We start from the raw sequence: 56,347 nt of genomic DNA on the forward strand, positions 1-56,347 counted from the left end.
ATGCAGCTCCCACGGCCCGTGGGCCGCGAGGCCGCATCGCGGAAATACGATATCCTCTCCGCGCTCATGGCGCATGCGCTTTCGCTCGATCCCTCCTGTCAGAAACAGGTTCTCCGCCTCATGGCACTCGTCACCAGCCGCTACAACTGGCAGCGGGACGAGCTTTCCGTCGGACAGACCGAGATCGCCCGCCTGTGGTGTGTGGACGAGCGCACCGTCAAGCGCGAGATGGCCCGGCTGCGGGCGAAGGGCTGGCTGGTGCTGAAGCGGCAGGGGGCGCGGGGGCGGGTGAGCAGCTACGGGCTCGACCTTGCGCGCATGCTCGAGGACACCCGACCGGCCTGGCCGAACATCGGGCCCGATTTTGTCGAGCGGTTGAGCGGGCGTGCCGCGCCCGAAGCCGCGGACAATGTGGTGCCGCTTCGTGCGGTGCCGGCGCCCGAGACGGACGGCAGTCTCTGGTCGCGCATTCAAGGAATGCTGCATCAGGACGATCCGACGACCTATGCCGCGTGGTTCCATACCCTTCAGGAGGTCGAGCTCGAGGCCGGTTGCCTGACCCTCGCGGCCCCGACGCGCTTCCACGCAAGCTATGTCGAGGCGCATCTCAAGGTGCGGCTTGCGGTGGCCGCGGCGCGGCTCGATCCTTCGGTGCGCACGGTCCGCATCACCGGCTGAGCCGGGCAGGGGGGCTCTCGACCGATCTCTGCTCTGGCGCTTCCCGCGCTGATAGGCGAAATGAGGCGGACTGCGATCAGGGAGCCGCCACGATGACCCAGAAGAACATCCTGCAATGGGACGATCCCTTCCTCCTCGAGCTTCAGCTGACCGAGGAAGAGCGGATGATCCGCGACACCGCCCGGAGCTATGCCCAGGATCGGCTCGCGCCGCGTGTGCGCGAGGCGTATCGGACCGAAACGACGGATCCGGCGATCTTTGCGGAGATGGGCGAGCTCGGGTTGCTGGGCGTCACGATCCCCGAGGAATTCGGCGGGGTCGGCGCGGGCTATGTGAGCTACGGGCTTGCCGCCCGCGAGATCGAGCGGGTCGATTCGGGCTATCGCAGCATGATGAGCGTGCAGTCGAGCCTCGTGATGTTTCCGATCCATGCCTATGGCTCGGACGCGCAGCGGGCGAAGTACCTGCCGAAGCTTGCGACCGGCGAATGGATCGGCTGCTTCGGCCTGACCGAACCCGATGCGGGCTCGGACCCGGGCGGCATGAAGACGCGCGCGGTGAAGACCGCCGACGGCTATCGCCTCAACGGCGCGAAGATGTGGATCACCAACAGTCCGATCGCGGATGTCTTCGTCGTCTGGGCAAAGTCGGAAGCCCATGACGGCAAGATCCGCGGCTTCGTGCTCGAGAAGGGGATGAAGGGGCTCAGCGCGCCCAAGATCGAGGGCAAGCTCAGCCTGCGCGCCTCGGTCACCGGCGAAATCGTGCTGGAGAACGTCGAGGTCGGGGAGGATGCGCTGCTGCCGGGCGCCGAGGGTCTCGGCGGCCCGTTCGGTTGTCTCAACCGCGCGCGCTACGGTATCGCCTGGGGCGCGATGGGAGCCGCGGAAGCCTGCTGGCACGCGGCGCGCACCTACGGGCTCGACCGCAAGCAGTTCGGCAAGCCACTCGCCCAGACACAGCTTTTCCAGAAGAAGCTTGCCGACATGATGACCGAGATCAGCCTCGGGCTGCAGGCGGCTCTTCGCGTCGGCCGGCTGTTCGAGGAGGGACGGATGGCGCCGGAGATGATCTCTCTCGTCAAGCGCAACAACTGCGGCAAGGCGCTCGAGATTGCCCGGATGGCGCGGGACATGCACGGAGGCAACGGAATTTCCGACGAGTTTCCGGTCATGCGGCACATGGTCAATCTGGAAACCGTCAACACGTATGAGGGCGCGCATGACGTGCACGCGCTCATTCTGGGGCGGGCGCAGACCGGGCTGCAGGCCTTTTTCTGATCCGGTCTCAGACGGCTGCGCCCAGAAGCTCTTCGTAGCGGGCGAAGATCGCGGCGCCGTCGTAGCCGGATGCATCGAGCGTCCGGATCCAGGCTGCGTGCAGCGGCACGGCCGCCGCGCGCAGCAGTTGGGCCTCGGCCTCCGGCAGCTCGCTGATGGTCTGACCGGCGGCCCGCAGGGTCGCGTTCGCCGCGGTTTCGAAGCGGTCGAGCACCCGGCCGATCCGGACCGAGATCTCCTCGCCGCTGTTGGCGTCGATCACCTCCCGCAGGTCGGCTGGCAGCCGGGCGTAGCGCGCGCGGTTCATCAGGACGGCGGCGGAGGAGGTGTAGAGCCCGCGGCCCTCTGCGTTGATCGCGCAATGGAAGGGGAGGGCGGTTTCGAGCCCGAGTGTCGTGACGATTTCCGCCGTGAGGCAGCTGCCGTCGATCTGGTCGCGCTGAAGCGCGCCGGCAAGATCGGTGACCGGGAAGAACCGGGGCTCGATCCCGAGCGGGCCCAGGAGATCGCCGAGGGCCTGGCTCGGCATGCGCAGGCGCAGCCCGCGCAGATCGGTGAGGCGCGAGACCTGCCGCGTCGCGGTGTGGAGTTGGCCGGGAGCATCGACGAAGAAGGCAAGGGGATGGGTGTGATGGTATTCGGCCCGCCCGGCTTCCTGCATCAGCCGGTAGAGCGCGCGGGAGGTCGCCGCGGCCGAGGTCATCATGAAGGGTTGGCTCGGCGTCTCGGCGACCGGAAAGCGGCCGGGCGTGTACTGGGGCAGGGTGAGCGCGATGTCCACATCGCCACTTTCGACCTGGCGTGCGAGATCCTGTGCGGCTCCGCCGAGCGACATGGCGGGGTGGACCTCGATCGCGAGCCTTCCGTCGGACTGCCGGGCGATCTCGCGGATCCAGGGCGCGATGACCTCGCGCTGGATGTTGGAATTTGCCGGGAGGAAATGGTGAAACCGCAGGGTCACCTCCGGCGCGGTGACCTGACCGATGACGGGGGGGGCCGCAAGCATGGCGCCGATCAACCCGCAGGCCCCGCGCCGGGTGAGCGGGCGGTAGTGGGGTTTGCCACAGAAGGAAGAGGGGGGCGATTGGGACATGAAATCGGCTCCGGCCTTTCGGGGAAACACATTGCGGCGCACTATAGGTGTGGGGGAGCGGGTGTTGCGCGGAGGGGCGTGAGCGGCGCGCGCTGGGGCCGGCGGCGCGCGGGAGGGAAGCACTGATGATGGCAGGCGGGTTGGAGCGGGCACGCGGGATCCGGGGGCCGGGGCTTGCGCTGGCGCAGTTCGCGGGCGCGGAGCCGCCCTTCGACACGCTGGAGGGGCTCGGCGCCTGGGCGGCGGGGAAAGGCTATCGCGCAGTCCAGATCCCGACCTGGGATGCGCGGCTCCTCGATCTCGGCCTTGCCGCGGAGAGCGACACCTATTGCGACGAGCTGCGCGGGCGGCTGGCCGGGCTGGGGCTGGAGATCAGCGAGCTCACCTCGCATCTTGCCGGCCAGCTCGTTGCGGTTCATCCGGCGCAGGCGGCGCAGCTTGCGGCGGCCGCACCGGCGGCCCTGCGTGGCCGGCTGGAGGCCTGGGCAGGGTGGGCCGCGGAATTGCTTGGGCGGGCGGCGCGGGCCTCGCGGCGGCTCGGGCTCGCGCGGCACGGCACGTTGTCGGGGGCGCTGCTCTGGCCGCATCTCTATCCCTTCCCGCGCTGGACGGAAGGGATGATCGCCGAGGGCTTTGCGGAGCTGGCGCGGCGTTGGCGGCCGATCCTCGATGTCTTCGAGCGCGAGGGCGTCGATCTCTGCTTCGAGATCCATCCCGGCACCGATCTCCATGACGGGGCGAGCTGGGAGATGTTTCTCGAGGCGGTCGGCGGGCACCGGCGGGCGGGAATCCTGCTCGATCCCTCCCATCTGGTGCTGCAGGGGATCCCGCCCGCGGCCTTCGTCGAGATCTATCATGCGCGGATCGGGATGTTTCACGTGAAGGACGCGGCGGTGCGGCCCGACGGGCGCACGGGCTATTTCGGAGGCTTCCTGCCCTGGGGCCGGCGGGCGGGCGCGTTTCGGGCGCCGGGGGAGGGGGACGCGGATCTCGGCGCGGTCGTTGCGCGGCTGGCGGCGCATGGCTTCGACGGCTGGGCGGTCTACGAGTGGGAGCGGGCGCGCGATGCCGAGGCCGGTGCGGAGGCGGGGGCGCGGTTCATCGCGGCGGCGCTGGACTCGGGGGCGAGCTAGGGCACACGGGTATTTTACGGGCATGGAGTGGGGTTTGCGGATGGCCTGCGCCGGCGGGCTCGCCTAGGGTTCGGGCGAGGGCCGGAATCAGGACCGGCCGCCGTTGAGGAGACCAAGATGCTGACCGAAGACACCCCTGAAGGCGCCCTCGAGACCTGGACCGTCGACGAGGTGGCCCGCGCCCTCGAGGCCGGGGAGATCGCGCTCATCGATGTGCGCACACCGCAGGAATACATGTTCGAGCATATCGAGGGATCGCTGCTGATGCCGATGGCGTTTTTCCGGGCCGACCGGCTGCCCTCGCAGCAGGGCAAGCGGCTGGTGTTCCATTGCGGCTCCGGCATGCGTTCGGAAAAGGTGGTGCGGGCCTGTCTCAGGGCGGGGATCGCGCCGGTGGCGCATATGGCCGGAGGGTTCGGCGCCTGGAAGGAGGCGGGGCGGCCCTACACCGGGACGGACATGGCGACCGGTGCTCCGGTGCATGTCGCGACCCGGGCGGCGGTCTGAGGCACCGGGATCGGGCGGCTGGCCGGATCGCTGCGGGCTCGCTAACATCGCCCCCGGCGCGCGGAAGGTCCGCACGCCGGGGGGAGGCGCTGGCCTCTCCGCACGGACCATGACGGCGGACCGGCGCGCCCGCTCCGCCGCCCTGAAAGGCAAGCGATGCGATTTTCGGTCTTCCATGAAACCCGCTACCGGTATTCCGCTCCCGTCCGGCTGACGCCGCATGTGCTGCGGATGACGCCGCGGACGGATGCCGGACGGCTGCTGGCGCAGAGCCTCGAGATCACGCCGGCACCGAGGCTCCGGCGCGAGGTGTCCGATCTCTGGGGCAATCGCGTCACGCTGGTGGAGTTCGACGGGCAGACCGATGATTTCCGCCTCGTGAGCCGGTTCGAGATCGAGACCGTGCAGCCGCAGGCCCCGGTTTCGGCACGGATGCCGCGCCTGCCCTGGCCGGTCGAGCCGGGGGATTCGCTCGGGGCCTATCTCGAGGCTTCCGGGATCGAGGCGCCGGTTCGGGCCTTTGCGGCGGATCTCGCGGCGGAGGCGGACGGCGCGGCGCCGCGCTTTCTCGATCTCCTGAACGAGACGCTCTGCCGCAATACCGAAAGGCAGATCCGGCCGGAGGGCATGGCGCATGAGGCGGTGCTGACGCTCGCCTCGCGCCGGGGCGCCTGCCGCGATCTTTCCCTGCTCTTCATGGCGGCCTGCCGCAGCCTCGGCATTCCGGCCCGCTTTGCGAGCGGCTATCAGGCGCATGCCGAGAGCCCCGACGAAAAGCGCCATCTGCATGCCTGGCCGGAGGTCTGGCTGCCGGGGGCGGGCTGGCGCGGCTATGACCCGACGCATGGGCGCCCCGTCACGGACGGGCATGTGGCGCTCTGCGCCGCGCCGGAGCAGGCCGCGACCATGCCGCTCGAGGGCGGGTTCTATGGCGATGGCGTGCAGTCGACGCTCGACTACGACGTGCGCATCTCGGCGCGCTGATCCGGGGCAGGGGAGGGGCTCAGGCCGCGGGGGGCAGGTCGAGGCCGATCCGGAGCGCGCCGCGGTGGCCCCGCTCCACCGCAACGGGCGTGCCGTAGACCCTGCTCAGGGTTTCGCTGCGGAAGACGGCGGAGGGTGGACCTTCGGCCGCGATCCGGCCGTCCGAGAGCAGCACGACACGGTCGGCGAAGGCGGCGGCGAGGTTGAGATCATGGAGGACGACGAGCACGCCCGTGCCCGCATCCCGCTCGCGGCGCGCCGCGGTCATGACCCCGACCTGATGGGCGAGATCGAGGCTGGCCGTCGGCTCGTCGAGCATGAGGAAATGCCCGCCGCCTGCGGTGCGCCCCGCCCAGAGCTGGGCGAGGACGCGGGCGAGGTGGGCGCGGGCGCGCTCGCCGCCCGAAAGCCGGTTCGCTGGACGGGCGGCGAGATGCGCGATGCCCACCGCTGTCATGGCCCGGGCCGCGAGCGCATGCTCGTCGATCGTGGCGCGCGGGACGGCGGCCATGCCGAGCGCCACAAGCTCGGCGACGGGAAAGGGCGCGGAGAGGCTCGGGGCCTGTTCGAGCACGGCGCGGGCTTTGGCGAGGCCGGCGGCGCCGAGCGCCGAAAGCGGGCGGCCCGCGAGGGTGACGCGGCCGCGTGCCGGAGCAAGCTCGCCCGAAAGGACGGCGAGAAGGCTCGACTTGCCCGCCCCGTTGGGCCCGACGAGCGCGGTGCATTCGCCGGGGCGGAGGGTGAGCGCGAGGTCGTCGAGCACCGCGCGCCCGCCCCGCATGAGCGTGATGCCGCAGGCCTCAAGCATCGCGGCGGATCCGCGCGAGCAGCAGCCAGAGAAAGAACGGTCCACCGATGAGGGCGGTGGCAAGCCCGACCGGCGGCTCGGCGGGCGGGACCACGAGCCGCACGGCGAGATCGGCGGCAAGCAGGAGCGCCGCGCCGAGCAGCGCCGCGGCGGGGGCAAGCAGGCGGTGGCCATGGCCGACGCAGAGCCGGGCGAGGTGGGGGGCGACAAGCCCGATGAAGCCGATCGGCCCGGCAACAGCAGTGCCCGCCCCGACGGCGAGCGCCGACCAGAGTCCCGCGGCGCGTTTCACCCGCTCGACCTCGAGGCCCGAGGTCCAGGCGGCGCGTTCGCCGAGCTGGAGCAGATCGAGGGCGCGGGCGAGGCGGATGAGGCCGACGAGCGCGACGGCGATGCAGGCGGTGGCGATCCCCGCCACCTGCCAGTTGGCACCGCCGAGGCCGCCCATGGTCCAGAAGGTGAGATCGCGGAGCTGAGTGTCGGTGCTGGCGTAGATCATGAGGCCGATCACGGCGCCCGCGATGGCGTTGACCGCGACACCGGCGAGGATGAGGGTCGCGGCGTGGATGCCGCCGCCGCGGCGGGCGAGGCTGAAGACGAAGGCGGTTGCCGCACCAGCGCCGAGGAAGGCCGCGATCGGCAGGAGCCAGGGGCGGAGCGGCGCGGGGAGGGTGGCGGCCAGGGTGCCGCCGAGGACGATCGCGCCCACCGCGCCCAGGGCACCGCCCGCGGTGACGCCGATGAGGCCGGGATCGGCGAGCGGGTTGCGCAGAACCCCCTGAAGCGCGGTGCCCGAGAGGGCGAGCCCGGCGCCCACCGCGGCGGCGAGGGCGACGCGTGGGGCGCGAATGCCGCCGACGATCGCTTCGGCGCGCGGATCGCCCTGGCCGGCGAGGGCCGAGAGCACCTCGCCGGGGCCGAGGCGCACCGGGCCGAGGGCGAGGCCCGCGAGCGCGAGCAGGAGGGTGGCTGCGGCGAAGGCCAGGAGGATCCAGCTGGCGCGCGGCCAGCCGCGCCGGGCCGGGACCGCGGGGAGGGAGGCGTCCATCTCAGAGCCCTTCGAGAGCCGCATCGGGGTGGAGGGCGCGGGCAAGCTCCGCGACCGCCTGCGGGGTGCGGAGGCCGAAGCCGAGGAGGCGCAGGCCATCCATCACCACGACCCGGCCCTCGCGGCCGGCGGGAGTCGCGCCGAGCCCCGCGGCGCGGACGGCGGTTTCGGGGCTTTCGTAGCCCTCGAGGGCATGGTCGGGCAGGAGCAGCACGTCGGGCGCAAGGCCGATGGCGGCTTCGGCCGAGACGGGCTTGTAGCCGGCGAATGCGGCGGCGGCGTTGGTGCCGTGGGCAAGCCCGATCATGGCGTCGGCGGCGGTTCCGGTTCCGGCCGCGATCGGGGTTCCGCCCGCGAGCGATATCAGGAAGAGCACGCGGGGCCGGCTGTCGAGCGGGGCGAGGGCGGCCTCGGTGCGGGCCATTTCGGCCTCGAAGCGGGCGGCGCAGGTTTCGGCCGCCGCCGCGCGGTCTAGCGCGCGGCCCATGAAGGCGATCTTGGCCGGGACGATGTCGGCACTCTCGCCCTCCGGGCCGGTTTCCACGCGGACGCCCGCGGCGGCGATCTGGTCGAGCGCGGTCCGGGGCCCCGCGCCGGGGTTTGCAAGGACGAGGTCGGGCAGGAGCGAGAGCACGCCTTCGGCGGAGATGCGACGCAGGTAGCCGACCTTCGGGAGCGCGGCGGCCTCCGGGGGCCAGAGGGCGGTGTCGTCGGTGGCGATCACCGTGCTGCCGGCGCCGAGGGCGAAGGCGATCTCGGCGAGATCGCCGCCGAGGACGAGCACGCGGCCGGGCGCCGCAGCATGGGCGCGCGCCGCCGCGAGCCCGGCCACGGCGCCGCAGGCGGCTGCGAGGAGGAGGGTCTGGCGCCGTGTCAGCATGAGGCCGCGTCCGGGAGGCCCGTGGCAAGCGCGCGCCAGTCCGCGCGCTCCGTGCCGCCGGGCGGGCGCTCGCCGAAGATCTGGCAGATGATCTCGCCGGCGGCGTCGAAGAGTTCGAGCGAGTGGATGTCGCCGCGGCGCGAGGGCTTGCGAACCACCCAGGCCGAGGCGATGCGGTCTTCGCGCAGGTGCAGGTTGAAGCGCGGATCGAGCACGTTGAGCCAGGGGCCCATGGTTTCGATGCGGCAGACAGGACCGGAGTGGATCTGCACGCAGCCGGGGTTGCCGGTAAAGATCATCAGGGGCAGCGCCTCGGCCGCGGCGCGGCGGAGGGTTTCACCCGCGCTTCCGGTGCCGACGGGCCGGGCGCGGGCCGGGCCGCCGAGGCGCAGCGCCTGCACCCGGCCCGCGCCGAAGCGGCGCAGGAGGCCGTGGAAGGCATGGCTGTGCTCAAGCGCGTCCCAGGCGGCGCGGAGGCCTTCGGCGTCGATCGCCGCGTCGGGTTGCTCGGCGGCGGGGCCTGCGGGTTCTTCGAAGCGGGCGGGCTCCGCGGCGGTGTCGGTGAAATCCCGGATCAGGGTCTCGAAGGCCGCGGTGTCGGTGGCCGGGGTGGCATGGACCTTGTGGATCGCGGTGCCGGAGGCATCGAAGAACTGGAGGCTAGTGCGGGGGCCGGAGCGGGTTTCCTCGCAGAGCGCGTAGCCGATGCGCCAGTGGGAGAGAAAGAGCCGGAGATCGATCTCGCCCACGATCTGGCCCATGGCGCCGAAGATCTCGGGCGCGCCGTACGGCCCGCGCGTTTCATGGACGCAGGCCTCGTTGCGGGTGAGGGCCATCACCTCGCCGGCCGAACCGAGCCGGGAGAGGAGCGGGGCGAAGCCGTCGCGCGGGTCGAGCCTGCGGGCGGCGCCGGTGCTCCGGCGGGCCTCGAGCAGCGCGGCTTCGGGCACGCCGAGCGCCGCCGCGGCATCCCGCATGCGCCGGGCCGGGCCGTCGGCACGCAGGGCGGCCTCGCGGGCGAGCAACGCTGCAGGCTCGTCGATGGTGAGGGCGTCCGTCATGGGCTGTCTCCGAAAAGGGGGCCTGTCGGGACCGGTGCCTGGCTCGGGCATACGCGGGTGGAGCGGTGCGCCTTGGCTGGGGCGGCATTCCCGGGTGAGGATGGCACCCCGGAAAACGAGATCGGGAACGAGGCGGAGGCAGGGATCTCGCACCTGCCGCCGCCTTGGGGGATCAGAGGCCTTCGACCGATGTGAAGCCTTCGAATTCCGGGTGGCCGAGGTAGAGCGGCTTGTGCGTGCCGGCATCGCGGTGGGCGGCGCGGAACTGTTCGGAGGTCGTCCAGGCGCGGAAGGCCTCCTCGTCGCGCCAGACCGTGTGCGAGGCGTAGAGGGTGTGATCCTCACGGGCGGGGCCGCGCAGAAGGTGGAATTCCACGAAGCCCTCCATCTCGTCGAGGCGGGTCTTGCGGCTCCGCCAGACCTCCTCGAAGGCGGCCTCGTTGCCGGTGGCGACACGGAAGCGGTTCATGGCGACGAACATCTCGGGGTTCTCCTTAGCTTTTGCGCTCGGGTCCGCAGCCGACCTCAGAAGGTGACGGCCGCGGAGATCTTCCAGGTCCGTCCGGGCTGGGGCAGCTCGTTCGGGTAGATGGTGTAGGTCTCGTCGAAGAGGTTGTCGATGCCGGCGCGGAAGACGGTCCCCTCGAGCGGGCCGGCTTGCGGGCGCCAGGCGGCGAACAGGTCGACCACCGTGAAGGCCTCGCCCGCGACGGAGCCTTCGGGCACATCGTCCTGATCCGCCGCGAAGGTCGCGCGGGTGCCGAGCTCCCAGGTCTCGGACGGGCGGAGGCCGAGGGTTGCGGTCAGGCGGTCCTGCGGGATCGAGCCGAGCGGGCCACCATCCTTGGCCTCGCCGCGCGGGATCGAGAGCGCGAGGCCTGCATACCAGAGGCGGGCGTCATATTCAGCCTCGGCCTCGAAGCCCCAGAGACGGGCGTCGACATTCTCCGTCGTTGTGGTGCCGCTGACCACCATTCCTTCTGCACCCGGCGTGATGGTGCCGAAATCCATGAAGGTCACGGTCTGGCTGATGTAATCCTCGACATCGGCATAGTAGCCGTTCACGCCGAAGGCGAGGCGGTCGCCGGAGCGGATCACGCTCTGGCCCTCGAATCGGGTGCCGAGCTCGAGCTGGGTGGACTTTTCCGGCTCGAGGTCGGGGTTGGGCACGAAGTTGTTGACCCCCGAGAAGGTCAGCCCGGGCCCGAGCGCGAATCCGTCGATCGCGAAATGCACGCCATCATTGTAGAGCTCGGTCAGGCTCGGGGCACGGAAGGCACGGGCGAGGTTGCCGTAGATCTGCCAGCTTTCGGTCGGGCGGTAGCTGATGCCGATCCGGGGCGAGAGAAAGGTCTCGTCCACGCTGTCGAGACCGGCGGTGTCGGGGTCGCGCCCGTAGCTGTCGAGGCGCAGGCCGGGGACGATCTCGAGCTTGTCGGTGACGGCGATGGTCGCTTCGCCGAAGGCGGCGAGGGTGACGGCGGTTGCATCGGGGAACTGCGGGCGGGGGCCGTCGTCGCGGGTGGCCGACTGGCTGTCGCGCAGGGCCTCGAAACCGTAGACGAAGGTGACGGGGCGGCCCCAGTGGAGCCGGGAGCGGTTCACCGCCTCGAAACCGAAGGTCTCGTAGTCGGTCACGTCAAGCCGTCCGTCGGCGTTGCGATCCTCGGAGATCTCGAGGCCGTTGTAGTAGCCGAGCACCGAGAGGTCGATCAGGTCATTCGCCGCCGGGGTGTAATCCCAGCCGAGCCGGACGGTGTTCACATTTGCCTCGCGCGCCACATTGGTGTCGACCGAGGCCGCGGCATTGGCGTTGGGTGGCGTGGTGCCTTCGTCATGATAGCGGCTGAGGCCGAGCTCGAGGCGGTTGGCGCTGTCGGGTTCGAAACCGAGCTTCAGGAGGCCGTTCGTTGCGTCGATCTCGGAGTCGCGAATGGCCTTGCCGCTGCCGTCCTCCAGATCCGTGCCCATTGGCTGCCAGCCGAGAAAACCGAGCGCGTCGAAGCGGCCTGCGCGCCCGTAGAGCGTTGCGCTGGCCTGGCCGGTTTCGCCGTTCGAGGACCAGCCGCTGCGCAGCCTGCCGCCGAAGCTCCGGCCCGGGGCGAGCATGTTGTCCACGTCCCGTGTCTCGATCGAGATGACGCCGCCCATGGCGCCTGAGCCGTAGAGCGTCGAGCCGCCGCCGCGGATCACCTCGATGCGCTCGATTGCTTCCGGGTCGATGAAGAAGCGGCCGCGGTGGCCCTGGTCGAAGTTGAAGCGCCCGCCATCGAAACGGAGCACGATCTGGTCGTCGGTGAAGCCGCGGATGTTCGGCTCCTGCGAGATGCCGCGCGGGCCGCCGCCGATCGAGACGCCCGGGATGTCGTCCATAAGCTCCTCGAAGGTGGTTGCCTGATGGTCGGCGAGCGCCTCGCCCTCGCGCACCGAGACGGTGTCGGTGGCTTCGAGGAGCGGCCGGGTGTCGCGCGTCGCGGCGTCCACGAGAATGCGGTCGAGGATCAGGGTCTCGGCCGGGGGAGCCTCCGGCGCCGGTTTCTCCTGTGCGCCCGTTTCTCCCGAAGTTCCTGCCGCCAAGGCCAGTGCGGCAGCCGCACCCACTCCCAGTCTCATGTCCTCAACCCCCGCCACTTCGGTCTCGTCGTGCGCTTCCTGGCGGGGAGCTGGGGCGCGGTCGGCCTCAGTTACATAAACATGAGTTCTTTCGTCAAGTTTGTTCTGCGCTGATCGGGGTGCAAATCATGGCTCTCGGCTTCGCCTGCGGCGGTTCACTACAAAATAGGCGAGTGCGGCAAGAGGAAGTGCTGCTCCGGCGAGCGATGCCGCCGTCCAGCCGCCATGGGCGTAGATCCAGGCGCCCGCCGCGGAGCCGATGGCGCCGCCGGTGAAGAACGTGGCCATGAAGATCGCGTTGAGGCGGGCGCGGTTGTCGGCGCCGAGGCCGTAGATCACCCGCTGGCCGATCACGAGGGTCATTGTCACGCCGAAGTCGACCAGGATCGCGCCGGTAACGAGGAGCGCGAAGGCCATTGGCGTGCCTGCCGGTGCGAGGTGGCTGATGAGAAAGCCCGCGGCGACGATGGCCATGCCGAGCGCCGTGGCGGCGGCGCCGTGGCCCGCATCGGCAACGCGGCCCGCGATCGGCGCGGAGACCACTCCCGCGGCGCCCGCCAGGGCAAAGAGCGTGACCGCGCTCTGGGAGAGGCCCCAGACCGGCCCCATGAGCAGGAGCGGCGTGACGGTCCAGAACAGGCTGAAGGCCGCGAACTGACAGGCCTGGTACAGCGCCCGGCGGCGTAGGAGCGGCTCGCTCAGGACCAGCCGGCCCATCGAGGCGAGCGTTGCCCGGTAGGAGAGGGGGCGCTCCGGTTTGCGACGGGGCAATGCGGAGCGGAGGGTGAAGGCGAGCGCGATCATCGCCACGGCGGAAAGGCCGAAGACCCAGCGCCAGGAGGCGATGTCGGCGATGAAGCTCGAGAGCGGGCGGGCGAGCATGATCCCGAACATGAGGCCGCTCATCACCTGGCCGACGACGCGGCCACGTGCGGCCTCCGGGGCGAGATCGGCGGCGAAGGGCACGATGACCTGGATGCCGACCGAGGCCATGCCGATGAGGAGCGCCACCACGAGAAAGAGTGTCGCGCCGCTGGTCCCGGCCGCGACGAGCAGCACGGCGGCAAGCAGACCGAGGCTCGTGACGATCAGGCCGCGCTTCTCGAGGATATCGCCGAGCGGGACGATCAGCAGGAGCCCGAGGCCGTAGCCGATCTGGAACATGGTCACGATCACGCCCGCGGCGGCGCCGGAGAGGCCGAGCGCACGGCTGATCTCGCCCGCGAGCGGCTGGGCATAGTAGAGATTGGCGGCGATCAGGCCGCAGGCGGCAGCCATGGTGAGAACGAGCCGCCCCGAGATGGCGGGGCCGGACGTCGGATCGGTCTCCACGGGGGTGGCCGGGGTGGTCATGGGGTTGCTCCGCATGTGCGGGCAGGCGGCCGGTGTGTCGTGCGAGCCTGCCTGATCCGGTTCACCTTGCCTGTCGCGCCGCCGGGGTCAAGGGGAGCCCCTCACATGCGACTGCCGCAGACAGAGCTGCAGCAGTCGGTTTCCGGAACGGCAGGGATCTCCGGGTCTAGCGCCGGGGAGGCGGGGCGCTCAGAACTCGGCCCAGTCGTTGAGATCCTCGTCGGCCTTGGCGGCAAGCATGGACGAGCCGCGGCTGCGCGGAGCCGGCGCCGCGGCCGGTTTCGGCGCGGTGTGCCTTGCCGCAGCCGCCATCACCGGCTTCTTCCGGGGCGCCGCCGCGACATTGGCCGCGGGGCCGGCCTCATCGCTGGTGCGGAAGCGCTGCACGAAACCGGCCAGCGTTTCGGCTTCGCTCCGCAACGCGTGGCTGGCGGCGGTCGATTCCTCGACCATTGCGGCGTTCTGTTGCGTGACCTGATCGAGCTGGCTCACGGCGGTGTTGATCTCGCTGATCCCGACCGACTGTTCGCGGGCCGACACCGCGATCTCGTTCACCAGATCGGCAACACCGGAGACCGCCCCGACGATCGTGGCGAGAGATTCACCGGTCTTGCGCACGAGATTGACGCCGCGGCCGACCTGATCCGTGCTTTCGAGGATCAGCCCCTTGATCTCCTTCGCGGCGTCGGACGACCGCTGGGCCAAGGCCCGGACCTCCGAGGCGACGACGGCAAAGCCGCGCCCGGCTTCGCCGGCCCGTGCCGCCTCGACACCGGCATTGAGCGCGAGAAGGTTGGTCTGGAAGGCGATGTCGTCGATCACGCCGATGATCTGGGAGATATGTTCGGAGGATTTCTCGATCTGGCCCATGGCATCGACCGCCTCGCGCACGATGCGGCCGCTTTCCTCGGCGTGTCGCCGGGTGCTGCCGACGTCGGAGTTGGCCTTTTCCGCGTTCTGGCTGGCGGCCTTGACGCTGGCCGTCAGCTCCTCGAGGGCTGCGGCTGTCTGTTCCAGCGCTGCGGCCTGGTTTTCCGTGCGGTGGGAGAGATCGTCAGCGGCCTGCGCGACGTGAGACGACTCGTTCTGGATCGATGAAACCGCCGTCAGAACCGAGACGATGGTTTCTTCGAGCGTCGCGACCGTTCTGTTGAAGTTGAGACGCAGCGGCTCATTCTCTTCCGCAAAGGGCTCGCTGATGCGCGTGGTGAGATCGCCTTCCGAAAGGAGCGTCAGCGAGCTGCTGAAGTTGGTGACGACCTTCGCGCGCTCGCGGTCGAATTCGGCCTTCCGCTCCGCCGCGGCATGGCGTTCGTTCTCGATCTGGGTGACGTCGCTGGCGATCTTGACGACCCGATCCACCTTGCCCGACGCGTCGCGCACCGGGGTGTAGGCGCCGTGGAGATAGACGACCCGGCCGCCCTTGCCGATACGCTTGTGGGTCACGGCGGCGGCCGTTTCGCCGTTTGCGAGTTTCCGCCACATCTCGCGGTAGTCCGCGGAGGCGGCAAATTCCGGCTCGACGAAGAGCGAATGGTGCGCTCCGGCCAGTTCCGCCTCGGAATATCCCATGGCTTTCAGGAAATTCGCATTTCCCTTGAGGAACTTTCCGTCTGGCGTGAACTCGACGATCCCCTGCTGCGCACCGACCCCATCGACGATCGCGGAGGCTGAAAGGCTGGCGCGCTCGAGCTCCTGGCGTTCTGTCTCTTCTGCCGTCACGTCCCGCGCCATCTTCACGACCCGGATCACCTTGCCGGCGTCGTCCTTCACCGGCATGTACGCACCCTGCAGATAGACCTTGCGGCCATCGCGCGTGAAGCGCGTGAAGGTGCCGGAGAGCCCGGTGTCGCCCTGTGCAAGGCGCTGCCACATCTGCCGGTATTCCGCGGAGCCTGTGGTGGCGGGATCGACAAACATCGCATGCGGCTCGCCGAGGATGTCTTCCGGAGCATAGCCCATCGTCTTGCAGAAGTTTGCATTTGCCGACAGGATCTTCCCGGACGGATCGAATTCGATCACACCCATGATGTCACCCAGGGCGGCGAGCGTCTGGGTCTGATCGCGCAGCTTGCCGGACGTGTCGGCGTCTGTCTGCGCAGTGGTGATGGCACGGGCGAGCGCGCCGATCTCGTCGCCGCGGCGGGTTTCCGGCAGCGCCGCTCCGGGCTCGGCGACGGCAGCGCCGAGATGATGCAGGGGAGCGCTGATCCGCTGGCGCACGATCAGCCAGACAGCGCTTGCCACGGCTGCCGCAAGCAGGACATCGAGGCCGAACCCCATTGAGCCGCCAGTAGAAGCGGGCCCGGACGTCCTGAGAAGGAGCGCGGCAAGGGTAGCGGCCAGCGCGACCAGCGCGCATGCTGTCGGGAGGGAGCGAAAGATCCTCATTGACTTCCTCTTCAGGGCAGAATGGCATTCAAGGACAGGTGGCTTCAGGATCCGGTCTTCGAAGACAGCTGTCGTGCTGCCTTTCCGCTCCCTGCGGCCCCGGCTGTCGGGACTCGTTGCTTGACTTGCAAGGCGCCTTCTGCGCGCCACTGGCGAGAATTTATCGTTCTCAAGTGTAAAACCTGTCTTAATAACTGACCGCATTTTCGTGCGGATCCCGCCCCCTGGTTAACCATTCAGACGATTCATTTTTCCGGATTCGGGTGGCGTCCGGTAATAAACCTTCAACAATTCAAGACAAAATCCTGATTTTCGCCAAGGGATCCATCGAGCCGCCATGCTTCATCTCAAGATCTACGATTCCGCCGGCCCCACGACGGGCTTCTGGTACGATACGGGCGACTGGGCGCCGGTGCGCAACAGCGAGAGCCTTGTCGTCAACCGCTCGATCATCAAGTCCGGTCCGCTGGCGGGCAAGGAGATCGTCCAGAAGTGGTTCGGCTCCTTCGATACGCTCACGGGCGAAACCTATTCCGTCTCCCGGACGCTCCTGCAGGTCGACGGGATCCTTCACCTGGGAGTGACCTTCGACCCCGGGTTCCGCAACACCGAGGCGGAATGGAAGAAGGCCTACCTCGACGGGATCGCCTATTCCGGCAACGCCTCGGCGAACTTCCTCGCTGCCGGCGATGGCAATGATGCGCTCTTCGGGCTTGGCGGCCAGGACACGCTCGAGGGCTATAACGGCAATGACACGCTCGATGGCGGGCGCGGCGCCGACTACATGCGTGGCGGCACTGGCGACGATGTCTATGTCATCGACAACCGGAAAGACCGGGTGGTCGAGGCGCAGTATGACGGCACTGACAGTGTCATTGCGCATATCAGCTACCGGCTTGGGTTCGGGCTGGAAAACCTGACGCTGGCGGGCTCATCCGGGCTGCGTGGTATCGGCAACGATGTGGCGAACCGCATTGCGGGAAATGCGGGCGCGAACCGCATCGAGGGGCGCGCGGGTGATGACACCCTGCTGGGCGGAGCGGGCGGCGATACGCTCATCGGAGGCGACGGGCTGGATCGGATGCTCGGCGGCGCCGGGGATGATGTCTATGTCGTGGGCGAGACCGGTGACCGGGTGATCGAGGCGGCGGATGGTGGCACAGACCTCATCCGCAGTTCAGTGAGTTTCACTCTCTCGAAGGTGCTCGAGAACCTGACGCTCGTCGGAAGCGACGACATCCGGGGGATCGGCAACGGTCGGGCAAACGAGATCCGCGGCAATGATGGCAACAACCTGCTCCGGGGCTACGGAAGCGCCGATACGCTCATCGGTGGTGGCGGCGCGGACACGCTCGACGGGGGCGGGCGCGCCGACCGCATGATCGGCGGCGCTGGCGACGATGTCTATCACGTCGATTCCCGTGGCGATGTCCTTCTGGAGCGATCGGGCGGCGGAACCGATACGGTCGTGACGGGGCTGAGCTGGGCACTGGGCGTTCAGATCGAAAACCTCGATCTCACCGGACGTGCTGATCTGCGCGGCACGGGCAACGTGCTCGACAATGTCCTCACCGGCAACGGGGGGAACAACCGTCTCCGCGGGCTCGATGGTGCGGATACGCTTGTCGGCGGGAAGGGTGCGGACACGCTCGACGGCGGCCTCGGCGCGGATGTGATGCAGGGCGGCGAGGGTTCGGACCTCTATCTGGTCGAGCGCAGTGGTGATGTCGTCTCCGACGATGGCGTCAAGGGCCGCGACACGGTTCGAAGCAGCGTGAACTTCACCCTGCCCGACAATGTCGAGGTGCTCGAACTTGTCGGCACCGGCGACACGTCGGGCATTGGCAACAGCGGCAACAACCGTCTGGAAGGCAATGCAGGAGGCAACTACCTCTCCGGTGGCCTCGGGCGCGACACGATCGTCGGAGGGCGCGGCGACGATGTGATGTCGGGCGGAGAGGATCGCGATGTCTTCCTGTTCCGCAGTGCCTCCGAGGTCAGTGTGAAGTCCGGTGACGCGATGATCAGCGATGTGATCGAGGATTTCACACCAGACATCGACCTGATCGATCTTTCCGCGATCGATGCCAATCTCAATCGCGCCGGGAACCAGGCGTTCGATTTCATCGGCAGTGATGCCTTCTCCGGTCACGCGCGCGAACTGCGCTACTTCGGAAATATCATTTCCGGCGACCAGAATGGCGATGGTGTTGCCGATTTCGAGCTGATCCTGGCTTCGAGCCCCACGCTGGATAGCGGGGATTTCGTTCTCTGACGACGGCGCTGCCGTGGCGGATGCGACCCTCCGGACAGCATACCTGTGCGAAGCCGGACCGGCGCCACCATGGGGCTTTTCCAGCCCCATGGCAGCGGCCCTAACGCTTTGCTCCGGCCGTCCTGCAGTGGTCATTGGACCAAGAGTTCGGGCTGACCTCCTGGCAGACGTCCATCTTCTGTCGAAGGAGCATCGTGACCGCTTCCCCGACCGCGGCAGGGTTGTCGGCATGGGGATCGGTATTCTCGTATCGCGGCGCCGTGGCAGGAGCATGGCCTGCCACGGCGCGGGTGGGGTTTCCGCCAACCGCCGCGGGCCGTATTGGGCGAGAGGGGTAACGGCGATGCGGTGGTTGGCGGAACTCGGGCGGCTGGTCCGGCGCGTCAGCGCGCCTGGACCAGACCGCGATGGCTGTCGTCGCCGGGCGAGGTGTCGTGGATCCGGCGGAACTGGGCCCGGGCCTCGGCGCGTCGGCCGCTCTTCAGCAGCGCCCAGCCCCTGAGCATCGCGAGGCCACGGTCGAGGCTGCCGGTCTCGCGCTGGACCCGGTCGATATAGGTGAGCGTTTCACGGTAATGCCCGGCCTCGAAGGACTTGACCGCGAGCTTCGAGATCACCGTGCGGTTCACCACCTGCCGCTGCTTGCTGGTCAGCTTCGTGCGGCCCGCAAGGCTCGCGGCCTGATCGAGCTGGCCGAGCTGGGCATAGGCGAGGATCATGCCGTAGGAGGCGTCGCGGGCCATGCTGCCGCCACCCCGCTGGGCGACCTGGCCGAAGGCCTGGATCGCTTCGCGGGTGCGGCCGAAATTGAAGGCGCACCAGGCGCGCTGGTTGACCGCGTCGATCGAGGCGACATTGGCAGTTACCGCGAGGCAGGTCGACCAGTCGCCGCGGTCGGCCGCAGCCTTGGCGCGGGCCACGACCGGCGAGGGACCACCCGTCCCGCCGCTGCTCGCGGCGGGAGCGGGAGCCGCCGGCTGCGGTGCGGGCATGAGCTCTTCCTCCAGGGCGGCGAGCCGCGGGGTGAGTTCGGGATTGCGCGCGCGGGCCACTCCGAAGAGCTCGACGAGCTGTTCCTTGCGGGTGATCTCGCTTGCCTTCTGAAGCGTTGCGACGACGAAATCCTCCTCGCGGCATATCTTCAGGATGCCATCATAGGTCGAGAGCGCATCCGCGGTGAGCGCTGCATCGCGCTGCATCTCGGCGAGCCGCCAGGGATTGTTGATGCGCTCACAGGTGAGAATCGTGGGGTGATCGGCAAGGACGGCTATGGCTGCGGGCAGGTCCTGCGCGGCGTAGGCGGTCTCGAAGAGCGCCTGGCCTTCCTTGGCATCGAGGACGCTCACGAGCTCCCCGGGCGGGACCCAGCCGGGGTTCTGGGCCTTGACCTCGGCGATGAGCTGATGAGCCTCTTCGTATTCGTCGGCGTCGATCCGTCGCCAGATCGGGGTGGTATCGACCTGGCTGGCCACTGCATCGAGCGCCGAAAGCGTGCCCTGAACATCTGCACCGGGAAACTCGGTCTGGAGCCGCTCGATCTCGGCCTGCACGCTGGCCTGATCGTTGATCGAGAGGAAGTAGCGCAGTGCAGCGAGATCGGCTTCACTCAGTTCGGCAGCGGTGACATGAGGCGCCGGCGCAAGCGCAGCGAGGGCACAGAGCCCGGCGGCAAGGATCCTGGTTCTCATCGCACGTAACATCCCAAGGTTGATTCTCGTTGAGCCAGAAGCGAAAGCAGCTGGAGGACGCCCGGGTAGTAGGGCTGTCCGGCGGTGAAGGCGGGCATGAGCCCGCCGGTGCGGGCGCCCCCGGCGCAGGCGGTGAGGGCGGCAAGCGCGCGATATCCGGGATCACTGCTCGTCTCGCGGGTTTCGCCGGTTTCGGGATCGATCACGACCGGGATCGTGTCGCCCGCCTCTTCGAGGCTGGCGCGGTAGGCCTCGCGCGCCCGGGCGACCGCAGGATGGCCGGGCAGGCCGGACCAGATCAGGTAGAGAGGTACCCTGAGCGCCTCATAGCCGAAGGCGCGGGATTTCTCCGGATCGGGTGAAAACCCCTCGGGCGTCACCCGCACCCAGTCGGGCACGAGGCGCTCGCGGGCAAGTCGGGAGAGCATGGCGTTGCCATCGGCGGCGGCCGCGACGAGGCGAGGCTCGGCCGCCTGCTCGCCGATCTCGCGCATGGCGCGAAGCATGTAGTAGGCGGGGTTGACCACGACGCCTTCCGATGTGGCAAAGCCTTCCACCCCGGGGATCAGCAGAAGCCATTCCTGCGCGCTGCCCGGCGAGGGTATGAGGCAGAGCCGCGAGATGTCCGCCGCGATCCTGGTGCCGATCTCGCCGTAGCGGGGCTCGCCGAAGCGGTCGGCCGCGCGCATCAGCGCCCAGGCGGTGAAAAGATCGCCGTCGGTGGCGTTGTTCGTATCGGTGACTCCGCCGCCGTTCGCAGGATGCCAGCGCCAGGCAAGCAGCGCGTCATCGCGGACGGCGAGATTGGCGAGCGTCCAGTCGAGGATGAGATCGAACCCCTCCCGGTCTCCGAGCGCCTCGGCAACGAGCAGCGCGTAGCCCTGTCCCTCGGAATGGCTGACATTGTCCTGCAGCCGGTCGATCACCCGGCCCGAGGAGGAGACGTGGATGAGCTTCCACGCCTTCCAGAGCGGCAGGAGCGGATCCGGCGTGGCGGCCGTGGCGGCGCAGAGGCCCGAGCCGAGGCTTGAGGCCACCGCGCCCATCGCTGCTGATGCGAGAAAACCGCGCCGCGAGATCATCGCTGCCTCCGGGAGGCGCCAATATAGGAATTCGCGATCAGCACCGAGAGGATGGTGATGGCGGCGATGATACCCACGAAGATCCTCGGGCGGGCCGAGGCGAAGTTCCCGAGCACGCCGCGCCAGTTGCGTTCGCTGACGGGTTCCTCGAGAACCGGCAGGCGGGTCTCGTCGGTCCAGGTCTGCCAGTGATTGTCCCATGTCAGCAGCGCAAGGTGCCCCGAGAGCGGGATGCCGCGTTGAGCGACGGTTTCGAGAGCGGCCAGCACGTCGTCGATGCGCGCCTTGTCGGAGAGGAGCAGGTAGAGATCCTCGGGCGTCTCGCGATCGAGCTGGAACAGGATCGCTTGCCCGCGTGTCTGGCCGAGCCAGTCTGCGAGCTCGGAGACCGGGTCCGGGAAGATCAGCCGTGAGAGCCGCGTGGAGATCTGGAGGCCAAGCGCCTGCGCGCCCGATGCAATCTGGCTCAGCGGGCCGGTTCCCCCGCTTGCGGAAGCAATGGCGAAGGGGTCCTCGGGTAGCGTCGCGGCCGTGGCGGCGGCGACGAGAGTGGGAGAAGGCACCGGCGTGCGCGGCGGCTGAAGGGCCAGGAGCGTGACCTGACGGCCTATGCTGAATTCCCCGAAGGCCGCCCGGGAAAGGTCGGTCTCCCGCAGCACGACGAGGCGCTTGGCCGCGGCGGGCTGTCCAGCGGCCGGCGTTTCGCCGTGGAGGGCGGCGGCAAGGCTCAGATAGAGCTCCCACTGCCGGGTATCGTCGCCGGAATGGGCTGCATTGGAGGCCGCCTCGATAGAGAGCGGCCCGCCGCCCGACATCCAGTGCGAGAGGCCCGGCATGTGCATCTTCGGCGACGAGGGCAGGGTGAGGGTCGAGGTGTCGCGGATCTCGATCCGGCCGACATCGGCCGTAAGGCACGGCTCGTCTTCGGGGTCCCCCGGAACGCTGACCTCGAAGCCGAGCACATTGCGTCCGGCCTTGAGAAGGCCTGCATCGAAACGGACCTCGAGCGGTTTCTCTTCGAGGCGTCCGCCGCGATCGAGCGGGACGATGCGGACCACCTCGCCATTGATGCGGATGCGCAGTTCGGCGCCCGTGGGCAGGCCCGAGAGATACGCGAAGGCGAGTTGCAGCACCGCGCGCTCGCGGACGTTGATGAGCCAGTCGTTGGGCAGGCGGAACGCCATATCCTCGATCCAGAGGTGCTGCGAGATCCGTGTGGTCTCGAAGCCCAGTGTGCTGAGGGGCACTGGCACATCCTGCGGGATCAGCGGCAGGCGCGCGAGGGCCTGGGCAATTCCGGGTGTGCCGAAGAGATCGGGTAGGGCGGAGCCATCCGTACGGACCTCCATGATCTGGCGTCCGTCCGGCTCGGCGCGGAAGCTCACCCGGTTCGTCTTGCCGGGGCTGATCTCGATGACGGGCGGCGGCATCGCGCCCTTCCGGAGCTTGCCCTCGCGGGTCGTGAAGGTGAGGCCGCCGCCCATGGTGCGGCCGAGTTGGCGGCTGATCTCGCGCATTTCGCCCGAAGTGCCGCGCTTCATCTCGCTGTCCCTGACCAGGATGCCCTTGCCGCTTCCCCGTGCGACCGAGGCTGCGGCGAGGAAGGCTTCCCCGCCGGGCTGCAATCCCGCAGCGGTATAGCGGATGCCCGACTTCGTGAGGTCTACGCTCGTCCACAGATCATATGCGGCGTGGGCGCCGCAGTAGAGGCGGTGAGCGAGGTTCACCTCGACTCGCAGGAGGTTGAAGCCGGAATGGAGCGTGCCCCTGGGCAGCTTGAAGCTCACGGATTCAGGCTTCGAGATGCTCCGGAGCGGCATCTCGCCGATAAGCTCGTCGCCGGCAAAAACCCGCAAGGTCGAGCGGCTTGGCAGGATGAAGGCGCTCGAGACCGCAGCGAGGGTGAGTTCGTGAGCCTCGATGCCCGGCGGAACGAAGAGCGAGAAGGCGAGACTGTCATGTTCGCCGTGGAACTGTGCGCGGGCGCTCGAGACCCGGCCCATGTCGAGCGGCCAGAGCGCGGCGAGCGGCAGCTTCGGTTCCTCGGGCGCATGGACTTCAGCCGGGGCGGGATTTGCGAGCTCGACGCGCGGCCCAACGAGTTCTGTCTTCGGCTCTAAGGGACGCACAGCCGCCGCAGCGCCGGTCACACGGGGTAGCGCGATGGCGCCTGGACGGGCCTCGGCCGCGGCCTCTGCGGCGGCGGGCCGGATCGCGGGCGCCGAGGTCTGACCCAGAAACCCGGCGAGCGGGATTGCAAGCGTGACCGGCTCCTCTGCCGCCGTGGCGGGCATGGCGGCAAGCAAGGGCAGAAGCGCCAGTGCGAGGCGGCTGCGGCAGCGGAGCTCCGGTCGAACGAATGGACGGATCATGGCAAGCCTTCTCATGCGAGGTTCAACCGCTCGTCGCCGGTCGCACCATGGGCGTCGGACGAAGGCACGGGGCGAGGTCTGTAAGCGCGCCGCGCGGCAGAGCTTCCGGCATCGCGTGCGGCGATGAAGGCCTGCGCCTCGATCGGCGTCTCGTCGCTCCAGCCGGCAATCGTGGTGCTGGCGCCCCTCTCGGCGAGGGAACTGCCACGCGACAGCAGAAGCGCCCGCAGCATGTGCCAGATCCCGGCGACGCCGAGACGGCTGACGTTGATCGCTCCCCAGATCAGGCCGTGGCGCGTTGCAGTCTGGCGCTCGCGGATCGCCTGCCACCGGCGGCTGTCGCCGTAGAGGAGGGCTGCGATCGTGAGATAGGCTTCGCGCGTTTGCGTTTCGGAAAGGGATGCGCCGACATGGAGTCGACCATCGGCGGCGCCGCCGTGCGTGACCGTGCAGACAATCTCGCCGATTTCCTCCACGCCCTCGAGCGAGGTGGGCAAGAGGCGGAAAGCGTCGCCTGCCACGGGTCTGCGCAGGTCTCGGGTGAGGGCACGCGGCGGAATGGCGATGCCGATGCCGCTGAAGGAGATGTCGGTGATGACACAAGGCACTTCGATCGGTGCACCGGCCTCGGTGGTGAATTCCGCGACTGCGGGGCAGGCGAGCTCTCCGACCCGCGGTGCGGCGCGGCGCTGGCGCTGCTCGACAAGTGAACGGAGGCTCGCGCCGACGAGAAGCGTGTTGAAGATGGCCCAGGCCCCGACGATCTGGAGCACGGCCCGGTCGCCGGGATAGGCATGCCAGCGCCAGGCGAGCGCGCCGACCCCTGCAAGCATGAGCAGGAAGAGGTAAAAGAGCGGCCGATAGACGTCGGTGAGCCGGGTCTCGGAAATTGTCTCGTCCTTGCTCGTCACCCGGAACCGGGCGCCGAGGGGCGCAACGACGGCGCGGAGCACGCCCTTCAGCAGGTAGGGCGCCTGGGCAATCTCGTAGACCTCCGAGATGAAGGGCCACCGAACATTCGCGAAGAGGATGTTCTGAACGAGGTAGCCCATGGCGAGATAGCTGCCCATGTAGGCAAACGCTTCGGCGGCGGTCGTCACCACGATCTCGAGGCCGAAGAAGAGATATACGAGCGGCGCCATCAGGAGCAGCAGCCGGACCACCGGGAAGAGCCAGTAGACCATGGAGTTGAGATAGGTGAGGCGCTGCCAGAGCGAGAGGCCGCGAAGCAGGAATGGGTTCGACAGCACGAGGATCTGGATCATGCCGGTGGCCCAGCGGCCGCGCTGGGTCAGGAAGGAGGGCATGGTCTCGGGCTGCAGCCCGGCGATCATGGCATGGTTCACATACATCGAGCGCCAGCCACGCCCGTGGATCTGGATCGCGGTCTCGGCATCTTCCGTGATGGTGCGGCCATGCATGCCGCCGACGCTCTCGATGGCCTCCCGACGCAGCAGGGCTGCCGATCCGCAGAAGAAGGCGCCGCCCCAGCGGTCCAGCCCCTTGTGCATGAGGCTGTAGAACATCTCGTTCTCGGGCGGGCTTTCCTTCGGGAGCTTGAGATTGCGCGCGATCGGATCGCGGTTGAGGAAGAAGTGGGGCGTCTGGACCAGAGCGAGCTTTTCGTCCTCGCAGAAGTAGCCGACGGTGCGCGCGAGGAAGTCGCGCGACGGGGCATGGTCGGCGTCGAAGATCGCGATAAGCTCGCCGTTGAGCGTGGCAAGAGCGTCGGAGATGTTGCCGGCCTTTGCGGCGCGGTTTTCGGGCCGGGTGCGGTAGAGGACACCGAGTTTTTCGCAGAGCGCCGAGAGTTCGTCTCGGCGGGCGCGTGCGGCCATGGCAATCCCTGGATCCGGGCTGAGGCAGCGCTCGTCCGTGCCACCATCGTCGCAGAGCACGACGTTGAGGAATTGGGGGGGGTAGGCCATGTTCTTGGCCGCCGACAGGGTCATGGCGAGCAGGTCGGTCGGCTCGTTCATCGACGGGATGAGCACATCGACCGTTGGCAGGTCGCGGACCTTCACCGGCTTCGGGCGGCGATGGTCGATGGGATCGGCGACGACAAGGCAACTCAGGAAAAAGGCTGCGATCAGATAGGTCTCGACCGCGAAGAGCACGACAGCGGCCGCGAAGGAGGCGTGATCCTCGAAGGGCGGCAGCGTGTCGAAGAGGCGCCAGAACCAGTAGCGCATGACAATGACCGAGGCGATGCCGAGAAGGCTAAGACGCCAGATGCGTATGTTGACGAAATTCCGCAGCACGAGCACACAGCAGATCGCGGCTGCGCCCATCAGTGCCTGGACACCGAGCGAGGTCGGGACGCTGATGAGCGCCACCAGGCACGCGAAGGCGGCGAGCCAGAGCACAAGGCGGGCGAGGCTCCCGAATATGGAGATGCCGTGATAGATCATTTCTTGCCTTTCAGCCGGGGTCTCAGCAGCGGTGCGGTCAGAGGGCCGATATGCTCATCGGTGCGAGCGCCCTGGCGCGATCTCCGGGGACGCAGTTGCGCATCACGGTGGCGGTCGTGCGTCCGGCATCGGCCGGGCGGACCGCGAGGACACAGGTGATACCGGGCTCGGGCTCATCCTCGACAAACAGGGTCGTTGTGAGCCCGCCCGCTGGGATGAAATCGCGCGCGATGACATACTCGAACGGGTGCGGCATGGAGCCCAGGCGGCGCAGGAGCTCGTCGACGGCATAGGGACCAAAGAGGCCCGTGCCGGGCATGGAGAGCAGAAAGTTCTCGCCCGGGAGAGCCGTGGCGTTTGGAAGGAGCAGTCGTCCTGTGCCGGGCATTGCAGAGGATGTCACGGCAGACGGGCTATCCGCGAGTGCGCCTGCCTCCGCCGAAACCGGAGGCAGAGATGCGGCGATCTCGGCAGTGCTCGTTGTCGTTACGCATCCCGCGAGACTGAGGCCCGCGATCAAGCCGCACAGAATGGCTGGCCTGCATACCGAACGCTGGCGCGTGTTCCGCCCCATCGGAACAGTCGGTCTCTTCATGCCGCAACTCCCCTCGCTGAGTGCGAAATACCTCGGTAATCAACAATTTTTCCCACGCTGCCCCGGATGCGGGCCGTGCGGCACGCATTCACAGCTTTCCGTTTCAGGCAGGCTCGTATCGTCTATCGCAAGGAGATCCGGCCGCTTCAATTTTATTAGAAAGGTCTGGTTAATCCGCGGCGGGGAATTTTACCGATATTTCCGCACGTTATGGGCGAGCGTGCATGTCGGCGCGGGCGGGCGGCCGATCGCGGGGCCAAGGTGTCTGCCTTGAAATGGCGACGTTTCGGCTCTGTGTGGCGTGGCGCACGCCTTTCGGTTTGCGAGCGTCCGCAGGCGATTAACCAAAGCCGGAAAAGACAGGTCGGACGAGGAACTCAGGAGCCTGCGGCGAGTTTCAGCCGCTCGAAATCGGAACGGATCATCTCCGGAAGCTCTGTGGCCCGTCTGGTCTTCATGTCCATCAACACGATGACGTTTTCGGCGATGGCTGTGCAGATGCCGTCCTGGAAGACGGCTTGCCGTAGGGTGGCGGAGCTGCGGCCCAATGCCAGAACGCCCGTTCCGATCACGGGGGTGCCTGGCCAATGCATCTCGCGCAGGTAGTCAACGATGAGCCGGGCAATAACGAACTGGCAGCCGCTTGCCTCCAGCAGCGGCAGGCTGTCATGGAGCAGATCGACGCGGCCAGACTCGAAATAGGTCGCATAGACCGCGTTGTTCACATGGCCCTGGCGGTCGGTGTCACCATAGCGAATGTTTTCGGTGACTTGTGCCGGGAAGGCCTCCAGCGGAAGCACTTCGATCCTGTCTGCCATGTCTTGCCCACTATATCGCGCCGTTTGCGGCGACCTTGATGGCAATGGGTCCGGGGAGCGTCAAGGTCGCCTGGAAACGAGAATGGCAATCGGCCTTTCAGCGAAGGCCTCGGGGATTTCCTCGCGGGAGAGATCCGCGCCGGTCAGAACGTCCGTCCAGCCCGGAGCGCAGGCCACGGCCGCCAGCGCGGCGCCGGGTCCGCGGGTTTCAGGCGGCAGAGCGACACCGACAAAGAGCTCGGTTTCCGGCGTCGCGCGGCGAAAGGCGATGATGCGGCCGCAGCCGGTTTCGATCGGCTCGTAGGTGCCCTCGGCAAAGAGCCGGGGCCGGGCGCGGCGGAAGCGGAGAAGGCTTGCCGTAAGCGCAAGCTTTTCGCGACCATCCCAGCTGGCCTCGGTGGTGCGCACGGTTTCAGGGAGCTCCGTGGCGAGGTGTTCCGCGCGGAGCGCGAAATCGACGGGCCTGCGGTTGTCTGGATCGACGAGGCTCTGCTCCCAGAGCTCAGCGCCCTGATAGATATCTGGTACGCCTGGCGCCGTGAGCTTGAGCGCGGTCTGCGCCAGCGATAGCCGGAGGGCATCCGGAGCGATCCGGGCCTCGAAGGTGCGGAAAGCCGAAAGGAATGCGCCGTCGCGTTCCAGGGCGCGGGCTACGAGCGCGGAAAGCGCATCCTCATAGGCCGGGTCGCCCTGAACCCAGCGGGTGTTGGCACCGGCCTCGCGGGCCGATTTCAGCATGGCTTCGGTTACACGAATACGGAAGGCTTCGAGCGCCTCCGCCGCGGGCAGGTCGCGCCATTCAAAAGGCCACGCGCCGAGAAGCAGCTGATAGAAGAAGTATTCCTCGTTGGGATCGACCGGCCTCTCCCGGTCGGCGAGCAGTTCCCGCCAGTGGGCCACCGACTTCTCCCATTCGGGCAAGTGGAAGGTGAGTGCTGCGATGCGCATCCGCGCGTCTTCACCGCGTTTGGTGTCGTGGGTCGAGGTGGTTAGCATTGCGCGGGGCTCGCGAAGCTGTCGCGCGGTGTTGGCGGCGTGGAAGGCCTCGGGCGTGACCGGCGCGGAGCCGGGTTCACTGCCGACCTCGTTGAGCGCAATCATCGGATTCCAGCGATAGAGGGCCGTGTCCTCGAGCCCCTTAGCCATGACCGGGCCGCTGAGCTGCTGGAAGCAGGTGGCTGCGGCATGGATCGCGCGCTCGGCGTCGGGTCGCGCACGGGCGAGATCGAGCGTGAGAACGCTCCGCAGGAACTCGAAAATCCCGCTCTCGATGCCGGGCAGGGCGGTGCGGGCAGCAGCGATTGCGGCTTCGATCCTCGGACAGTCCTCTGCGGGCAGACCATTGGCATCGGCATAGGTGCGGTAGACACCGAAGGCTGCGATCACCTCGATGAGCCCGGCGCGAAGCGCGCTGCGGCCAAGATCGGCGGTGCGGCGGTCCCCGCGGGCAAGGGTATGCAGCCGGGAGGTCAGCGCCTCGCATTCCGCGGCCATCGGGCCTTCGAGGATGGCGCGCTTGCCGTCGAGCACGATGTCATGGGCCTTTTCCCGGCGGCCGGTGACCTCGCGCCAAAGGCGGACAAGCTCGGGGCCGGAGTCGGGGTTGATGAGGAGGCCCGCGAGAAGGTTGGTGACTTCGTAGCCGGTGGTTCCATCGGTCTGCCAGCTTTCCGGCAGGGTTTCGCCTGGGGCGAGGATCTTCTCGACGAGCAGCCAGAAAGGGCGCGCTGCTCTTGCGCGGAGGCGCGTGGTGTAGCCTTTCGGATCGGCGAGCCCGTCGATGTGGTCGATGCGAATTCCGTCGATCGTGCCATCGGCAATGAGGGCGAGAACGAGCCGGTGGGTTTCCTCGAAGATCTCGGGCTCCTCGACGCGCAGGCCGGCGAGATCGGAAATGGTGAAGAAGCGGCGGTAGTTTATGGCGTCATTCGCGAGCGTGAACTTCGCGGCACGCCAGAATTGCGCATCGGCAAGCGTGCCGAGCCGGGCGGCATCGCCGTTGTGGGCCGCGAGTGCGGTTTCGATTCCGGCGCGTGTTTCGGGATCATCCGCATGGGCGGCGGCGAGACCCGCCTTGAGGCGGCCCCATACCGGATCTCCGCCGGGCGTGTCGCCGGCGGCGGCAAAGGCATTGGCATGCGCCGCGAGCCGCGGGGCGCAGCCGAGTATTGCAGGATAGCACCGGGGGCAGATGGGCAGGCGGTGGGTGTCGTGGGCAAGGATGAAGAAGCCGTCGTCATCATATGCGAGGCGCAGGGCCTCGGTGCCGAGCAGATTGCCGAGACTGTCGCCAAGAAAGGGCATGAGCACGTGGCCCGAAAGGCCGGGATGTCCGCTCCGCCAGTCGATGTCGAAACGGCTCGCGTGCGGGCTTTCGGGACCCCACTCGAGAACCGATAGCCAGAAGGCGTTCGTGCTTCCGCCTATACCCATGTGGTTCGGGACAAAGTCGAGCAGCAGGCCGAGGCCTTCGGCTCGGAAGGCGTCCGCCATGGTGCGGAACCCTTCGGCGCCGCCGAGCTCGGGATTGAGCAGGTTGTGATCGATCCCGTCATAGCCGTGGGTGCTGCCTGGCCGTGCGGCGAAGACCGGGGAGAGATAGACGTGGCTTACGCCGAGATCCGCAAGATAGGGCGCGATCGCGGCCGCGTCGGCAAACCCGAAGCCGCCATGGAGCTGGAGCCGGTAGGTGGCACGGGGGAAGGGACGGGATGTCTCTGTCATCACTTTCGCCTCGAAATCTCGAACGAGCGGGGGATGCCGCGCTCACGGCAGAGCGGGCAGCTCGGTGGTGAAGGCCGTGCCATACGGCGGCATGTCGCCGGATTTCCCGGCGCCCTGTTCGGCATGAAACAGCTTGCCCGGCAGGTCCGGTGCCGCGCGCGATGTCGCGGTGAGGTTTGCGCGCATGTGAACGGCGCGGCCGGCGAGGGCCCAGGACACCGCGATCACGCCTTCCTCCGCCGCGAGTATCCGGCCGCAGTTGCCGCCCGTGGCCGCGAGATGCGGTGTGATCGTCTTCGCACGTTGGGCGAGAAGATCGCGGACGAATGCCCGCCACGCGGTGCCCTCCGGGCTTTCGGCGGCCTGCCAGTCGATCTTCGAGGCAGTGAAGGTCGAGAGCGCGTTCGGGTCCGGGATTGTTGCGCGAAGTGCCGGGTCCTCGAAGGCGGCGAAGGCCCCGAACTCGCGGCGGCGCCCCTCGCGGACAATCTCCGCCAGCTCCCCCTCGAAATCGGTGAAGAAGGCGAAAGGCCGCGTTTCACCCCATTCCTCGCCCATGAAAAGGAGCGGGATATGCGGCGAAAGCAGCAGGATTGCGGTGAGGGTCCGGACGAGAGGCGCAGGGGCCAGAGGCAGGAGCCGTTCGCCGAAAGCGCGGTTTCCGGTCTGGTCGTGGTTCTGAAGAAAATCGACGAAGGCTGCGGGCGGGAGGTGTGTGGAAGGATGGCCCTGCGCCGCGCCGCTAACGGGGGAGGTCTCCCCCTGATAGACAAAGCCTTCGGCCAGGGCGCGCGCCATCTTGGCCCAGCGGTCTTCGGTGAAATCGGCGTAGTAGCCTTCGGACTCACCGGTTGCGATCACATGCGCGATGTTGTGGAAGTCGTCGTTCCACTCGCCGGTATAGAGTGGCACGCCACCCTCCTGATCGCGTTCATGCAGCGCGGTGATGTTGCGGTTGTCCTCGGTGGTCAGATGAATCCGGCGGTCGGGGAAGGCCGCACGGATCGCGCGGGCGATCTCGACAAGGATTTCAGGGTCGGAGTCCGGATCGCGAACATTGTCGATGGCATCGAGCCGGAGGCCGTCGAGGCGGAACTCCTCGATCCAGTAGAGCGCGTTCTCGATGAAGAAGCGGCGGACCGGGAATTTTGCGTAGTCTATCGCCGCTCCCCATGGCGTGCCGCGCTCCGGATCGAAGAAGTCCGGCGCGTAGGCGTGGATGTAGTTCCCGTCGGGCCCGAAGTGGTTGTAGACGACATCAAGCAGCACCATGAGCCCATGCCCGTGGGCGGCATCGATGAAGGCTTTCATGTCCTCGGGCGTGCCGTAGGCGCGATGCGGGGCGAAGGGGAGCACTCCGTCGTATCCCCAGCCGCGCTCGCCGGAGAACTGGGCCACGGGCATGATCTCGACGGCGGTGATGCCGGTCTCGGCAAGATGAGGCAGTTTCTCGATCGCGGCGCGAAAGGTACCCTCCGGAGTAAAGGTTCCGATGTGGATCTCGGAGATGACTGCCTCCTCCCATGGGCGCCCCGGCCAATCCGGGATGCGCCACTCATAGGCATGAGGATCACAGAGGCGAGACGGGTCGTGGACGGAGTCGGCCTGCGCGCGGGCGGCGGGATCAGGCACGGCGAGACCATCCGGCAGGATGAAGGCATAGGGGTCGCCGGGCCGGGCCGCGGCGATCTCGATGTCGAACCACCCTTCAGCGGCGGCGTGCATGGCATGCTCGGCTCCGCCATGCCGGAGCGAGAGGGACGCAAGCCCGGGCGCCCAGAGGCGGAAGCGGGCGCCCTTGTCGAGAAGCTGGGGGCCCCAGAGGGTGATGGCGGATCCGTCGCCGCTCATCGAGTCCGGCCCTCCAGAACCTTGAGGCTCCGGCCTTCGACACTGATCGGGGTTTCGAGCGACGCTGGCAGCCCGACGCGGGAGGCAAGCCCGGTCGCGGTATCGACCAGAAGCGACCAGCGGCTCTCTCCGGCGGCGCCGGAAAGGTTGAACTCAACCGGCTCGAAATGGGCATTGAAAAGCATGAGTGCACGGCGCTCCGGGGTTGAGAGCATCATGGCGAGCGTCCGCGTTTCGCCATTGTCCCAATCCTCCTGTTCCATGGAAGCCCCGTCGGGGCGCAGCCAGGAGGCGGTGATCTGGGGGCGGCCTTCGGGAATGTTGTGGATGTAGTTGGGATAACGGAAGAGCACGTTCGATTTGCGCAGCGCGATCATGGCGGCGACGAAATCGCGGAAGGCAGCATCGCGTTCGGACATGCCCGAAAGATCGAGCCAGTTCGCGGGCGCGTCCTGACAGTAGGTGTTGTTGTTACCGTCCTGCGTTCGGCCGATCTCGTCGCCCATCAGGATCATCGGCGTGCCTTGGGAGAGCAGCATTGTCGCGGCCATTGCGCGGCGCAGGCGGTCCCGGAGATCGAGAACCTCCTCATCCTCGGTCGGGCCTTCGGCGCCGCAGTTCCAGCTCTTGTTGTCGTCGTGGCCGTCGCGGTTGTCCTCGCCGTTCGCCTCGTTGTGCTTGTCGTTGTAGGACACCGTGTCCATCAGGGTGAAGCCGTCGTGGGCGGTGATGAAGTTGACGCTGGCCCACGGTCTGCGGCCGCGCTTGTCGAAGAGACCGGCGGAGCCCATGAGATTGGCCGAGAGACCCGCAGTCTGGCCTCCGTCGCCCTTCCAGAACGAGCGTATCGTGTCGCGATACTGGTCGTTCCACTCGGCCCAGCCCGGGGGGAAGTTCCCGACCTGATAGCCATAGGGGCCGGTGTCCCAAGGTTCGGCGATGAGCTTGACGCGACTGAGCACCGGGTCCTGCCGGACCGCATCGAGAAAGGTCGCGTCCGAGCTGAACGTGTCGCGGTCGCGCCCGAGCGAGCTCGCGAGGTCGAAGCGGAACCCGTCGACATGGCAGGTCTCGACCCAGTAGCGCAGGCTGTCCATCACCATCTGCAGGACGCGGTTGTTCTTGAGGTTGACCGTGTTCCCGCAACCGGTGGTGTCATAATAGTAGCGCGGGTCGTCCGCCAGAATGTAGTAGGAGGCGTTGTCTATGCCGCGGAAGCTGAGCGTCGGGCCCATCTGGTTGCCTTCGGCGGTGTGGTTGTAGACCACGTCGAGGATCACCTCGATGTTCGCCTCGTGGAGTCTGCGGACCATGAGCTTGAATTCGTGCAGGTCCGAGCCCGGCGACAGGTATCGCGTCGCGGGGGCGAAGAAGCCGATGGTGTTGTAGCCCCAGTAGTTGGTCAGCCCCTTCTCGATCAGATAGCGGTCATCGAAGAAGGCCTGTACCGGCATGAGTTCGACGGCGGTGACACCGAGCTTCACCAGATGGTCGATCGCGCGCGGATCGGCGAGGCCGGAGAAGGTTCCGCGGAGCTTGTCGGGGATTTCGGCGTTGAGCGCCGTAAACCCCTTCACATGCGCTTCATAGATGATCGTTTCGGCCCAGGGATGTGCGGGCGGGGCATCCCGCCCCCAGGTGACGGCGGCGTCAACGACCACGCATTTCGGCATCACGAAAGCGGAGTTCCTACGGTCGTAGGAGAGATCGGCGGAGCGGTGCCCGATCCGGTAGCCGAAGACACTGTCATGCCAGTGAATCTCGCCATCGAGCTGCTTGGCATAGGGATCGAGCAGGAGCTTGTTGGGGTTGAAGCGATGGCCGTGGTGCGGCTCGTACGGCCCATGCACGCGATAGCCGTAGAGCTGGCCCGGACGGACATCCGGCAGGTAGCCGTGCCAGACTTCATGGGTGTATTCCGGCAGGGGAACGCGCGCGATTTCCCGGCGGCCGCGGCTGTCGAAGAGGCAGAGCTCCACCTTGCTGGCATGGGCGGAAAACAGGGCGAAGTTGACACCGGACCCGTCCCACGTTGCGCCCAGCGGAAAGGGACTTCCTTCCTTAACCGTGTAGCCCTGGATTTCCATGCCTCGCCTTCCTGCTCAGGTTGTGCCCCTCCCGGCGGGGCTTCTTGCATGCAGGATGGAGCTCCGGGCGCGAATGGCAAGGTGTGCCGGGGCCCGTGGAGGCAGGATCGTGTTTTTCCTGTGCGGCCGGGATGTCCGGCCGTACAGAGCTTGTGCAGTCCCGACCTCAGGCGGCCTCGGCTCGGGCTTCGCTGAGCGCGCCGAGCAGGAAATCGGATGAGCTTTCGCGAAGTCTGTCAAGGCGGGCACCGACGGTGGCGTAGTCGATCGGGCGGGCTGCGATTGCGGAGGCCTCGGCAGGGTCATCGCCGGTAAAGATCCGGTCGGCGAGCCCGAGTTGATCGAGCAGCGATGTGAAACGGTCGACACCACGGCCGCGATTCGGGATCGAGATGAAGTTTCGTTCGAAGAGGATCGAGAACACCGTGCCGTGGAAGGAATCCGTCACCACGAAGTTCGCGTCCTGAAAGGCGCGGAGCCAGGCGGGGATATCAGGTTTCGCGCCACCCTTCCGGATCGTGATCTCGTTGGCCCGTCCGATGCCGGGGCAGGTGGCGATCACCGTGCCACAGATGTCGCGGGCGAAGGATGTGCGGTCGAGCACGTAGTTGAGAACGGCGCCGCGTGGCGGCGGGGGAGCCTTGGCGGCGATTGCGGCATAGTGCGCGCGATCGAGCAGCAGGGTGGGGTCGAGGCAGAGCGCGGCATCGGGTCGCCCGAGGGTGGTCCGGCAGATCTGGACGCCGCTTGTCTCGCGGGCCGATACAGCGTCGAAGCGGGCCAGCAGTCGTGAGGCTTCCTCGGTCTTGCGCGGATAGGCCCAGTCCTTCTGGCCGAAGGAGGCGGCGTAGGAGATTCGGCGCACTCCCGGATCTTCCACGAAATCGAGGAAGTAGATCATGTGGTTGTCATCGCCGTGATACTCGAAGCGCCAGACCTGGTCGCTGCCAACGACGACTGCATCGAGACCGAGTTGACGCAGAGCGCGGGAAAACTGCTCTCTTGTGCGCAGGATGCCGGTCCTGTTGGGGAGATGCTCGGCAATGAACGGATAGTGGATCGCGCGCTCCCGTTCGCGGGCGCGCAGGTCGCCGATGTTCTGGCCCGGAACGGTCTGGAGAACGCGCAGGGCCGCGCGGGTCCAGATTGGCCGCTCGGCCTTCTTGGAGAGGAGCACGGGTGTCTTTCCCGCGTTTTCCAGCGCCTTGTAGAGCGCGGCGGCTTGCAGGATGCCGCCGTAGTTGTTGTGCAGTGGCAGCGTCAGTATGCCCACGCGCTGTGTCATGGCCCGACTCCTTCACGTCCTTCACGGATGGTTTCCCGATCGTGCCCCACCCCGGGACCGTTCCCGGCACCCGTCTGGGTCCGGTTATGGTTAACGGACTATGGAAGTCGCAAAGCGTGTAGCGGTCAAGCATAACATGTGCGTGATGCGGGGATCCGCCGATGGCCCTCGCAAAGTCGTCCCCGCGGGGAAAGATTCCCCGCGGCTACCGGCGTCTGGCGTCGAAATAGGCGAGACCCAGTGCCGCGAGGCCGGCCAGCGCGAGGGCTGCGCCGACCCAGCCGGTGGAGGCCCAACCGAATCCCGCCGCGAGGGCAAGGCCTGCGAGGAAGGGACCGATCGCATTGGCGAGGTTGAAGGCGGCATGGTTCATCGCTGCGGCCAGGGTCTGCGCATCGCCGGCTACATCCATCAGGCGTGTCTGGAGCGGGATGAAGACCCCGGCTGTCGCTCCGAGGAGAAAGACCATCAGGATCATGAGCGGCCAGTTTCCCATCACCAATGCATAGAACGCCGGGGTGATGGTCATGCCGGCCAACAGTATCGCCGCGCCGCCGAAGATCGACCAGGAGGCGAGCCGCCCGGCGATCGGTGTGCCGATGGTCGCACCTATCCCGAATGCGGAGAGGGCAAGCGGTATCGCCCAGGCCGGGGCATGGGCGGCCTGTATGAGTGCGGCCGAGAAGTAGGAATAGACTGCGAAGATACCGCCGAAGCCGATGGCGCCGACCAGAAGCGTGAGCCAGACGGCGCGGTTGGCGAAGGCGCCCAATTCCTGAAGCGGCCCGGCGGCAAGGTCGGGCCGGCCCTTGGGCACGAAGCGCCCGATCATCATGACGGAAATGAGGCCGATGGCGGCGACGAGCACGAAACAGGTGCGCCAACCGAAGGCCTGGCCGACCGCACCCGCCGCGGGGACGCCGATCACGTTGGCAATCGTGAGGCCGAGCATCACCTGGGCTACGCCCGCAGCCCGGCGTTCCTTGGGCTGGGCATTGGCGGCAACGAGCATGGCAATGCCGAGAAACGCGCCATGCGGCAAGCCCGCGATCACCCGGGCGGTGACCAGCCAGCCGATGCCGGGGGCGAAGGCGCCCGCGAGGTTTGCGATCGAGAAAGTGCCGATCAGCAGCATGAGAAGGAGCCGCCGCGGCAGACGGGCCCCGAGCACGGCGAGGATCGGAGCTCCGATCACGACACCGAGCGCATAGGCGCTGACCGCATGACCTGCGACCGGTTCGGTAACGCCAAGACCCTTGGCGTAATAGGGCAGGAGGCCCATTGTTGCGAATTCCGACACGGCGATTGCGAACGCGCCAACGGCGAGAGACAGGACGGTAAGGCGCGCCTGGCGGGTTTGCGGCGTCATGAGAAGCTCCGGGGGTCTAAAGGGACTCTGGCGCGGGCCGGATCCGGCGTTGCCGCGCCATGCCGGAGGCTAATGCTCCCGCGTGCAGACGTGCAAGGCCGAGCCGCGCAATTCAGCGCTTCATGTGATGCGGAAGTCGCAGGGGCAGCGGGTTACCGGATTGGCATGCCGCATAATTTGCGGTATGTTCTGGCATGTAATGAATACCCTTACAGGAGGGGCGTATGGGAATTGCGCAGAGACGCTCCACGAGCCTGACGCTGGACCGGCAATTGCTCGACGAAGCCAGGGCGCTCGGCGTGAATATCTCGCGGGCGGCGGAGGCTGGGCTCACTGAAGCTGTCCGGGCGGCGCGTATGCGGAGCTGGCAGGCAGAGAACGCAGCCGCGATCGCAGGCTTCAATGCCTATATCGAGGCCGAAGGCGTCCCCCTCGCATCCCGGCGCAAGTTCTGAGGCGGGTGCGTGGCGCAGCAATTTGATGTCTTTCGCATGTCCGACGGCATGCTCGTCGTGGTGATCCAGAACGATCTGCTCGATGCGGTACGGACCCGTGTGGTCGCGCCACTTCTGCCTGTGGGCCGGGCCGGGCCGCCGATGCGAGGGCTCAATCCGGAGTTCCAGATGGGGGCGGAACGCGTGGTGCTGATGCCGCAGCTTCTCGCAACGCTCGCGCTCCCGGAGCTCGGCGAGCGGGTGGGGTCGCTTGCCCCGATGCGCGACGACATTGTGCGGGCGCTCGATATCCTGCTTGCGGGCGTCTGAATGCGCGTCACAGTTGCGGCGGAAGGCCTTCTCCAGCGGCCAGTGTGAGCACATGGGCGCAAATGTCTCCCGGCCAGTCTGACATCAGGGTTTCGAGCCGCGCGTGGTCATTGGCAAAAAGCGCGCGGGTGGCTTCCTCGAAATTCGGCAGATCGCCGGCAATTGCCCACATGAAGCGCGACGCGGCGTCGATGGCTGCACGCTGTTGGCTTCGCCCGTTATCGGCACGGCGCGCGGCGTCGACCAGTCTGCGCAGCGTCTGGCTCGCGCCGCCCGGCTGGGTTGCAAGCCAGTCCCAATGTCGGGGTAGCAGGGTGACTTCCCTGGCCACCACGCCCAGCCTGGGCCGCCCGCGCGGCCGGGGCGCCGGTTCCAGTGGCTCCGGCGGAGTGGCAGGCAATTCGTCCTGTGCTTCCCGAATGTCGAGATCGACGGGCTTCCCGGTGGCGTCATCAAAGATCTGCAAGGTCGCGCCGCCCTCTTCCATCGCGCCACGGGCGCGTCGCGCAATCTCGCGCAGGGGACCGCGCGCGAGACGCCTGTTGTCCCGAAACAGGGTGAAGATCTTCTCATGGCAATCTGGCATCGGGCTCTCCTTCGAATAATTTATACCCGGGCAAAATTATTCTTGCAATATTTGCCCGGGTAAAATAGTCCGCCAGCTGAAATTAGGGCGGGGTCAGGAGATCGGAGCCATGGACAGAAAGGCGGAGATCCGGCGCTACAAGGAGCGCGAAGCGCCGGCAGGAATCTATGCGATTCGGTGCGCCGCGACGGGGAAGATCTGGGTTGGCGCAACGCCGTCGCTCGACAAGATCGCCAATCGGCAGTTCTTCACACTGCGCCAGGGCACGAACCCCAATGCCGCGCTTCAGGCCGCGTGGAACCGTTCCGGGGGGGATGCCCTCACCTTCGAGCCGATCGAGGCACTTGGCGAGGACGTGCCTGCGCTGGCGCGCCCGCGCGTCCTGAAGGAGCGCCTCGCGCACTGGCTCGAGGCGCTGGAAGCATCGCGGATCTGAGGCCGCGCTGTCGGCGATCAGTTCATGTACCAGCCGTGGCTCACGACGAGTGACTGGCCAGTAAGCGCGTTGGTGGGGAAGGCCGCGAAAAGCCAGGCGACATTCGCCACGTCCTCGATGGTGGTGAACTCGGTATCGACCGTGTCGCCGAGCATGATCTTCTCCACCACTTCCTTCTCCGAAATGCCGAGTGCCTTGGCCTGTTCGGGAATCTGCTTCTCGACAAGCGGGGTCTTGACGAAGCCCGGACAGATCACGTTCGCCCGAACGCCATGTTCGGCACCCTCTTTGGAAATGACGCGGGCCAGTCCAAGCAGGCCGTGTTTTGCCGTAACGTAGGCGGACTTGAGGGGGGACGCTTCCTTCGAATGGACGGATCCCATGAAGATGATCGAACCGGATCCCGCCTCGTACATATGCGGGAGCACGGCTTTTGATGTGAGGAACGCACCATCGAGGTGGATCGAGAGCAGCTTCTTCCATTCGTTGAACGGAAAATCCTCGAGCTTGTGAACGATCTGGATCCCGGCGTTCGAAACGAGCACGTCGATCCCGCCCCAGACCTTCACCATTTCGGCCACGCCTGCGTTTACGGCCGCCTCGTCGGTCACGTTCATCTCGAGGGCGAGCGCTTCTCCCGGACCCATTTCGGTGAGTTCCTTCGCGGTACGCTCGGCCGCAACCAGGCTGAGATCGGCAATCGCGACTTTTGCGCCATCCGCAACGAAACGCTTGGCGATGCCGTGACCGATGCCGCTCGCGGAGCCCGTGATGAGCGCGCGTTTTCCCTTGAGGTTCATTGTCTTACCCTTTCGTTTTTTTGATCCGGGTGTTCCGCGTGCCGGAAGCCGCGTCTCTGCTGCGCTTCTGGTGGCGATCACGTTCGCCGAGATCGAAGATGAGAAGGCCATTCGTCGGAGCCTTGCGCGAGACCCAGTCCGGATGACGGATGGCGCGGGCGGCATCGTCGGCGCCCGCCGCCCAGTGTTCCCGCATCGAGCGGCGCGAGAATTCGTAGTCCTTCGACTGCCCCTCATAATTGCGCTTGCGATAGATGAGATGCATCAGCGTTACCGCGCCACGCGGTCCGGCATCGCAGAGGGCGAGAAGATCCGGATCGTCGCGCAGTTCCGGCGGCAGGCGGTCATGCAGGCGTTTTGCGGCCGCGGCGATGTCGTGCCGCTCGCGGAAGCGGTCGGTGTTGAGGCGGGTCCGGCTCGAGAAGCGGATATCCTTCTCGCGCTGCGCGACCTCGAAGAGATCCTTCGGGCCCGTTCCGCGGGCATCGAAGAGATCGAACTGAAAGACGCAGAGCGGTTCGGCCGGCGCGTGTTCGAAGATGTGTTCGAGAGGGGTGTTGGAGACAAGACCGCCATCCCAGTAGAACCGCCCGCCCACCTCGACAGGCGGGAAACCCGGCGGGAGCGCGCCGCTTGCCATCACATGCTCCGGGCCAATCCGCATTTCGTGAGAATCGAAGAAGACGAAGTTCCCGGTCTCGATATCGACCGCACCAACGCTGAGCCGGGGCCCCTGGCTGTTGAGATAGTCGAAATCGACGAGTTCCAGCAGGGTCCGGCGCAGCGGGCTTGTGTCGTAGAAACTGATGGCTCCGGGGCTTCCCGAAGGCTGAAACGGGGCCGGCAGGGCGCGCGGCGTAAAGAACCCAGGAACGCCCTCCAACATCACCTCGAAGGCAGAGGCCTCATTGATGAAGGGCCGGAGACCCTGGATGGCGAGAGGTGCGGTGAAAGGCAGCCCGGAGGTCGCCAGCGTCCAGAAGGCCTCAAGCCTTTCGACGCGACGCTGCGGGGGATTGCCGGCAATGAGTGCGGAGTTGATCGCACCGATCGAAACCCCGGCCAGCCAGTCAGGCTCGTGACCGCCTTGGGCAAGAACGGTGTATGCTCCGGCCTGATACGCGCCGAGTGCTCCGCCGCCCTGTAGGACGAGCGCGGTCAACTCGGCCTGATTCTCCTGATTCATCCCTCGGTCTCCCTGCATCGTTCAATGCGATGTCATGGAGACTAGGTGTTACTTCATTCTTGCGACAGTGTGGCCGCAACGTGAAGGATATTTAAGAAATCACCGGGATCAGGCTGCAGCGCGAAGGGCCTTCGCGGCGGCCTCTCGGATCGCGCGGATGTTCTCGCCGTAGACCTCGGGTTTCCCGACCGAGCCGCCCTTGAAGACCGCTGAGCCGGCAACGAGAACATCGGCGCCTGCTTCGACGACAAGGGGCGCGGTGGTCGGATCGACGCCGCCGTCGATCTCGATATGGATTGGCCGGTCGCCGATGCGGGCGCGGAGTGTCCGAACCTTCTCGACCTGTGAATGAATGAACTTCTGGCCGCCAAAGCCCGGGTTCACCGTCATCACGCAGACAAGATCGATCATGTCGAGGAGATAATCGATCGCTTCTGCGGGTGTGCCGGGATTGAGGGCAAGGCCCGCCTTCGCGCCGGAGGTGCGGATCGCCTGCAGCGTGCGGTGGATATGCGGACCGGCCTCGGCATGGGCGGTGATGATGTCCGCCCCGGCTTCGGCAAAGGCTTCGATGTAGGGATCGACCGGCGCGATCATCAGATGTACGTCCATGACCGTTCTGACATGCGGGCGGATCGCCTTGCACATCGCCGGACCGAACGTGAGGTTGGGGACGAAATGGCCGTCCATCACATCGACATGCACCCAGTCACAGCCCTGGCTTTCGATGGCCTGACACTCGGCGCCGAAATTCGCGAAGTCGGCCGAGAGGATCGAGGGGGCGATCTTGATGTTGCGGTCGAAGGTCATGTCGTTTTCTCCCGGTCGACGTCCAGTCCGCCGCGGAAGACGCGGCTCTGGCGGATGTCATCCTCTGTTATCGTGCTGAGCGCCTCGGCGTTCAATGGGCCTCGCGATGTCTCGAAGAGGCGGTTTGCTTGCCGCAGGCGCGCCCTGTCAAGAGCATTCCGGATCGACCGGGCATTGGCGAAATGCGGCTGGGCGCGGCGGAGCGCGATATAGTCGGCTATCGCAGTCCTGCCGCCCGCATCGAGGCGGTAGTTCTGAGCGTCGAGCATGTTTTCCGCGATCTCCCCGAGTTCTCCGTCGGTGTAGTCGGGAAACTCGATGTGATGGGCGATACGCGAGCGGAACCCGGGATTGGCGGTGAAGAAGCGGTCCATGCGGTCGGCGTATCCGGCCATGATTACCACGAGATCGTCGCGATTGTTCTCCATGACCTGGAGCAGGATCTCGATGGCTTCCTGACCATAATCCCGTTCGTTATCAGGGCGATAGAGGTAGTAGGCCTCGTCGATGAAGAGCACACCCCCCATGGCCTTCTTGAGCACTTCCCTGGTCTTCGGGGCGGTGTGGCCGATGTACTGGCCGACGAGATCGTCGCGGGTGACGGAGACGAGGTGGCCCTTGCGGACATAGCCGAGACGGTGGAGGAGGCCCGCCATCTTGAGCGCGACGGTGGTCTTGCCGGTGCCGGGGTTGCCGGAGAAGCTCATGTGGAGCGTCGGCGTTTCCTGCGCGAGACCCATTGTGCGGCGGGCTCGATCGACCAGGAGCAGTGCGGCGGTTTCACGGATGCGTTGCTTGACCGGTGCGAGACCGACGAGCTCTCGATCCAGGTCCCGGAGCACCTCGGCGACACCCGAACTTTCAAATTCGGCCCGGAGATCGATCTTTTGCGGCGGGGTGGTTTCGGTGGTGTCGAGGCTCATCTCAGGCTCCTCCGGAGCGTATGGAATCGATATGGAAATGATATGGAATCCGTATGGCAACAGATTTGGTTCTGGCGCAGGACAAGATGCAGATGCCCTGGCCGGTGGCGGCGCCGCGGCGGGGTATCGCCGCGGGCCGCCGGACCCATTTGCTGATCTCCTTCGAGCTCTTCGCGCGGTTCAGCGCCACCGGGACCACGGACCCGACGCGCATCATCGAGGCGGGGGCGGCGGGCGCGGCCATGTGGCTTGCCGGGGCGATCGGGCTCGCCGCCGGCGCCGGTCCGTTCGCGCTTGCAGGGATGGCCACGGTGCTGGCGGTCATCGTGCTCTCCCTGCTGCGGCTCATCGAGCGGCGGAGAGGGCGTAGTTCATCGTCCGGCCGCGCACGTCCGTCCGGGTGAGGCGCAGGGTCGGCTCCTCGGCGGGGCGGTTGACGATGAAGGAAAGCCGCACGGTCTCGAAACCGCCGGTTGCATCGAAGGCGTTGATGCGGATGTAGGCGTCGGGATGTGCCTTGCGGCACTCCTCGAGCTCCATCATCACGCCCTTGGCGTCGCGGAGGTCGAACATCGGGTTGCCGAACATTTCCCAGTAGGTGTTCCGGGGATGGGGATCGTCGGTATGCTCGATGCCGATCGCCCAGCCGTTTTGCAGACAATACTCGACCTGCGCGGTGATCTGGGTGTCATCGAGATCGGGGAGGAAGCTGAAGGCGCCCTGGGTGATGCGCATGGGATTGGTCTCCTTTGGATTTGCGGCCTGTCCTGCTCTCTGGCGCTGCCCGGCGTTGCTGCCGGGCGCTGGCCGGAATCAGGCGGGGACGGGTGTCGGCACGTAGTCGGGCGTGTCGGTCGAGGTGTAGTTGAAGGTGATGTTGCCCCAGGTATCGAGCGCGGCCTCGAGCGGCTTGCACCACTTGGCGGCGGCGCGCAGGATCTCCGGGCCTTCGTTCGCGATGTCGCGGCCCTCGTTGCGGGCGAGCACCATGGCTTCGAGCGCCACGCGGTTTGCGGTCGCGCCGGCCTGGATGCCCATCGGGTGGCCGATCGTGCCGCCGCCGAACTGGAGCACCACGTCATCGCCGAAGAGGTCGAGAAGCTGGTGCATCTGACCGGCGTGGATGCCGCCGGAGGCCACCGGCATGACCTTGCGCAGATCGGCCCAGTCCTGCTCGAAGTAGATCCCGCGCCGCAGGTCCACCTCGTTGTGCCGCTCGCGCAGGACGTTGTAGAAACCCTGAACCGTGGGCGGATCGCCCTCGAGCTTGCCGACGGCCGTGCCCGCGTGCAGGTGGTCGACGCCCGCGAGCCGCATCCACTTGGCGATGACTCGGAAGCTCACGCCATGGGTCTTCTGGCGGGTGTATGTGCCGTGGCCCGCGCGGTGGAGGTGCAGGATCATGTCGTTCTGCCGGCACCATTCGCTCATCGACTGGATGGCCGTGTAGCCGATCACGAGGTCGATCATCACGATGACCGATCCGAGCTCCTTGGCGAACTCGGCGCGGCGATACATCTCCTCCATCGTCCCCGCCGTGACGTTGAGGTAGTGGCCCTTGACCTCTCCGGTCTCGGCGCTCGCCTTGTTGACGGCCTCCATGCAGTAGAGGAAGCGGTCGCGCCAGTGCATGAAGGGCTGCGAGTTGATGTTCTCGTCGTCCTTCATGAAGTCGAGCCCGCCCTTGAGGCCCTCGTAGACAACGCGGCCGTAGTTCTTGCCCGAGAGGCCGAGCTTCGGCTTGGTGGTCGCGCCGAGGAGGGGGCGGCCGAACTTGTCGAGCCGTTCGCGTTCGACGACGATGCCGGTGGGCGCGCCCTTGAAGGTCTTGCAGTAGGCGACCGGGAAGCGCATGTCCTCGAGCCGGAGCGCCTTCAGGGGCTTGAAGCCGAAGACGTTGCCGATGATCGACGCGGTGAGGTTCGCGATCGAGCCTTCCTCGAAGAGGATCAGGTCATAGGCGATGTAGGCGAAGAACTGGCCTTCCTGGCCGGGCACGGGTTCGACCCGGTAGGCCTTGGCCCGGTAGCGCTCGCAGTCGGTCAGGCGATCGGTCCAGACCACGGTCCAGGTGGCGGTGGAGCTTTCGCCCGCGACCGCCGCTGCTGCCTCGACGGGATCGACGCCATCCTGCGGCGTGATGCGGAAAAGCGCGAGGATGTCGGTGTCCTTCGGCTCGTAGTCGCCATCCCAGTAGCCCATCTGGGCGTATTTGAGGACGCCGGCCTTGTAGCGTTCCTTGCCGCGGATTTCCTTCGGGTCTGACATCTTGTTCATGGGGCGTTTCCCTTTCGGATAAGAGTGTCCTGGTGCGAGGAGCTGCGCCCATCGCATTCGCTTCGGTCGTTCATTCGGGCCATTGATGCGGCGTGTCGCCGCGGCGCTTCGGTTCAGGCCGCCACGGCGGCGGAGATCCTCGGATCGAGCACGCCGCTTGCGTAGCGTGCCGCCATTTCATCCATCGGGATCACCTTGATCCGGGAGGCATTTCCGGCGGTGCCGAACCGTTCGAACCGGTCGCGGCAGAGGTCTTCGAGTTCCTTCATCGCCGGAATCAGGAACTTGCGGGGGTCGAATTCCTTCGGCTTGTCCATCGCGACCTTGCGGAACTGGCCGGTCATCGCCATGCGGCAATCGGTGTCGATGTTGACCTTGCGCACGCCCATGGCGATGCCGCGCTCGATTTCCTCGACGGGGACGCCCCAGGTCTGCGGCATGTCGCCGCCCGACGCGTTGATGAGATCCTGGAGATACTGCGGCACCGAGGAGGAGCCATGCATCACCAGATGCGTCGAGGGCAGTTTCTCGTGGATCGCCTCGATGGTGGACATCGCGAGGATCTCGCCATCGGGCTTGCGGGAGAACTTGTAGGCGCCGTGGCTGGTGCCGCAGGCGATGGCGAGGGCGTCGCAGCGGGTCTTCATCACGAAGTCGACGGCCTGATCCGGGTCGGTCAGGAGCTGATCGTGGGAGAGGGTGCCTTCCGCCCCCGATCCGTCCTCCGCCGCGGCCTCGCCGGTCTCGAGGCTGCCCAGCACGCCGAGTTCGCCCTCGACGCTCGCCCCCACTGCATGGGCCGCGTCCGCGACGCGGGCGGTGATCGCGACGTTGTAGTCGTAGGAGGCAGGGGTCTTCATGTCGGCCTCGAGCGAGCCGTCCATCATCACCGAGGTGAAGCCGTGCCGGATGGCCGAGAGGCAGGTCGCCTCATTGTTGCCGTGATCCTGATGGAGGCACACGGGGATGTCCGGGTTCATCTCGGCCAGAGCCTCGACCATGTGGCGCAGCATGATGTCGCCGGCATAGGAACGGGCGCCGCGGCTCGCTTGCAGGATCACGGGGGCATCGCAGCTTCGCGCCGCCTTCATGATCGCGAGCCCCTGCTCCATGTTGTTGATGTTGAAGGCCGGGACGCCGTAGTTGCGGTCGGCGGCGTCGTCGAGCAGTTGTCTCAGCGTGATGAGTGCCATGCGTGGGTCTCCCTGTTGTCTTGCCGCCGCGTCAGACGAGGCGCCGGGCCGCTTCGACGACGGCCTCCGGGGTGATGCCGAAATGCCGGTAAAGCTCGGGGGCGGGCGCCGATGCGCCGAAGCCGGTCATGCCGATGAAGACGTCCGTCGTCGCGAGCATGGTGCACCAGCCCTGCCGGACCGCGGCCTCGATGCCGATGCGCCGGGCGGTGCCGAGAACTCCGGCGCGATAGCTCTCGTCCTCTGCCGCGAAGCGCTCGAAGCAGGGGGCGGAGACCACCGCGGCCTCGATGCCGTCGACGGCGAGCACCTCGGCGGCCTGCATGGCAATCTCGACCTCGGAGCCGGTGGCGATGAGCGTCACATCGCGCGGCCCATCCGTTTCGCGGAGCACATAGGCGCCGCGGGCGGTGAGGTTCTCACCCGCATGTCTGGTGCGCAGGGTGGGAAGGCCCTGGCGCGAGAGGCAGAGGACGGATGGCGTGCTCGTGGAGAGCAGGGCGCATTCCCAGGCCTCGGCGGTTTCTACCGCATCGGCGGGGCGGAACACATCGAGGTTGGGCATGGCGCGGAGCGAGGCCAGGTGCTCGACGGGCTGGTGCGTCGGGCCATCCTCGCCGAGGCCGATCGAGTCGTGGGTCATGACATAGATGACCGGACGCGCCATCAGGGCGGAGAGCCGGATCGCCGGACGGCAGTAGTCGGCGAAGGCGAGGAAGGTGCCGCCATAGGGGATGAAGCCGCCGTGGAGCGAAATCCCGTTCATGATCGCGGCCATCGCGTGTTCGCGGATGCCATAGTGGATGTAGTTGCCGCTGAAATCGCCGGGCCGGACCGGGGTCATGCCCCTGCTTCGGGTATTGTTCGAACCGGTGAGATCGGCAGAGCCGCCGATGGTGTTGGGAAGGGTGGCATTCACCACTTCGAGCGCCATTTCCGAGGCCTTGCGGGTCGCGACCTTCGGCGCTTCCTCCGAGAGCTTTCGCGTGTGGTTCCGGATCGCCGAACGCAGCGCATCGGCATCAGGGCCGAGGAGGGAGGCCTCGAATGCAGCGGCCTCAGGCGCCCCTGTGCGGCGGGCCTCCCAGGCTGCGCGCGCCCTTGCGCCGCGTTCGGCGACCGCGCGCCAGCCCGCATAGATCTCCGAAGGCATCTCGAACGGAGGGGAGGCCCATCCGAGTGCTTCGCGGGTGGCGGCAATCTCTTCGGCACCGAGAGGGGCGCCATGGGTTGCTGCGGTGCCCTGCTTGTTGGGGGCACCGAAGCCGATGAGGGTCTTGCAGGCGACGAGAGAGGGGCGGGGATCGCTCTGGGCCGCATCAATCGCGGCGGCAATCGCCTCCTTGTCGTGTCCGTCGATCTCCTGGACATGCCAGCCGGCGGCGGCGAAGCGCGCGGGCTGGCTCGTCGAGGTGGAGAGGTCGGTCGCGCCGTCGATGGTGATGCCGTTGTCGTCCCAGAAGACGATCAGGCGACCGAGGCCGAGATGGCCTGCAAAGTCGATGGCCTCGTGGCTGATCCCTTCCATCAGGCAGCCATCGCCCGCGATGACATAGGTGAAGTGATCGGCCAAGCCATCGCCGAAGCGGGCATTCTGCATCCGCTCGGCGAGTGCCATGCCGACCGCAGTGGTGATGCCCTGACCGAGCGGGCCGGTGGTGGTCTCGATGCCCTTGGCGTGGCCATATTCGGGATGGCCGGCGGTGCGGGAGCCCATCTGGCGGAAGGCGCGGAGCTGCGACATGGGCATGTCATCGTAGCCGAGCAGGTGATTGATGGCATAGACCAGCATGGAGCCGTGACCCGCCGACATGACGAACCGGTCGCGGTCGGGCCAGGCGGCGTCCGCCGGGTCGATCTTCATGAAGCGGTTGAAGAGAACGGTTGCGACATCGGCCATGCCCATCGGCGCGCCGGGGTGGCCGGAGCTGGCGGCCTCCACCGCGTCCATGGCGAGCACCCGGATCGCATTGGCCATGAGGTCTTCGGTGGTCTTCGAAATCGGGGTGATCTTGTTCATGTTCTTTCTCCCTCGGGCCGCGCTCAGGCGCGCCGGGACTCGGTGACGAGGCGCTTGACCATCGGCGTGAAGATGAGCTGCATCGCGAGATCCATCTTGCCGCCCGGAATGACGATGGAATTGGCGCGGGACATCCAGCTCCCCTGGATCATCGAGATGAGATAGGGAAAATCGATGCCGCGCGGGCTCTTGAAGCGGATCACCACGAGGCTCTCGTCGGCGGTCGGGATCCAGCGCGCGATGAAGGGGTCGGAGGTATCGACCACCGGAACACGCTGGAAATTCACGTCCGTCTCGATGAACTGCGGGCAGATGCAGTGCACGTAGGCGTGCATCCGGCGCAGGATCGTGTCGGTGACAGCCTCTGTGGTGTAGCCGCGGCTGGCCTTGTCGCGGTGGATCTTCTGGATCCATTCCAGATTGATGACCGGCACCACGCCGATCTTGAGATCCGCGAGCGTGGCGAGATTTACCGCGTCGTTGACGACCGCGCCGTGCAGGCCCTCGTAGAAGAGCAGGTCGGAGCCTTCCGCGATGGGTTCCCATTCGGTGAAGGTGCCGGGCGCGGCATTCCAGCGGGCGGCTTCGGTCTCGTCGTGGACATAATGGCGGGTCGTGCCCGCCCCGGTCTCGCCGTAGCTCCGGAAGACCTCTTCAAGCTTGTCGAGGACGTTGGCGTCGTAGCTGAAATGGCTGAAGGTCTCGTCGCCTGCGGCCTTGCGTGCCTCAAGCTCGGCCTTCATCGCCGCACGGTCGTAGCGGTGGAAGGCATCGCCCTCGATGGTGGCCGCCTTGATGCCCTCGCGGCGGAAGATCTGGTCGAAGGTATGCTTGACCGTCGTCGTGCCCGCGCCGGAGGAGCCTGTGACCGAGATGATGGGATGCTTCTTGCTCATTTCACTTCTTTTTCTGGCATCTGGAGCGGATCAGGCGCGGAAGAGGCCGCGGGACCCGAAAAGGGCGGAAACCTCGTCCTCGGGTTCGTCGTGATAGGTCGCCACGCGCGTCACCTCGTTGGAGGATCCGAAGACGAGGGGTGTGCGTGCGTGAAGCGCGCTGGCGCTTTTCGAGAGGATGGGTGTGCTGCCATCAGTGGCGCGTCCGCCGGCCTGCTCGATGATGAAGGCGATGGGCGCGCATTCGTAGACCATGCGCAGCCGCCCCTGTCGGTAGGCCGGACGCTCGTCGCCGGGGTAAAGGAAGATGCCGCCGCGCGTCAGGATACGGTGGGTCTCGGCGACGAGAGAGGCGATCCAGCGCATGTTGAACGTGCCCTGGCGCGGACCGTTCTCGCCCGCGAGGCAATCATCCACATAGGCCCGGACCGGCTTCACCCAGCGGCTGTAGTTCGAGGTGTTGATCGCGAATTCGCGGGTGCGCGCCGGAAGGCTGACCGCCTGCTCGACAAGCTCGAAGCGCCGGGTCTGGCGGTCGAGGACGAAATGGAGCGTGCCCTTGCCGAAGGTCAGCATCAGCGCGGTGTGTGGGCCGTAGATCACGTAACCTGCGGCGATCTGTTCCGATCCCGGGCGCAGGAAGCTCGCCTCGGCCGTCTCCCGGGCCTCGAAGATCGAGAAGATCGTGCCGATCGAGACGTTTACGTCGATGTTGGAAGACCCGTCGAGCGGGTCCATGGCGAGCGCGAGCCGGCCCTCGGGGTCGATGTCGATTGCTGTCTCGCGTTCTTCGGAGGCGTAGTAGCGCACGCCGGTGCCGGGCAGTGCCGCGGCAAAGGCCTCATCCGCGATCACGTCGAGCGCCTTCTGATCGTCGCCGTGGCCGGTGCCGCCGACATGGTCGCCGAGGGACTGGCCGAGCGGACCCTGCGCGATCTTCGCCGAAAGCCCTGCCGAAATCCGGCAGATCGCATTGACTGCCGGAAAGAGCGGCTCGGGAACGTGGCGGGCATCAATGGCCGAAGGTTCCGCTAACATGTTGGTCCACCCTGTCTGTTCGATTGCGTCTGCTGCGCTTTGATCTTGTCTTTCCACACTGCGGGGGAATAGAAAATTTAAAATATTGGAACCAGGATTCAGGAAAATCTAATGCCGCGTCTCGAAGCGATCACGCTGAAGCAGATTCGCGCCGTCCGGGCGGTGGCGGAGCAGGGCTCGATCAAGGGCGCGGCTGAGGCGACGGGGCTGACGCCGCCTGCGGTTCACAGCCAGATCCGCGCCATCGAGGAGAACTTCCGCTGCAAGCTGATCGACCGGACCTCTTCCGGGCGGTTCGAACTCACGCCGGAGGGGCGGGCTGTGGCCGCTGCCGAGGAGACCATCCGCGTGGCGCTTCAGGGATGCGTGGAGAAGGTTCGCGCGCTTCGCGAAGGGCAGGCGGGCGTGGTGATCCTTGGCGTTGTGAGCACGGGAAAATACTTCGCGCCGGGGCTCGTTGCGCAGCTCCGCCGGGCCTTTCCGGACATCGACGTCATCCTCCGCGTCGGCAATCGGGATTCCATTCTTGCCGCTTTGCAGCAAGGCACGGTCGAGCTTGTGATCATGGGGCGCCCGCCGCGCACGCCTCCGGTGGTTTCTGTGCCGTTGGGCGCGCATCCGCATGTGCTGATTGCCTCGCCCGAGAACCCACTGGCAAAGGCCGGGCGTTTCACCGCCGGTGCCCTGCTCGACGAAACCTTTTTCGGGCGCGAGGAGGGCTCGGGCACGCGCATCCTGATGACGCGCTATCTCGACCGGATCGGCGAGGGGACGCCTTACCGGATGATCGAAATGGGTACCAACGAGACGATCAAGCAGGCGGTGATGGCAAATCTCGGCATCGCGCTCATCTCGCAGCACACGGTGACGGAAGAGCTGCGCTCGGGGCGGCTGGTGTGCCTCGACCATGAGGGGTTGCCGATCGCGCGGACCTGGTTCCTGCTCCATCGGCAGGACCTCGACCTGACGCCGACGATCCAGCGGGTCTTCGCGCATATCGCCGGTCTCGGCGGCTCCTTCCTGCCAACGATTTGAGCGGCCGTCGTGTTGCGGAATGCTGCGGTGCAGCGGGTGGTTTGGCGCGGTCTCGAGCTCGGTGCCGCCGCTGCCTCACGGGCGGGCGCTGCCGGCGGGGGGCGAGGTGACAGGCCGCGGTTCGGGTGCCGCGGATCGAGGCCTTCGGCAGAGATCAGGGGGCGGTGTCTCGCTGCGGCCCCTGCCGGACGGGGAAGGTTGCCGGGGCAGGCTTCGCCGGGCTCGCGGAGGGGTCAGTTCGCGCGGTGCCGCAACGCTGACGAAACCTGGACCGGGCGGTCGGCCGGCTGAACACCTGGGCACGATCCGGGCTGCCATCCGCCACGAACCGTTGTGCCGGGCACCTATGGCGTCACCCGCGCGCCCAGTTGATTGTCGGGTGCCGGAGAGCCCGGGTCCGGTCAGAAATCGAGACCAAGGTCTAGGGTGCGGACCGAGTGGGTGAGGGCCCCGACCGAAATGTAGTCAACTCCGGTGGCGGCGACGGCGGCGATGCGCTCCAGTCGCATGTTGCCGGAGGCCTCGGTGATCATGCGACGATCGACCATTTCGACCGCGCGCCGCATTGTCTCGGTGTCCATGTTGTCGAGCAGCACGACATCCGCGCCGCCCGCAGCGATCACCTCCTCGAGCTGGTCGAGTCGGTCCACCTCGATCTCGATGCGCATCATGTGCGAGGTCACGGCATGGGCGGCCTCCAGCACCTCGCGCACGCCGCCGGCTGCGGCGATATGGTTGTCCTTGATGAGGACGGCATCGCCAAGGCTGTAGCGGTGGGGGTGGCCGCCGCCGTGGATCACCGCCTGTTTCTCGATGATCCGCAGGCCGGGTGTGGTCTTGCGGGTGCAGGCGATGCGGGCGTCGGTGCCTCGGGTCTCGGCGGCAAAGGCGGCCGTCTGGGTCGCGATGCCGGCCATGCGGCCCGCGAAGTTGAGGGCAACGCGCTCGGCCTGCAGCAGCGAATGGGCCCGGCCGGTGATTTCCATCAGGAGATCGCCCGGGGCGCAGGGTGCGCCGTCGGGCACGATGACGCGAATGTCGAGCTCGGCATCGACGAGACGGAAGGCAAGCGCCGCGATCTGCATGCCGGAGACGATCCCCGGTTCCCGCGCGACCATGCGGGCCTGCCATGTCGTGGCGTAGGGAATGACCGCCCGGGTGGTGACGTCGCCCGAAAGGCCGAGATCCTCCAGCAGCGCATTGCGCACCAGAGGTTCAAGCATCAGGTCGGGCAGGGTATTGTAGGCGGTCCTCATTCTCACTCCTCGGACAACCGGCCGCGCAGGGTGAGCGCGTCGGCGAGAGTCATTCGGCTGCGATGGGCAAGCTCGGGGCGGGGGTTCGGGAAGTCCGTGCGGAAGTGGCCGCCACGGGACTCCTCGCGCAGCCAGGCCGCGGCCGCGATGAGCGTCGCGGTTGCGGTCATGTTGAGGAAGGAGGCAGAGCCGCCCGCGGTGGCCTCGAGCCGGGCGATGGTGCGAAGCGCGTGTCGAAGGCCGGTCGCATCGCGCACGACGCCCACGCAATCGGTCATGGTGCGGCGCAGTTCGGCCATGGCGCCCGGGTCGGGCTGATCGCTCGTGCCTTCGAAACGCACGTCGATCGAGGCTGCGGGCTGGTCGGGGGAGGTGCGACAGGACGCATCGATGTCGCGGGCGCAGAGATCGGCGTAGACAAGCGCCTCGAGAAGGCCGTTGGACGCAAGGCGGTTGGCGCCGTGGAGGCCCGTCGAGCTTGCCTCGCCGCAGACCCAGAGGCCAGCGAGGCTCGTGCGCCCGGAGGCGTCGGCCTCGATGCCGCCCATATGGTAATGTGCGGCCGCCGCCACCGGGATCGGGGCCTGGACAGGATCGAGGCCGGCGCGGATGCAGGCTTCGGTGACGGCGGGAAACTCGGTGAGGATGCGCTTGCCGAGCACGGCGCGGGTGTCGAGCATCGGCCGGAGCCCGGCCTGGCTCTGGGCAAAGATGGCACGGGCGACGATGTCGCGCGGTGCGAGCTCGGCATCCGGATGAACGCTCAGCATGAAGCGCTCGCCGTCGCGGTTGATGAGCACGGCGCCTTCTCCGCGCAGGGCTTCGGTCGCGAGGGGCGCCGGGTCTTCGCCGGTGTCGATGGCGGTCGGATGGAACTGGACAAATTCGGCATCGGCGATCACGGCGCCCGCGCGGGCCGCCATGCCGATCACCTGGCCGCGAATGCGCGGGGGATTGGTGGTGAGAGCGAAAAGCCCGCCCGAGCCGCCGCCCGCAAGCAGATAGGCCGGCCCCTTGAGCAGGATGGGCGCCGAGCCGACAGGGCCGGAGGATGTGATGCGCAGGCCGGTGACGCGGCCGCCTTCGGTCTCGAGCCCCGTTGCCATGGCGCCTTCGAGAATCTGGACCGAGGGCGTCGCGCGGACCTCGGCAATGAGGGCCTGCATGATTTCCCGGCCCGCCTGGTCGCCCCGCACGCGCACGACGCGCGCGAAGCTGTGTGCGGCTTCGCGCGAGAGCACATAGCCGCCCTCGGGTGTCCGGTCGAAGGGCGCGCCGATCCGGGTGAGCGCCAGGATGTGCTCGCGCGCGGCTTCGGTCACGCGGGTTGCGACATCATGATCGACGATGCCGGCGCCCGCGATCTCGGTGTCATGGGCATGGGAGGCGGCCGTGTCGCGAGCGTCCATCGCCGCGGCAACGCCGCCCTGCGCCCAGGCCGAGCTGGCGCCCGCGCCAAGGGTCTCGGGTGATACGACCACCACCGGCCGCGGCGCGAGGCGCAGCGCGGCATAGAGGGCCCCAAGGCCCGCGCCGACGATGACGACACGGCCGGTCTCGATGGTCTGGGCGGTCATCGGCGGCAGCTCGTCAGCGGGCGAGAGAGCGGGACAGGTCGATCATGCGCTCGATCGCCACGCGCGCCTTCGCGGAGATCTCGGGATCGACGACGACCTCCTCGCTCATGGTGTGGAGCGAATAGAGGATCTTCTCGAGCGAGATCTTCTTCATGTAGGGGCACATGTTGCAGGGCTTTGCGAACTCGACCTCGGGCAGCTCGTCCGAAATGTTGGCAGCCATGGAGCATTCGGTGACGAGCATGGCCTTGGCGGGCTTGTGCTTGTGCACCCAGTCGATGATGCCGCTGGTCGAGCCGGTGAAATCGGCCTCCGCGACAACCTCGGGTGTGCATTCGGGATGCGCGATGATCTTGGTGTCGGGCTCGAACTCCCGGTAGGCCCGGAGATCCTCGGCGGTGTAGAGCTCGTGCACGATGCAGGAGCCCGGCCAGAACACGACCTTCTTGGTCGAGGCATTGGCGACATTCTGGGCCAGATACTGGTCCGGGGTCATGATGACCGTGTCGCTTTCCATCGCCTCGACGATCTGGAGCGCGTTGGCGGAGGTGCAGCAAATGTCGGATGCAGCCTTCACTTCCGCGGTGGTGTTCACATAGCTCACGACCGGTGCGCCGGGATATTTCGCGCGCATCTCCTCCACGCCCTCGGCGGTGATCGATTCGGCGAGGGAGCATCCCGCCGTCATGTCGGGGATGAGAACGGTCTTCGACGGATTGAGGATCTTCGAGGTCTCGGCCATGAAATGAACGCCGCACTGCACGATCACATCCGCGGTCACTTCGGTCGCCTTGATGGCGAGCTGAAGGCTGTCGCCGACGTAGTCGGCCACGCCGTGATAGATCTCGGGCGTCATGTAATTATGGGCCAGAATGAACGCGTTGCGTTTCTTCTTCAGCCTGTTGATCTCAAGCACATAGGGTGCATAGATCGCCCAGTCCGCCGGCGAGATCACACGATCGGTACGCGCGTAGATCTCTTTCGTTGCCTCGGCCTTGTCGAGCGATGGTACGAGATCATAATGCTCGGCGAGCGTGGACCTCAAAAGCATGGTGTCCAGCAATTTCCTTCCTCCCCCCACGGGCTGACGCGGCGTTTTATGACTTTGGCGCGACTGTTTCCACCAGATATGGAGATCTGCGCACTTTTTTTCCAGAAGCGGGACCTCAAGCTGCGGTGGAGGCGGGCGCGGCTCAGCCCGGGGCCCGGCCACCTAGCCAGGAAAACGCGTCCCCGACGAAGGTGGCGGCATCCCCGGCGGGGCATGCCCCATGCGCGATGATCGCCCGCTCGATCGGCCAGGCGAGAATGCGCTCGAGGGCCTGCCGCGCGGCGCCGCGATCGAGGAAGCTCGCGCGCCATTCGCGCGGCGCACCCGGGTGCGGGGCGACAATGCCGTCAAGGCGGGCAGCGACCGCGCGCCAGCCGCTCACCCAGTCCTGCGGCAGGTTTTCGATCAGATCGGCGAAGATCGCTGTCCTGCTTGCCAGGTGGAAGAAGACAACTTCCGTCATCGCGAAACTGCCGTGAAGCGGTTGCTGATCGATCTGACCCTGCCAGGCGGGGTCGGGTTCATCGCCGAGTATGGTATCGAAGGCGAGATCCGTGCGACGCCGCGTCAGGCCGGGCGCGGCATGAAGCCGGGCCTCCGGCCATGCGGCCTTCCAGTGCCCGAGGAAAAGATGGTGCAGCAGGTTGGGAGAAACGACCTCCTGAACCGGCCCGAGAGCGTTGACCTCCGCCCGAAGTGGCTCTGAAAGCGCGATGGGAGACCAGACGAAGAGGCCGCCTGACGCGAGGCGGATCACGGCCATCCGGGTCGGGTAGCGAAACCCGGCGTAGAACGGCACCGTCGGACCCTCGCATGTCCAGATATCAGGTCCGAACGGCACGAGTTGCGCTGACATGGCGTTTCTCTCCCTGCGAAGAGCATTCTGTCCTTATCACGCCGGCGGCCGGCAAGCCACGTAAAGGGCGGGGAGGTTGCGCCGCAAAAGAAATATTGCGTATGCGAATTCATATACCCATATTTCTGGAAGGATCAGCGCATAAATGGTGCTGCTGGCGGTGATTTCGGGTCGAAGATCGCGTGGTGCGGTGCCGTGCATCGAGCTTTCAGTACGGCGCGTACGCCGCAGCGCTGGATACGTTGTTGAAACTGCTTTGCGTGCATAACGGCGGAGCGATCGTCTGAAGCAGGCGTTCAGGTGTGAGCGGCCGGAACGGTCGGGAGCGCAAAGGCATCTCGTGATCCGAACGATCGCGCAAGGAGGAACGGGCAGTGAGTGAGGATTTCATGACGTCGTTGCGCGAGGCAGGCCGTGCGCTGCGTCGGCGTCCGCTCGGAGCGACCGCTGGGCTTCTCCACCGGACCTTCTCCGGATCGGGGGGCAGCCCGCGTCGGCGCGTATCGGGATTTGGCGAGGAGCCCGAAAGCTGGGCCGGCGCGCCCGGTTCGGATGCGGGCCAGGCCGATGCGGGCGCACCGCAGCGGACCTTGGGTGAGGCAGTCCGGCTGCTGCGCGGCGGGCGCGCGGCGCTCGGAGAGGTAGCAGACCGGCTGCGCGGGCCCGCGCCGGACGTCGAGGTGCCGGACGGCGCCGGGTTTCATACCCACAGCTTCGCCTGCAAGGCGGGCGCACGGGATTATCGGCTCTACGTGCCCTCTCTGGTAACGCGGCGGGCGGAAGGGCTCCTGCTCATGCTGCATGGGTGTACGCAAAGTCCGGAGGATTTTGCGATCGGGACCGACATGAACGCGCTTGCCGAGCGCGAGGGACTGATCGTGGCCTATCCGGCTCAGACGAGTGCCCACAGCATGATGCAGTGCTGGAACTGGTTCCGGCCGGGCGACCAGATGCGCGGTGCCGGAGAGCCGGCGATCCTTGCAGGTCTCGTCGAGCATCTGGGCGAGGTCTACGGGCTCGCGTCCGGGCGCGTCTATGCAGCGGGCCTGTCGGCGGGTGGGGCGATGGCCGCTATTCTTGCCGAGACCTATCCTGATCTTTTCGAGGCGGTCGGTGTGCATTCCGGGATCGCGCCGGGTGCGGCGAGCGATGTCCTGAGCGCGTTTGCAGCCATGCGCGGCGAGTTTGGTCATGCCGGGGAACTTGAACGTGACGCGCCGCTGCCGCGGATGATCGTCTTTCACGGTGGCGCGGACC

Annotated in this window: 47 protein-coding genes (1 of these 47 cut by a window edge); 12 read left to right on the forward strand and 35 right to left on the reverse strand. The window is 67.0% G+C overall.

All coding sequences use genetic code 11. From position 1 onward, the window contains the following. Both ACF66B_RS18835 and ACF66B_RS18840 read left to right on the forward strand, forming a co-directional pair. Positions 1-678 carry a DnaA N-terminal domain-containing protein gene (locus ACF66B_RS18835; RefSeq protein ID WP_111430662.1) on the forward strand — a complete coding sequence of 226 codons (678 nt, stop codon included), beginning with the start codon at positions 1-3 and terminating at the stop codon, positions 676-678. A 92-nt stretch (positions 679-770) separates the two neighbouring features. Further along, a complete protein-coding gene (locus tag ACF66B_RS18840) occupies positions 771-1,958 on the forward strand; it encodes an acyl-CoA dehydrogenase (RefSeq protein WP_111430663.1) in 1,188 nt (395 codons plus the stop codon). A gap of 7 nt (positions 1,959-1,965) precedes the next feature. Here ACF66B_RS18840 and ACF66B_RS18845 read toward each other — a convergent pair whose 3' ends face one another. Further along, positions 1,966-3,051, reverse strand: coding sequence for a TRAP transporter substrate-binding protein (locus ACF66B_RS18845; RefSeq protein ID WP_111430664.1), 1,086 nt, complete (start codon positions 3,049-3,051; stop codon positions 1,966-1,968). Positions 3,052-3,176: 125 nt separating this feature from the next. Between ACF66B_RS18845 and ACF66B_RS18850 the strand changes: the two genes are divergently transcribed. The 3 genes from ACF66B_RS18850 (at position 3,177) to ACF66B_RS18860 (ending at position 5,675) form a co-directional block, all read left to right on the forward strand. Then, on the forward strand, positions 3,177-4,184 hold the full coding sequence (locus ACF66B_RS18850) for a sugar phosphate isomerase/epimerase family protein (RefSeq protein WP_392665030.1): 1,008 nt from the start codon (positions 3,177-3,179) through the stop codon (positions 4,182-4,184). Positions 4,185-4,301: 117 nt separating this feature from the next. Continuing rightward, complete coding sequence (locus ACF66B_RS18855) at positions 4,302-4,691, forward strand: rhodanese-like domain-containing protein (protein WP_111430665.1); 390 nt, start codon at positions 4,302-4,304, stop codon at positions 4,689-4,691. A gap of 156 nt (positions 4,692-4,847) precedes the next feature. Further along, positions 4,848-5,675, forward strand: a complete 828-nt coding sequence (locus ACF66B_RS18860) for a transglutaminase family protein (RefSeq protein ID WP_111430666.1) — start codon at positions 4,848-4,850, stop codon at positions 5,673-5,675. 19 nt (positions 5,676-5,694) lie between these two features. Here ACF66B_RS18860 and ACF66B_RS18865 read toward each other — a convergent pair whose 3' ends face one another. The 8 genes from ACF66B_RS18865 to ACF66B_RS18900 form a co-directional block, all read right to left on the reverse strand. Continuing rightward, complete coding sequence (locus ACF66B_RS18865) at positions 5,695-6,483, reverse strand: heme ABC transporter ATP-binding protein (protein ID WP_111430667.1); 789 nt, start codon at positions 6,481-6,483, stop codon at positions 5,695-5,697. Further along, a complete protein-coding gene (locus tag ACF66B_RS18870) occupies positions 6,476-7,531 on the reverse strand; it encodes an iron ABC transporter permease (RefSeq protein WP_111430668.1) in 1,056 nt (351 codons plus the stop codon). Before ACF66B_RS18870 ends, ACF66B_RS18865 begins: the two co-directional genes overlap by 8 nt. A gap of 1 nt (position 7,532) precedes the next feature. Continuing rightward, positions 7,533-8,411: an ABC transporter substrate-binding protein gene (locus ACF66B_RS18875; RefSeq protein ID WP_111430669.1), complete on the reverse strand. Its 879-nt coding sequence runs from the start codon at positions 8,409-8,411 to the stop codon at positions 7,533-7,535. Further along, positions 8,405-9,472: a ChuX/HutX family heme-like substrate-binding protein gene (locus tag ACF66B_RS18880; RefSeq protein WP_111430670.1), complete on the reverse strand. Its 1,068-nt coding sequence runs from the start codon at positions 9,470-9,472 to the stop codon at positions 8,405-8,407. The genes ACF66B_RS18875 and ACF66B_RS18880 overlap by 7 nt, the downstream gene beginning before the upstream one ends. 172 nt (positions 9,473-9,644) lie before the next feature. Continuing rightward, complete coding sequence (locus tag ACF66B_RS18885) at positions 9,645-9,953, reverse strand: antibiotic biosynthesis monooxygenase (RefSeq protein ID WP_111430671.1); 309 nt, start codon at positions 9,951-9,953, stop codon at positions 9,645-9,647. A gap of 44 nt (positions 9,954-9,997) precedes the next feature. Continuing rightward, the gene (locus tag ACF66B_RS18890; RefSeq protein ID WP_111430672.1) at positions 9,998-12,085 is read right to left on the reverse strand and encodes a TonB-dependent hemoglobin/transferrin/lactoferrin family receptor; all 2,088 of its coding nucleotides are present in this window, start codon (positions 12,083-12,085) and stop codon (positions 9,998-10,000) included. Between the two features lie 126 nt (positions 12,086-12,211). Further along, entirely contained in the window at positions 12,212-13,438 is a 1,227-nt protein-coding gene (locus ACF66B_RS18895; protein ID WP_111430673.1) for an MFS transporter, read from the reverse strand. Between the two features lie 189 nt (positions 13,439-13,627). Beyond that, positions 13,628-15,721: a PAS domain-containing methyl-accepting chemotaxis protein gene (locus tag ACF66B_RS18900; protein ID WP_162683330.1), complete on the reverse strand. Its 2,094-nt coding sequence runs from the start codon at positions 15,719-15,721 to the stop codon at positions 13,628-13,630. 445 nt (positions 15,722-16,166) lie between these two features. On the opposite strand from ACF66B_RS18900, the gene ACF66B_RS18905 reads away from it, so the two are divergent. Further along, positions 16,167-18,104: a calcium-binding protein gene (locus tag ACF66B_RS18905; RefSeq protein ID WP_111430675.1), complete on the forward strand. Its 1,938-nt coding sequence runs from the start codon at positions 16,167-16,169 to the stop codon at positions 18,102-18,104. 383 nt (positions 18,105-18,487) lie between these two features. Here the strand turns inward: ACF66B_RS18905 and ACF66B_RS18910 are convergent, their stop codons facing one another. The 11 genes from ACF66B_RS18910 to ACF66B_RS18960 form a co-directional block, all read right to left on the reverse strand. After that, positions 18,488-19,792: a hypothetical protein gene (locus ACF66B_RS18910; protein WP_111430676.1), complete on the reverse strand. Its 1,305-nt coding sequence runs from the start codon at positions 19,790-19,792 to the stop codon at positions 18,488-18,490. Further along, positions 19,789-20,874, reverse strand: coding sequence for a glycosyl hydrolase family 8 (locus tag ACF66B_RS18915; protein ID WP_162683331.1), 1,086 nt, complete (start codon positions 20,872-20,874; stop codon positions 19,789-19,791). The genes ACF66B_RS18910 and ACF66B_RS18915 overlap by 4 nt, the downstream gene beginning before the upstream one ends. After that, a complete protein-coding gene (locus ACF66B_RS18920) occupies positions 20,871-23,246 on the reverse strand; it encodes a cellulose biosynthesis cyclic di-GMP-binding regulatory protein BcsB (protein ID WP_162683332.1) in 2,376 nt (791 codons plus the stop codon). Before ACF66B_RS18920 ends, ACF66B_RS18915 begins: the two co-directional genes overlap by 4 nt. Before the next feature lie 11 nt (positions 23,247-23,257). Next, a complete protein-coding gene (gene bcsA, locus ACF66B_RS18925; protein WP_111430679.1) occupies positions 23,258-25,657 on the reverse strand; it encodes a UDP-forming cellulose synthase catalytic subunit in 2,400 nt (799 codons plus the stop codon). Between the two features lie 37 nt (positions 25,658-25,694). Further along, positions 25,695-25,976: a hypothetical protein gene (locus ACF66B_RS18930; protein ID WP_392665043.1), complete on the reverse strand. Its 282-nt coding sequence runs from the start codon at positions 25,974-25,976 to the stop codon at positions 25,695-25,697. Between the two features lie 653 nt (positions 25,977-26,629). Further along, positions 26,630-27,070, reverse strand: coding sequence for a thioesterase family protein (locus tag ACF66B_RS18935; RefSeq protein WP_111430681.1), 441 nt, complete (start codon positions 27,068-27,070; stop codon positions 26,630-26,632). Positions 27,071-27,130: 60 nt separating this feature from the next. Continuing rightward, positions 27,131-29,794, reverse strand: a complete 2,664-nt coding sequence (gene treY, locus ACF66B_RS18940) for a malto-oligosyltrehalose synthase (protein WP_111430682.1) — start codon at positions 29,792-29,794, stop codon at positions 27,131-27,133. Positions 29,795-29,836: 42 nt separating this feature from the next. After that, positions 29,837-31,645, reverse strand: coding sequence for a malto-oligosyltrehalose trehalohydrolase (gene treZ, locus ACF66B_RS18945; RefSeq protein ID WP_111430683.1), 1,809 nt, complete (start codon positions 31,643-31,645; stop codon positions 29,837-29,839). Then, positions 31,642-33,732 (reverse strand): glycogen debranching protein GlgX, encoded by a 2,091-nt coding sequence (glgX, locus tag ACF66B_RS18950; protein WP_111430684.1) that lies wholly within the window; start codon positions 33,730-33,732, stop codon positions 31,642-31,644. The genes treZ and glgX overlap by 4 nt, the downstream gene beginning before the upstream one ends. A gap of 166 nt (positions 33,733-33,898) precedes the next feature. After that, complete coding sequence (locus ACF66B_RS18955; RefSeq protein WP_111430685.1) at positions 33,899-35,017, reverse strand: polysaccharide pyruvyl transferase family protein; 1,119 nt, start codon at positions 35,015-35,017, stop codon at positions 33,899-33,901. 205 nt (positions 35,018-35,222) lie between these two features. Beyond that, the gene (locus tag ACF66B_RS18960; RefSeq protein WP_111430686.1) at positions 35,223-36,386 is read right to left on the reverse strand and encodes an MFS transporter; all 1,164 of its coding nucleotides are present in this window, start codon (positions 36,384-36,386) and stop codon (positions 35,223-35,225) included. A gap of 224 nt (positions 36,387-36,610) precedes the next feature. On the opposite strand from ACF66B_RS18960, the gene ACF66B_RS18965 reads away from it, so the two are divergent. Next, a complete protein-coding gene (locus ACF66B_RS18965; RefSeq protein ID WP_111430687.1) occupies positions 36,611-36,841 on the forward strand; it encodes a type II toxin-antitoxin system CcdA family antitoxin in 231 nt (76 codons plus the stop codon). 9 nt (positions 36,842-36,850) lie between these two features. Next, positions 36,851-37,150, forward strand: a complete 300-nt coding sequence (locus tag ACF66B_RS18970) for a CcdB family protein (protein WP_162683334.1) — start codon at positions 36,851-36,853, stop codon at positions 37,148-37,150. Between the two features lie 7 nt (positions 37,151-37,157). Here the strand turns inward: ACF66B_RS18970 and ACF66B_RS18975 are convergent, their stop codons facing one another. Continuing rightward, positions 37,158-37,736, reverse strand: coding sequence for a DUF2239 family protein (locus ACF66B_RS18975; protein WP_111430689.1), 579 nt, complete (start codon positions 37,734-37,736; stop codon positions 37,158-37,160). A gap of 109 nt (positions 37,737-37,845) precedes the next feature. On the opposite strand from ACF66B_RS18975, the gene ACF66B_RS18980 reads away from it, so the two are divergent. Beyond that, the gene (locus ACF66B_RS18980) at positions 37,846-38,172 is read left to right on the forward strand and encodes a GIY-YIG nuclease family protein (RefSeq protein WP_111430690.1); all 327 of its coding nucleotides are present in this window, start codon (positions 37,846-37,848) and stop codon (positions 38,170-38,172) included. 17 nt (positions 38,173-38,189) lie between these two features. Here the strand turns inward: ACF66B_RS18980 and ACF66B_RS18985 are convergent, their stop codons facing one another. The 4 genes from ACF66B_RS18985 to cbbX form a co-directional block, all read right to left on the reverse strand. Next, positions 38,190-38,972, reverse strand: coding sequence for a 3-hydroxybutyrate dehydrogenase (locus ACF66B_RS18985; RefSeq protein ID WP_111430691.1), 783 nt, complete (start codon positions 38,970-38,972; stop codon positions 38,190-38,192). Positions 38,973-38,976: 4 nt separating this feature from the next. Next, positions 38,977-40,158, reverse strand: a complete 1,182-nt coding sequence (locus tag ACF66B_RS18990) for a patatin-like phospholipase family protein (protein WP_111430692.1) — start codon at positions 40,156-40,158, stop codon at positions 38,977-38,979. A 108-nt stretch (positions 40,159-40,266) separates the two neighbouring features. Further along, positions 40,267-40,968, reverse strand: a complete 702-nt coding sequence (rpe, locus tag ACF66B_RS18995; protein WP_111430693.1) for a ribulose-phosphate 3-epimerase — start codon at positions 40,966-40,968, stop codon at positions 40,267-40,269. After that, entirely contained in the window at positions 40,965-41,891 is a 927-nt protein-coding gene (cbbX, locus tag ACF66B_RS19000) for a CbbX protein (RefSeq protein ID WP_111430694.1), read from the reverse strand. The genes rpe and cbbX overlap by 4 nt, the downstream gene beginning before the upstream one ends. 53 nt (positions 41,892-41,944) lie before the next feature. Here cbbX and ACF66B_RS19005 point away from each other — a divergent pair, with 53 nt between their 5' ends. Next, positions 41,945-42,295 (forward strand): hypothetical protein, encoded by a 351-nt coding sequence (locus ACF66B_RS19005; RefSeq protein ID WP_111430695.1) that lies wholly within the window; start codon positions 41,945-41,947, stop codon positions 42,293-42,295. Here the strand turns inward: ACF66B_RS19005 and ACF66B_RS19010 are convergent. The 6 genes from ACF66B_RS19010 to ACF66B_RS19035 form a co-directional block, all read right to left on the reverse strand. Continuing rightward, the gene (locus tag ACF66B_RS19010; RefSeq protein WP_111430696.1) at positions 42,237-42,626 is read right to left on the reverse strand and encodes a ribulose bisphosphate carboxylase small subunit; all 390 of its coding nucleotides are present in this window, start codon (positions 42,624-42,626) and stop codon (positions 42,237-42,239) included. The two genes, ACF66B_RS19005 and ACF66B_RS19010, sit on opposite strands and share 59 nt — an antisense overlap. A 78-nt stretch (positions 42,627-42,704) precedes the next feature. After that, a complete protein-coding gene (locus ACF66B_RS19015; protein WP_392665107.1) occupies positions 42,705-44,159 on the reverse strand; it encodes a form I ribulose bisphosphate carboxylase large subunit in 1,455 nt (484 codons plus the stop codon). Positions 44,160-44,281: 122 nt separating this feature from the next. Next, positions 44,282-45,361 carry a class II fructose-bisphosphate aldolase gene (gene fba / locus ACF66B_RS19020; RefSeq protein ID WP_111430698.1) on the reverse strand — a complete coding sequence of 360 codons (1,080 nt, stop codon included), beginning with the start codon at positions 45,359-45,361 and terminating at the stop codon, positions 44,282-44,284. A 31-nt stretch (positions 45,362-45,392) separates the two neighbouring features. Then, positions 45,393-47,381, reverse strand: coding sequence for a transketolase (tkt, locus tag ACF66B_RS19025; RefSeq protein ID WP_111430699.1), 1,989 nt, complete (start codon positions 47,379-47,381; stop codon positions 45,393-45,395). Between the two features lie 23 nt (positions 47,382-47,404). Next, entirely contained in the window at positions 47,405-48,277 is an 873-nt protein-coding gene (locus tag ACF66B_RS19030) for a phosphoribulokinase (RefSeq protein WP_111430700.1), read from the reverse strand. 30 nt (positions 48,278-48,307) lie between these two features. Next, complete coding sequence (locus ACF66B_RS19035) at positions 48,308-49,315, reverse strand: class 1 fructose-bisphosphatase (protein WP_111430701.1); 1,008 nt, start codon at positions 49,313-49,315, stop codon at positions 48,308-48,310. A gap of 111 nt (positions 49,316-49,426) precedes the next feature. On the opposite strand from ACF66B_RS19035, the gene cbbR reads away from it, so the two are divergent. Further along, the gene (cbbR, locus tag ACF66B_RS19040) at positions 49,427-50,350 is read left to right on the forward strand and encodes a LysR family regulator CbbR (RefSeq protein WP_111430702.1); all 924 of its coding nucleotides are present in this window, start codon (positions 49,427-49,429) and stop codon (positions 50,348-50,350) included. Positions 50,351-50,751: 401 nt separating this feature from the next. Here cbbR and nadC read toward each other — a convergent pair whose 3' ends face one another. The 4 genes from nadC to ACF66B_RS19060 all read right to left on the reverse strand — a co-directional run bounded on the left by nadC (position 50,752) and on the right by ACF66B_RS19060 (position 55,090). Beyond that, complete coding sequence (gene nadC / locus ACF66B_RS19045) at positions 50,752-51,606, reverse strand: carboxylating nicotinate-nucleotide diphosphorylase (RefSeq protein ID WP_111430703.1); 855 nt, start codon at positions 51,604-51,606, stop codon at positions 50,752-50,754. 2 nt (positions 51,607-51,608) lie between these two features. After that, complete coding sequence (locus ACF66B_RS19050) at positions 51,609-53,183, reverse strand: L-aspartate oxidase (protein WP_111430704.1); 1,575 nt, start codon at positions 53,181-53,183, stop codon at positions 51,609-51,611. Between the two features lie 13 nt (positions 53,184-53,196). Next, a complete protein-coding gene (nadA, locus tag ACF66B_RS19055) occupies positions 53,197-54,234 on the reverse strand; it encodes a quinolinate synthase NadA (RefSeq protein ID WP_111430734.1) in 1,038 nt (345 codons plus the stop codon). Between the two features lie 142 nt (positions 54,235-54,376). Beyond that, complete coding sequence (locus ACF66B_RS19060; protein WP_111430705.1) at positions 54,377-55,090, reverse strand: DUF4336 domain-containing protein; 714 nt, start codon at positions 55,088-55,090, stop codon at positions 54,377-54,379. A 374-nt stretch (positions 55,091-55,464) separates the two neighbouring features. Between ACF66B_RS19060 and ACF66B_RS19065 the strand changes: the two genes are divergently transcribed. Next, a protein-coding gene (locus tag ACF66B_RS19065) for a PHB depolymerase family esterase (RefSeq protein ID WP_111430706.1) crosses the window boundary here: on the forward strand, positions 55,465-56,347 show its 5' portion. The gene runs 293 nt beyond the window's last position; 883 of the gene's 1,176 nt are visible here — the first part of the coding sequence; it begins with the start codon at positions 55,465-55,467; the stop codon falls past the right edge of the window.

It is taken from the genome of Amaricoccus sp. B4, assembly GCF_043226085.1.
Classification (GTDB): domain Bacteria; phylum Pseudomonadota; class Alphaproteobacteria; order Rhodobacterales; family Rhodobacteraceae; genus Amaricoccus.

What these genes read in the sequence shown, in the direction of transcription:
- ACF66B_RS18935 (WP_111430681.1), bottom strand. Translation starts at nt 27,070, where the DNA reads ATGGCAGACAGGATCGAAGTGCTTCCGCTGGAGGCCTTCCCGGCACAA.
- ACF66B_RS18875 (WP_111430669.1), bottom strand. Translation starts at nt 8,411, where the DNA reads ATGCTGACACGGCGCCAGACCCTCCTCCTCGCAGCCGCCTGCGGCGCC.
- ACF66B_RS18910 (WP_111430676.1), bottom strand. Translation starts at nt 19,792, where the DNA reads ATGAGAACCAGGATCCTTGCCGCCGGGCTCTGTGCCCTCGCTGCGCTT.
- ACF66B_RS19050 (WP_111430704.1), bottom strand. Translation starts at nt 53,183, where the DNA reads ATGACCGCCCAGACCATCGAGACCGGCCGTGTCGTCATCGTCGGCGCG.
- tkt (WP_111430699.1), bottom strand. Translation starts at nt 47,381, where the DNA reads ATGAACAAGATCACCCCGATTTCGAAGACCACCGAAGACCTCATGGCC.
- ACF66B_RS19015 (WP_392665107.1), bottom strand. Translation starts at nt 44,159, where the DNA reads ATGTCAGACCCGAAGGAAATCCGCGGCAAGGAACGCTACAAGGCCGGC.
- ACF66B_RS18905 (WP_111430675.1), top strand. Translation starts at nt 16,167, where the DNA reads ATGCTTCATCTCAAGATCTACGATTCCGCCGGCCCCACGACGGGCTTC.
- ACF66B_RS18850 (WP_392665030.1), top strand. Translation starts at nt 3,177, where the DNA reads ATGATGGCAGGCGGGTTGGAGCGGGCACGCGGGATCCGGGGGCCGGGG.
- ACF66B_RS18835 (WP_111430662.1), top strand. Translation starts at nt 1, where the DNA reads ATGCAGCTCCCACGGCCCGTGGGCCGCGAGGCCGCATCGCGGAAATAC.
- treY (WP_111430682.1), bottom strand. Translation starts at nt 29,794, where the DNA reads ATGACAGAGACATCCCGTCCCTTCCCCCGTGCCACCTACCGGCTCCAG.
- ACF66B_RS18840 (WP_111430663.1), top strand. Translation starts at nt 771, where the DNA reads ATGACCCAGAAGAACATCCTGCAATGGGACGATCCCTTCCTCCTCGAG.
- cbbR (WP_111430702.1), top strand. Translation starts at nt 49,427, where the DNA reads ATGCCGCGTCTCGAAGCGATCACGCTGAAGCAGATTCGCGCCGTCCGG.
- ACF66B_RS18855 (WP_111430665.1), top strand. Translation starts at nt 4,302, where the DNA reads ATGCTGACCGAAGACACCCCTGAAGGCGCCCTCGAGACCTGGACCGTC.
- ACF66B_RS18990 (WP_111430692.1), bottom strand. Translation starts at nt 40,158, where the DNA reads ATGAATCAGGAGAATCAGGCCGAGTTGACCGCGCTCGTCCTACAGGGC.
- ACF66B_RS19060 (WP_111430705.1), bottom strand. Translation starts at nt 55,090, where the DNA reads ATGTCAGCGCAACTCGTGCCGTTCGGACCTGATATCTGGACATGCGAG.
- glgX (WP_111430684.1), bottom strand. Translation starts at nt 33,732, where the DNA reads ATGGAAATCCAGGGCTACACGGTTAAGGAAGGAAGTCCCTTTCCGCTG.
- ACF66B_RS18955 (WP_111430685.1), bottom strand. Translation starts at nt 35,017, where the DNA reads ATGACACAGCGCGTGGGCATACTGACGCTGCCACTGCACAACAACTAC.
- ACF66B_RS18885 (WP_111430671.1), bottom strand. Translation starts at nt 9,953, where the DNA reads ATGTTCGTCGCCATGAACCGCTTCCGTGTCGCCACCGGCAACGAGGCC.
- bcsA (WP_111430679.1), bottom strand. Translation starts at nt 25,657, where the DNA reads ATGATCTATCACGGCATCTCCATATTCGGGAGCCTCGCCCGCCTTGTG.
- ACF66B_RS18870 (WP_111430668.1), bottom strand. Translation starts at nt 7,531, where the DNA reads ATGGACGCCTCCCTCCCCGCGGTCCCGGCCCGGCGCGGCTGGCCGCGC.
- treZ (WP_111430683.1), bottom strand. Translation starts at nt 31,645, where the DNA reads ATGAGCGGCGACGGATCCGCCATCACCCTCTGGGGCCCCCAGCTTCTC.
- ACF66B_RS18965 (WP_111430687.1), top strand. Translation starts at nt 36,611, where the DNA reads ATGGGAATTGCGCAGAGACGCTCCACGAGCCTGACGCTGGACCGGCAA.
- ACF66B_RS18985 (WP_111430691.1), bottom strand. Translation starts at nt 38,972, where the DNA reads ATGAACCTCAAGGGAAAACGCGCGCTCATCACGGGCTCCGCGAGCGGC.
- ACF66B_RS18865 (WP_111430667.1), bottom strand. Translation starts at nt 6,483, where the DNA reads ATGCTTGAGGCCTGCGGCATCACGCTCATGCGGGGCGGGCGCGCGGTG.
- ACF66B_RS18930 (WP_392665043.1), bottom strand. Translation starts at nt 25,976, where the DNA reads ATGCCCGGCACGGGCCTCTTTGGTCCCTATGCCGTCGACGAGCTCCTG.
- rpe (WP_111430693.1), bottom strand. Translation starts at nt 40,968, where the DNA reads ATGACCTTCGACCGCAACATCAAGATCGCCCCCTCGATCCTCTCGGCC.
- cbbX (WP_111430694.1), bottom strand. Translation starts at nt 41,891, where the DNA reads ATGAGCCTCGACACCACCGAAACCACCCCGCCGCAAAAGATCGATCTC.
- ACF66B_RS18975 (WP_111430689.1), bottom strand. Translation starts at nt 37,736, where the DNA reads ATGCCAGATTGCCATGAGAAGATCTTCACCCTGTTTCGGGACAACAGG.
- ACF66B_RS18890 (WP_111430672.1), bottom strand. Translation starts at nt 12,085, where the DNA reads ATGAGACTGGGAGTGGGTGCGGCTGCCGCACTGGCCTTGGCGGCAGGA.
- ACF66B_RS18895 (WP_111430673.1), bottom strand. Translation starts at nt 13,438, where the DNA reads ATGACCACCCCGGCCACCCCCGTGGAGACCGATCCGACGTCCGGCCCC.
- ACF66B_RS19005 (WP_111430695.1), top strand. Translation starts at nt 41,945, where the DNA reads ATGGCAACAGATTTGGTTCTGGCGCAGGACAAGATGCAGATGCCCTGG.
- ACF66B_RS18900 (WP_162683330.1), bottom strand. Translation starts at nt 15,721, where the DNA reads ATGGGGTTCGGCCTCGATGTCCTGCTTGCGGCAGCCGTGGCAAGCGCT.
- fba (WP_111430698.1), bottom strand. Translation starts at nt 45,361, where the DNA reads ATGGCACTCATCACGCTGAGACAACTGCTCGACGACGCCGCCGACCGC.
- nadA (WP_111430734.1), bottom strand. Translation starts at nt 54,234, where the DNA reads ATGCTTTTGAGGTCCACGCTCGCCGAGCATTATGATCTCGTACCATCG.
- nadC (WP_111430703.1), bottom strand. Translation starts at nt 51,606, where the DNA reads ATGAGGACCGCCTACAATACCCTGCCCGACCTGATGCTTGAACCTCTG.
- ACF66B_RS18920 (WP_162683332.1), bottom strand. Translation starts at nt 23,246, where the DNA reads ATGATCCGTCCATTCGTTCGACCGGAGCTCCGCTGCCGCAGCCGCCTC.
- ACF66B_RS18980 (WP_111430690.1), top strand. Translation starts at nt 37,846, where the DNA reads ATGGACAGAAAGGCGGAGATCCGGCGCTACAAGGAGCGCGAAGCGCCG.
- ACF66B_RS18915 (WP_162683331.1), bottom strand. Translation starts at nt 20,874, where the DNA reads ATGATCTCGCGGCGCGGTTTTCTCGCATCAGCAGCGATGGGCGCGGTG.
- ACF66B_RS18960 (WP_111430686.1), bottom strand. Translation starts at nt 36,386, where the DNA reads ATGACGCCGCAAACCCGCCAGGCGCGCCTTACCGTCCTGTCTCTCGCC.
- ACF66B_RS18845 (WP_111430664.1), bottom strand. Translation starts at nt 3,051, where the DNA reads ATGTCCCAATCGCCCCCCTCTTCCTTCTGTGGCAAACCCCACTACCGC.
- ACF66B_RS18860 (WP_111430666.1), top strand. Translation starts at nt 4,848, where the DNA reads ATGCGATTTTCGGTCTTCCATGAAACCCGCTACCGGTATTCCGCTCCC.
- ACF66B_RS19035 (WP_111430701.1), bottom strand. Translation starts at nt 49,315, where the DNA reads ATGTTAGCGGAACCTTCGGCCATTGATGCCCGCCACGTTCCCGAGCCG.
- ACF66B_RS19030 (WP_111430700.1), bottom strand. Translation starts at nt 48,277, where the DNA reads ATGAGCAAGAAGCATCCCATCATCTCGGTCACAGGCTCCTCCGGCGCG.
- ACF66B_RS18880 (WP_111430670.1), bottom strand. Translation starts at nt 9,472, where the DNA reads ATGACGGACGCCCTCACCATCGACGAGCCTGCAGCGTTGCTCGCCCGC.
- ACF66B_RS19010 (WP_111430696.1), bottom strand. Translation starts at nt 42,626, where the DNA reads ATGCGCATCACCCAGGGCGCCTTCAGCTTCCTCCCCGATCTCGATGAC.